Origin of the sequence: Lutibacter sp. (assembly GCF_030692605.1) — a bacterium.
GTDB lineage: Bacteria > Bacteroidota > Bacteroidia > Flavobacteriales > Flavobacteriaceae > Lutibacter.
Map to the genome: position 1 here is coordinate 1 of NZ_JAUYUD010000041.1, position 57671 is coordinate 57671.

The following is a 57671-nucleotide window of genomic DNA, read 5'->3' on the forward strand; positions in this document are numbered from 1 at the left end:
ATTGGATAAATGAAAAAACTCAAATCCAAAATGCAAGTAAAGTCAGGTCGTTTAAAGGTTTAATTGTACATATATTTGGAAAACTTGCTGCTTGTTTTTTAAAGCCAATTGTTAACCCTTAATTCGCATTATTAATTAAAAATAGAAAGAATTGATACTTTATATTTTTATTACTTTATTTAACTGGCGCAATGGAATCTACTTTTGTGTTTAAACTATCAACCACAGCTTCAGGCCAAATTATATCTCCTTCCGCAGCCTTAGGAGCTGCTGGTTTTGTCCCTTGCATTGAAATAATATAACTTGATAAAAGCTGTCTCTCCTCTTTACTAAGAGTACCTTCCCATGCAATCATTCCTTTTCCTGGTCTTCCACCTTTTGCTATTGTGTTAAAAATACTTTTCATGTCTCCACCTAAAATCCATTGGTTATCCGTTAAATTTGGTCCAACACTTCCTCCTAAGTCGGCTAAATGACAAACAACACAGGTTTTAGTTGTAAAAAGTTCCTTTCCTTTTGCTAAATCTTCTTCGCTTGTTAAAACTTCTAAATTTTCTGTACTAAATAATTGAGGATTATCTGCTTTGTATTGCTCGACCGCAGCTTTAGCATCAGTCATTTCAGTATTAAATTCATCGAACTGATTGTATTTATCAAACCCAAAAATCATAACATAATAAAAAATACTTGCAGCTATGGTAATATAAAAACCATATAACCACCAAGGTGGCAACACGTTATCAAGCTCTTTGATTCCATCATAATCGTGGTCCAACAAAATATCTTCTTCGGTACCTAAATCATGGGCTTTAGTCAAAGATTTCCAAAACTTTTTCCATCCCGATATATTTTCTGAATTCTTATTCATTGTTAGTTTCATTTAAATTGTTGTTATTATCTAAAGGTAGTTGACTTACTTCATCAATATTTTTTTTAGGCATTTTGTAAACAAAAAACAGCATTGTAACAAAAACCGTAAAAAACAATAATAATGAGATTATTGGGTAAATTTCAACCCCACTAATACTTTCTAAATTATGTTTTATAAATTTCAACATAGATCCTATTTTAATGCTGTAGCATTTACTTTAATATCAGTTCCTAAACGTTGTAGATATGCAATTAAAGCTACAATTTCTTTATTTTTAATATTACTTGAACTATAATTTTTAACAAATTCTGGATCTTGTCTTAAATTATCTTCAATTAATTGTGCTTGAGCTAATAAAGATTGCTTTGCATTTTTAATATCTTCTTCAGAATAAGGTACACCTAATTTTACAAGTGCTGCCATTTTCTTTTCTAAATCCGAAGCGTTTAGGTCATTTTTAATCAACCAAGAATAACGAGGCATAATTGACCCTGGAGAAGTAGATCTAGGATCTAACATATGGTTAAAATGCCAGCTATCGTTATATTTTCCACCAATTCTATGTACATCTGGTCCAGTTCTACGAGAACCCCATAAAAATGGGAAATCATATACAAATTCACCAGCCTTAGAATATTCACCATAACGTTCAACTTCCGAACGGAATGGACGAATCATTTGAGAGTGACAGTTATTGCATCCTTCACGTATGTATAAATCCCTACCTTCAAGCTCCAATGGAGAATATGGCTTAACGCTTGCTATAGTAGGAATGTTTGATTTAACTAAGAACATTGGAACAATTTCGACCAAACCACCAATTAATACTGCAACGGTTGTTAGCACTGTGAATAAAACTGTTTTTCTTTCTAACCATGTATGTAAACCTTCTCCAGCAACTCGTTGACCACTAATTTTTTTCAATGGTGCTGCTTCTGCTAATTCATCTTCTACTTTAGATCCTGCTTTTGCAGTTTTTATAACGTTAATTGCTAATAAAATAAAACCTGTTAAATACAACGTTCCTCCAATTGCACGCATTGCATACATAGGTAAAACTTGTGTTACAGTTTCTAAAAAGTTACCATAAACAAGGGTTCCATCGGCATTAAACTGTTTCCACATAAATGCTTGTGTAAAACCTGCTACATATAAAGGAATTGAGTAGAACATAATACCTAAAGTACCTAACCAAAAGTGCGTATTTGCCAATTTTTTAGAATACAATTCGGTTTTCCATAATTTAGCAGCCAAATAATAAATAATACCGGCAACCATAAATCCGTTCCACGCTAAAGCGCCAATATGAACGTGCCCAACAATCCAATCTGTATAATGTCCAATTGCATTTAACGATTTAAATGAAAGCATAGGACCTTCAAAAGTTGCCATTCCATACCCTGTAATTGCAACCACAAAGAATTTTAAAACTGGATCTTCACGAACCTTGTCCCAAGCTCCTCTTAATGTTAATAATCCATTAATCATACCTCCCCAAGATGGAAAAATTAACATAATGGAAAAAACAGTTCCAAGATTCTGAGCCCATTCTGGTAATGCGGTATATAATAAATGGTGAGGTCCAGCCCAAATATATAAGAAAATTAATGTCCAAAAATGTATAATGGATAACTTATATGAATAAACGGGTCTATTCGCGACTTTTGGTACAAAATAGTACATTAATCCTAACACTGGTGTGGTTAAGAAAAATGCTACTGCATTATGCCCATACCACCATTGTATTAGTGCATCTTGTACACCTGCGTAAATTGAATAACTTTTAAACCCAGATACAGGCATTTCGAGGTTATTAAATATGTACAATATTGCAACTGTAATTAAAGTGGCAATGTAAAACCAAATTGCAACATAAATATGGCGTTGTCTTCTTTTTAAAATTGTGCCAATTAAATTAATCCCAAATACTACCCACACTAGCACAACAGCTATATCTATAGGCCATTCTAACTCAGCATATTCTTTAGAAGAAGTTAAACCTAATGGTAAAGTAATGGCAGCGGCTACAATAATTGATTGCCATCCCCAAAAATGAATTCTACTTAAAACATCATTAAACATTCTTGCTTTAAGTAACCTTTGAGTTGAATAATAAATTCCAAGGAAAATACCATTACCTACGAAGGCAAAAATCACCGCATTGGTATGTAAAGGTCTCAAACGACCAAAACTTAACCACGAAAATGCATTGTCTGTTCCTGCAAATTCTAATAAACCTGGGAAAATAAATAGTAAAGCCACTAAAAGCCCTACTAACATACCTACAACACCCCAAAGTATTGTTGCCCAAAGAAACATTTTTACGATTTTATTATCATAATAAAATTGTTCTTTTTCCATACTGATGTCTAATTAATTGTTAGTTATTATATAATTATTCTTGATTTTTCTTATTTTCTTCTGAAACTAGCTCGTCATCAAAAAGCATACGTACAGATGGCGTGTACGTATCTTCGTATTGTCCAGATTTTACAGCTTTTAAAAAGGCTATAAAAAAAAACACGGCAACAACAACGCTGACGCCGATAGTAATGTAGATTACTTCCATTTTTTTTAGTTACTAGTTTTTTAGCTTTTGCTAATATACAAATGTAATTTTTTTGTTAAAAATATGAAATGATAATTATCATATTTCGATTTTTTAAACTCGGAATTTAATCCTCTTTATAATTTTTTAGATACAAAATTGGTTAAAATTGTGACATAAACTACAATTGTGATAGAACTTAATGGCATTAAAATAGCAGCTACAACAGGTTCTAATTGCCCTGTTAGAGCGAAATATAGCCCAATTACATTGTATAATAATGAAAAAATAAAACTTGATTTTATTATTGAAACCGTTTTATTAGATAATGTTAAAAACTCTGGTAATTTGTTAAAAAGTTTAGCATCTAAAATAGCATCACAAGCCGGTGAGAATACATTTACATTTTCTGAAATAGATATACCAACATTACTTTGGGCAAGAGCCCCAGAGTCATTTAAACCATCCCCAACCATCATTACATATTCACCTTTTTCTTGTAATTTTTTTACAAAATTTAATTTATCTTCTGGCTTCTGATTAAAATAGAAAATTATATTTTTAGGAAGTATTTTTTCTAAATGTGCCTTCTCACCTTCATTATCACCAGATAAAATAATCAATTTATATTTTTGATTTAAAATTGCAAATACATCATTTAGTCCATTTCTATAACTATTTTTAAAAACATAACTTCCTCTAAAATCGTTGTTGATGTTCACATTTATAGCGGTTTCATTCAATGCATTTTCTGTATTTCCTACAAACCCACTTGAGCCTAATTTAATGGTTAAATTTCCAATTTTTCCAACAATTCCCTTTCCAACAACTTCTTCAAAACTTTCAGGCTTATCAATGTTCAAATCACTTTCAATAAACGAATAAAGCGCCCTACTTAGGGGATGATTTGAAGCCCTTAAAAGTGATTTTATCGCTATTTTTTCCTTATCATTTAAATTTGTTCCTCTGTAAACAATATTTGATTCTTTCGTTGATGTTATAGTGCCTGTTTTATCGAAAATAATTGTGTTTATTTTTGCTATATTTTCGATGGTAACAGCATTCTTAACATAAAATTTTTTATAACCAAAAATTCGCAACATATTTCCCAATGAAAAAGGAGCCGATAGTGCCAACGCACACGGGCATGCAATAATAAGAACTGCAGTAACTACATTAATTACCATTTCAGGTTGATAAAAATACCAAAAAACACCCGCAACAATAGAGATGCTTAAAATAGCAATCGTAAAATATTTGCTCATTGTATCAGTTATGTTTTTAATACCAATTGTATCAACTTTTTTGAACACATCATTTCCCCAAAGTTGGGTAAGGTAACTTTGAGAAATAGTACTAATTACTTCCATTTCAATGGCACCTTGAGTTTGTTTTCCTCCTGCATATATTTTATCACCTGAATTTTTAACAACCGGGTTAGATTCCCCTGTAACAAAACTGTAATCAATTGAAGCATCTCCAGTAATCAAAATTCCATCAACAGGTATTAACTCTTCATTTCTAATTAAAAGTCGGTCGCCTTTTTCAATAGCATTAACGGGTATATTACTTTCAATTCCATTAACAATTTTTGTAACGGCTATTGGGAAATACGACTTATAATCTCTCTCAAACGACAAAAAATTATAGGTTTTTTGTTGAAAAATTTTTCCTAATAATAAAAAGAAAACCAACCCAGTTAAGCTATCAAAAAAACCTGTTCCAATGTCTAAAACAATTTCAATAGTACTTCTAAGAAATAACACCGTAATACCCAAAGCAATGGGAACATCAATATTTAAAATTTTATGTTTTAACCCTTTATACGCTGATGAATAAAATCCTTTAGCCGAGTAAAAAACAACTGGAACCGACATTGCAAACATGAGCCATCTAAATAAATGTTTATATTTTTCAAGCCAAAACTCATCGACCTGAAAATATTCTGGAAAAGATAGCAACATTATATTTCCAAAAGCAAAAGCGGCAATGGATAGTTGATACAACAACGTATTATCTATGACGCTTACATTTCCCTCTGCATTTTCTAAACTAATATATGGCTCATAGCCAATAGAAGAAATTAATTCAGCAATTTGTTTTAAAGAAATTCTTGAATTTGCAAATGTAATTCGTATTTTTTTTTGAGGAAAATTAACCAAAGAAGTAGTAACTCCTCCATTTAATTTATTTAAATTTTCTAATACCCATATACAAGAGCTGCAATGAATGCCTGGTATATAAAAAGTTATAACTGAAATTTCATCATCATTAAATTCAAGTAATTTATCTTTAATGTCTTCATTATCAAGATAATTAAATTTCCCTCTAAGTTCTTTTGGAATATTTCCTGGTGAAGACTCTAAATCGTAATAACAAGTTAAATCGTTACCATTTAAAATTTCAAAAACAGTTTTGCAACCGTTACAGCAAAAATTCTTTTGCTCAAATTCAATAACAGTTGTTTTACAATCTGTGCCACAATGGTAACAACTATTAGCTGCCATTTCGTTTTCTTTTATTTTGGCAAAACTATTCAATTATTTTTTCATTGGAATGATAATTATCATTAATATTTGTACATTTGCGCACTATTACAACTATTAATACAAAATCAAATAGGTATGTCGAAATGCGGACAATGTATTATAAAAAGATTTAATTCATTGCAAACTTTATCGCAGGAAGAACTTGAAAAATTTTCAGATCATAAAACAACTTTAATAATTAAAAAAGGTGAAAATTTAATGACTGAAGGGAGTGCGATTAATGGATTATACTGTATCCGAGATGGAAAATGCAAATTAACCAAACTCAATACCAATGGTAAAGAGCAAATTATTAAATTTATTAAAGGTGGCGATATATTAGGACAACGGTCTATTTTGAGTGACGAACCTGTTGGTTTAAATGCAATTGCTTTGGAAGATATGCATGTATGCTTTATTCCAAAAGGTGATATTTTAGATACCATTAGGGAAAACCCTCAGTTTTCATTAAATATTATGAAAAATATTTCTCACCAACTAAATGCAGCTAATAATTCTATCTCACAAATGGCTCAAAAACCAGTGAAAGATAGATTAGCCGATACCCTACTTAATCTTGAAGAAATTTTTGGAATTGACAATGAAGATTGCATAGACGTTATTTTAACAAGAGAAGAAATCGCAAATACAATTGGTACAGCCACGGAATCTGCCATTAGGTTATTATCAAATCTAAAAAAAGATAATGTTATAGATTTAATTGGTAAAAAAATTAAAATAATAAACAAAAATGCCCTTAAAAATATTTCTGAAGGGTATTAAAACTTTTAATATTTCACAAAAAAAACCTTTTATTAATTTTAAAAGGTTTTTTTTGTGAAATATTTTTTTTTTAAGACGCCATCATAGATGCTGCAATTTTTTTATAAATTCCATTTTCTAATTTAGTACGAATTGCAGAAAATGAATCTATAGTTACTTTTACATCTTCTAAAGTATGGGTAGTGGTTGGTATTAACCTTAAAATAATTAAGCCTTTTGGTATAACTGGATACACTACTATAGAACAGAAAATTCCATAATTTTCACGTAAATCGTGTACCATTGCCATTGCTTCAGGAATATCGCCTTCTAAAAATACTGGAGTTACACAAGTATTGGTATTTCCAATGTTAAATCCTTTTGAGGTTAAGCCATTTTGCAAGGCGTTTACATTTTCCCATAATTTAACTTTCAATTCAGGCATCGTTCTAAGCATGTCTAAACGTTTTAACGCACCTTTAACCATAGACATAGGTAAAGATTTCGCAAACATTTGAGACCTCATATTGTATTGTAAATACTGAATTACATCTTTATCTGCAGCAAAAAATGCTCCAAAGCCAGCCATAGATTTTGCAAATGTTGCAAAGTAAACATCAATCCCATCTTGTACTCCTTGTTCAAAACCAGCACCTCTACCTCCTTCACCTAAAGTTCCAAAACCATGAGCATCGTCAACTAAAAATCTAAAATTAAATTTCTCTTTTAAAGCAACTATTTCTTTTAGTTTTCCCTGCTCTCCGCGCATTCCAAATACCCCCTCTGAAATTACTAAAATTCCTCCACCTGTTTCTTCTGCAATTTTAGTGGCTCTATGTAAATTTTTCTCTAGACTTTCAATATCGTTATGTTGATACGTAAATCTTTTTCCGTGATGTAATCTAACACCATCAATAATACAAGCATGTGAATCAATGTCATACACAATTACATCGTGCTTAGTTACTAATGCATCTATTGCAGACACCATTCCTTGGTATCCAAAATTAACTAAATAAGCTGCTTCTTTATTTACAAACTCAGCACATTCACGTTCTAATTGTTCATGAAAATTTGTATGACCAGACATCATTCTTGCGCCCATTGGTGCAGCCATTCCATATTCAGCCGCAGCTTCTGCATCTGCTTTTCTAACTTCAGGATGATTGGCTAAACCCAAATAATCATTAATACTCCATGTAATAACTTCTTTCCCATTAAAAAACATTCTGTTAGAAATTTCCCCCTCTAATTTAGGAAAAACATAATAACCTTCAGCTTGTTTTGCCCAATTTCCCAATGGCCCCTTATCTTTAATTATTCTTTCAAATAAATCTTTCATATAAAATAATTTAGCATAAAATGTAATTTTTAATACAAATTTTTAATGTGTGCAAAGTACGTTATTTTTTTTCTTGTTATCAAATGTTTACTAAGCAAAAAAAGACTTAATTTAGTTAAGTCTCTTTAATTATTTTTTTAAAAATTAATATTTATTTTATGAACTCTATTTCGTTTTGAGCTTGTTTTTGGCTGTCAAAAAAACCTTGTTCACTCATCCAATCATCTGAATATATTTTTTCCATATACCTCGAACCGTGATCAGGTAAAATCAACACAACTTTTGAATTTTCATTAAACATATTTTTTTCGGCATATTGCATAGTAGCTTGCATTACTGCACCGCTAGTATAACCAGTAAATAACCCTTCTGACAAGGCAAGTTCTCTTGCTTTGTGAGCGGCAGCTTCATCTGTTACCTTTTCAAAATAATCTATTAAGTCAAAATCTGTTGCCGATGGAATTAAATTTTTTCCTAAACCTTCAATCCGATACGGATATATTTCTTTGGTATCTAATTCTCCTGTTTCGTGGAATTTTTTAAGTATCGATCCATAAGCATCAACCCCAAGAATTTTAATAGTAGGATTTTTTTCTTTTAAAAACTTTGCAACACCAGAAATGGTTCCTCCAGTACCGCTTGCAGCAATTAAATGAGTTATTTCACCATTGGTTTGCTCCCAAATTTCTGGTCCCGTAGAATTATAGTGAGCTTCAACATTCAATTGATTAAAATATTGATTTATGTATACAGAATTAGCCGTTTCAGCATGAAGTCTTTTTGCAACTTCATAATAAGAACGAGGATCATCTGCATCCACATGGGCAGGACAAACATATACCTTCGCTCCCATTGCTTTTAACATATTAATTTTCCCTGGTGAAGCTTTTGAACTAACCGCTAAAATGCAATTGTATCCTTTAATAATACTAACCAAAGCTAAACTGAATCCTGTATTTCCAGAGGTGGTTTCAATAATGGAACTTCCTTTTTTAAGAATTCCTTGTTTCTCGGCCTGTTCAATTATATGCAATGCAATTCTATCTTTCATAGAATGTCCAGGATTAAATCCTTCATACTTAGCATAAAATTGACCAGAAATATTTTTGGTGATTTTGTTTAACTTAATTAATGGAGTATTACCAATAAGATCTAAAACAGTGTTGCTTATACCTTTATTTTTTGTCATTTTTAATAAATTAATTCAAGAAATGAATTATAAAATTGTATTACTTAACATGCAAATTTAATAATTTTTTTTTAAACTATTGCTTTTCCTTCTAAATCTAATAAAAAACTATAATCTCTAGCCACTTCTTTTAATGAATCGAATCTTCCAGAAGCGCCTCCATGTCCTGTTTCCATATCTGTGTACATTATCAAAATATTTTTATCTTGTTTATTCACTCTTAATTTTGCTACCCATTTAGCAGGCTCAAAATACTGAACCTGAGAGTCGTGTAAGCCCGTTGAAACAAACAAATGAGGGTGTTTTTGCTCTTTTACATTATCGTAAGGTGAATACGATTTTATATAATGGTAATAATCCTTTTGGTTTGGATTACCCCATTCATCATATTCGCCAGTGGTTAATGGAATACTTTCATCTAACATTGTTGTTACAACATCTACAAAAGGTACTGACGCTATAACTCCATTAAATAAGTTTGGATTTGTATTGATAATAACACCCATTAATAATCCGCCAGCTGATCCACCATAGGCATATAAATGTTTTGCAGAAGTGTATTTTTGTTTTATTAAGAATTGGGCACAATTAACAAAATCTGTAAATGTATTTTTTTTATGAAACAATTTACCGGTTTCATACCATTTTCGCCCTAAATATTCGCTACCTCTAACATGAGCAATTGCATACACAAATCCTCTGTCTAATAAACTCAGTCTACTTGAACTAAAACTTGCATCTATGGTGTGTCCGTAAGAACCATAACCGTACAATAATAAGGGTGTATTTTTAGTTAATTTAGTATTTATATGGTAAACTAATGAAATAGGAATTTTAGTTCCATCGTTCGCTGTTGCCCATAAACGTTCACTTTTATAGTTTGTTTTTTTAAATTTTCCTCCTAAAACCTTTTGAACTTTTAATATTTCGTTCTTTTTAGAATTTATATCGTATTCAATAACACTTCCTGGTGTTGTCATTGAAATATAGCTGTATCTTAACTTTGTTGAATTAAATTCTGGATTATAGTGAACGCCAGCAGTATAGGTTTCTTCATCAAAAGGTAAATAAAAATCCTCTGAATCATCCCATCGAATAATTCTAATTTTTACCAAACCATTAATACGTTCCTCTAAAACTGCAAAATCTTTAAAAATAATTAGATCTTCCAATAAAACATCGTCTCTATGCGGAATTAAATCATTCCAGTTTTCTTTTAACGTTTTGTTTTCATCGGTTTTCATTAATTTAAAATTGGAAGCACCATCTTTATTTGTTAAAATATAAAAATGACCATTGTAATGCGCTAAACTATATTCTAAATCACGTTCTCTAGGCTGAAAAATTTTAAATTCGTTAAATGGATTATCTGCTTCAACTAAACGATATTCATTAGAAACGGTGCTATAACTTCCAATTACAATATATTTCTCTGTTTTGGTTTTGTACACATAACAATTAAATGTATCATCATCTTCATTAAAAACTTCTACATCTTCTATTGGATTTGTACCTAAAATATGTCTAAACACTTTATCGCTTCTAAGTGTTGTTTCGTCTTTTCGGGTATAAAAAATAGTTGAATTATCATTTGCCCAAGTGGCTCCTCCCGTTGTATTTTTAATTTTCTCGGGAAATAATTCCCCCGTTTCAATATTCTTAAATTGAATAGTGTATTGCCTTCTGCTCACGGTATCTACCGCAAAGGCGACAAGATTATTGTTGGGACTAACGGATACTCCTGTAAGTTTATAATAGCTAAAATCTTTAGCCATAACATTAACATCAAAAAGTATTTCTTCTTCTGATGTTAAACCCCCCTTTTTTCGACTATAAATTGGGTATTGCTTTCCTTTTTCAAAGCGTGTTGTGTAAAAGAATCTGTTTTTTTTATAAGGAACCGACTCATCATCTTCCTTAATTCTTGATTTCATTTCTTTAAACAGCAGTTTCTGAAATTGATCCGTATGTGCCGTTTTTAAATTGAAGTACTCATTTTCAGCATTTAAATAATCAATAACCTCAGGGTTATTTTTATCATTTAACCAATAGTAATTGTCGATTCTTTCATCGCCATGAATTTCTAATTTCTTTGGAATTACTTTTGCAATTGGAGGTATAATTTGAATGCGCTTCATTTTAAAAAAATATTAATTGGCAAAAGTACTTTTTTGGATTTTTATAATCCAATATTATTCTAAAATGTTTGAAGAATGAGCTTAACATTGATAAAAAAAATACAAAAAAAATGAAAGTTATAAGTTTCTGAAATTATTCTTACATTTAATTTTTATATAAAAACCCTTTTAATAATCACTTATTTTGGTTCTTTATCACTGTGTTTAAAACGTTTATGGGTCCAAAAATAATATTCGGGTTGCTTTCTAATTTGTTGTTCAACTTTTTCTAGAAAAATATCAGTAAGCTCATAATCTGGATGTTCATTCGGATTTTTAGTTAAAACAGTAAAATTACTTTCATAATATCCTCTTTTAACTTTAGTTGTTTCTATATATACTAAGCTCATGTCATATTTTTTAGCCAACATCTCCGCTCCTGTGTGTATTGGAACTCTTACGCCCAAAAATTCGTTCCAATAAAAGGCCTTTTTTAATTGTGGAGATTGATCGCTTAATAAACCAAACATTGATTGAATATTATTTTTTACATTATAATCAATTCTTGAAATTATTTTAGCAGTTTGCTCTAATCCAAAACCAAATCTCCCCCTCGATTTTAATATTTTATTATTGAAATAATGATTACTAACTCTAGTAAAAGCAGTATAACTTTTATATTTAATTTCTCCGCTTAAACCAAAAAGCCATTCCCAGTTTCCATAATGTGATCCAATTAAGACAATACTTTTACCATCTTTATACAAATCATTCAACAAATCGATGTTTGGATAAACACAGTGTTTTGCAAGTTCCTTTTGTGAAATTGTAAATGACTTTATCATTTCACAAAAAATATCCACAAAATGGCTGTAAAATTTCTTTCTAATTTTGAACAACTCTTCCATTGACTTTTCTGGAAACGCCAATTTTAGGTTTTCTAAAACTACTTTTTTTCTATAACCTATAACATAGAAAATAAGAAAATAAAAAAAGTCTGAGATAGTATATAAAACTCTAAATGGTAATTTTGAAATAAACCAAATAAGCGGATAAACCAATATGTAAACAAGTAAATTCATAATATTAAGGTGCAAATATCGAATTAAAATTTAAATAATAAATTAGAAAAAAATTTAAATTAGATTCATATCATATCTTTTTTATATTTTCGTTTTTTATAAAATCAATATTAAATGTATTTCGATAAAATTCTTTTTCTAATTATTGCCGCTAATGTTTTAACCTCCATTAAAGGTTTTAGTGACCGCTTATTTTTTGACAACTATAAATTTCAGATTGGAGCTATTAACAGAGGTGAAAAAATTAGAATGTTCACTTCTGCTTTTTTGCACGTAGATTACCTACACCTCATTTTAAACATGTATGTTCTATATATTTTTGCACCAATTATAATTGGAAACATTGGAGTATTTAAATTTTTAATTATCTACTTAGGAAGTTTAATTGGCGGAAATTTACTCACTTTAAAATTTCATAAAAGCGAATTATATTATAGTGCTGTGGGCGCTTCAGGTGCAGTTGCGGGTATCATTTTTGCCTCTATTTTATTAAACCCGTCTATGAGCCTTTATATGTTTCCACTACCAATACCAATTCCTGGTTATATTTTTGGTATTGGGTATTTGCTATATTCTATTTATGGAATGAAAAATAGTGTTGGAAATATTGGTCATGCAGCTCATTTAGGCGGGGCAATTGGCGGATATGGTTTGATATTATTATTAGATCCAACTATATTTACAAATAACACTTTTATAGTTTTATTAATGGGTGTTCCAATAGTGCTATTATTACTATTTGGAGATAAATTAAAATAAAAAAAGTCAAACAAATGTTTGACTTTTTTTGGAGCGAGAGACCGGGCTCGAACCGGCGACAGTCAGCTTGGAAGGCTGAAGCTCTACCAACTGAGCTACTCTCGCATTGGTAGGGCAAATATACAATCCTTTTATATTTTTACAACTATTTTAAATAAAATATCACAATATTTTTAAATAGTGATATCCCAATCTTTTATACCCTTCGTTTTCATAAAATTTATGAGATTTAGTGTTTGAAATAAAGGTGTTTAGCTCAGAAGCTTCAATCCCGTTATTTTTAGCGTACTTGTAAATCCACTCAAATAATTTTTTGCCAATTCCCATATTTCGATAATTTTCATCAATTATCACATGGTCTGGTTCCACCGTTTTACCACAATAATGCCGCGTTAAAAACCATAATCCAGAAATTCCTATCAAGGTTTTACCATCGTACATACCAACACATTTATAATTTTGTCCAACCATTTCCAGAACGCGTTTTTTCAAAATCTCTTCTGGAGTATAATTGTTTACCATTTTCAACAATGGAATAATTGTTAAAATATTTTTGGGTTCAATAATTCTAAATTCAATTGTTTTCATATAAATTGGCAATAAAATATCAATATTATGAAATTTATTTTACAAACGAAACGAATGTATTTAAGAGAAATTGTAGCGCAAACATAAAATTGAAAATATAGCCTCCATATGTTTTAAAAAAGTGTAATTTTAACTATGTAAATGAATTTAGATTTAATAACAAACGTGCCATTTTATATAATTTAAAAAATGATAACTATTAAAAAAATAACCGCTCAAGATACGTATCCAATTCGTTTGGAAGTTTTGCGTAAAAATATTCCATTGCCATTTCAATTTAATGGCGATTTGGATGATACCACATTTCATTTAGGTGCTTTTAATAATGATAAATTAATTTCTGTTTCTAGTTATATGAAAGAATCTAACAACCTTTTTAATGGCTCTCAATATCAATTAAGAGGTATGGCAACTTTGGTTGAATATCAAGGAAAAGGTGTTGGGAAATTGATGCTCGAAAATGCTATTTCAATTATTGAGGAAAAAAATATAGATTTCCTTTGGTGTAATGCCAGAATTTCCGCAGTAAATTTCTACGAAAAATTGGGTTTCAAAACTGTTGGTGAAATTTTTCAGATTAATTATGTTGGGGAGCATTACGCTATGGTTAAAAAATTAAAAAATAGGTAATTAATTATATTTATTGGCTTATTTTCCATATTTTTGGATTGTTAAATAGTTTAAACTTAGTGTTAAATAATGAGTTTAACCCTAGCTAATTATTCTCAACCCCCTTCTATTGATGAGAAAAATATTTATTATTATTTTTTTAATTGGATGTTTTCTGTCTTCTTACAGTCAAGAACAATTTGATTTACCTCAGTTAAAGCAAAATTTGTTGCAAAAAACAGATACTGCGCTTATTACTGCCAATATTAATATAGGTCGCTATTACATTAAGAATAAAAATGATTCTTCATTTTATTATTATTCAAATGCACACAAACTTGCATTAAAATTGAATTCTAAATCTCATCTAGCTGAAACTTATTTAAGATTAGGAGATTATTACGAAGCCCATAATAAATACCCCAAAGCAATAGAAAATTATATAGCTTCTTCTTTATTATTCGATAATAATAGCAACAAAAAACGTTATGCACAAGTTAACTACCACTTAGGAATTAATTATCTTAGAATGTATGCCGAAAATAAGGCAATTGAACATTTTTTAATTGCGCTTACAGGATATAAAGAGATAAATGATCTGCGTGGAATTGCAATAATCAATACAAATATTGGTCACACATTGTATGGTCAAGAAAACTATGTGACTTCAGAAAAATATTATTTAGAATCACTAAGTATCTATAAACGTTTAAATGACTCTCTTGGAATTTCTAATACGTATACAAATTTGGGAAATACCTATTCCGAAGAAGGTAATTTAGAAAAAGGATTACAATACTATAATTTATCATTGGCAATTCAAAAAAAGCTGAAAGACGAAATTGGAGTGGCCATAAATTATAATAACATTGGTGACTCTTACGGAATATTAAAAGACTATAAAAAAGCAAATAGCTACTTTTCTCAATCGTTAAAAGAAGCCGAAAAATTGAATGAAAAAGATCTGATTGCTGTTGTTTTATTGAATTATTCGGACATTTATTTTAATCAGAAAAATTACAATGAAGCTATAAAATATGCACATCAAAGTTATAAAATATCAAAAATTATTGGTGAATATGAATATCAAGTGCTAAACCTAGAACTACTAGGAAAATCATATGATAAATTGGGTGATATATCTAATGCCCTCATTTATACCAAAAAATATATAAAATTAAAGGACAGTCTATATAGTTCAGATAAGTCTAAAAAAAATCAATTAATTAATACCTTAATTGAGCTCGAAAAAATAAATTACACTGTTAATTCCTTAGAAAAGGAGCAAGATGCTACACAACTTAAATTGGATTCGCGTAAAAAATATATGTATTTTTTAATTGGGGCCATTATATTATTTGCTTTTTTACTTATTTTGTTACTCAATCAACAAACCAAAAAAGTTAATGCATATAATTTATTGACATATCAAAATCATAAAATAAATAAAATGAATGGAGAAATTGAAGCTCAAAAAGAAAAATTGACTCAATTAAATGCAACTAAAGACAAGTTTTTCTCTATTATAGCTCACGATTTAAAAAACCCCTTTAACTCCATAAAAGGTTTTACAGAATTGTTAATTGATAATAGTCATGAATATGACGATGAAAAGCGCTTAAAGTTTTTAAACATTATAAAAGCATCAACAATAAAATCAACAAATTTGTTAAATAATTTATTGGTTTGGGCTCATTCACAATCTGGAGAAATAGCATTTGTGCCCACAAAACTAAATTTATTTAATCAGGTGGCAGATGTGATTTCATTACTCGAAATTCAGGCAGCCACAAAAGAAATTAAAATAATAAATAAAATTAATTATCCTACTGAAGTTAAAGCGGATGAAAATATGTTGGATACCATATTAAGAAATTTAATTTCAAATGCTCTTAAGTTTACCGAAGCAAAAGGGGAAATAAAAATATATAATGAAATAATTAAAGATTTTGTTTCTATTACAATAGAAGATAATGGGATTGGCATAAGCAAAATCGATGTCGAAAACATTTTTAACCTTGAAGTTAAAAATTCGAGATTAGGAACCGACAATGAGTCAGGTTCAGGTTTAGGATTGATTTTATGTAAAGATTTTGTTCAAAAACATGGAGGTGAAATTACTGTTTCATCCCAACCATCTATTGGTAGTAAATTTACTTTTACAATTCCTATGGCTTCGGAAACTATTTCAAATTCCGTTTTTTAATAAATCAACAAAAAACTTAAATTAAAAACACAAAACGTAACCCAATTATGCGTTTGTTCTTTAATTATGGCACGTCCATTTATTTTTATTTACTAATGGCAGTCCTTTCGAAAAAAATTAAAATAGCCCTAACTGACTAGTGAAATCATTACTCAGACTAGTAGCTACCAAATCACAGCTGTACGGAAATTTAAAATCTTCATAATTCTCCCCTTTTAGCCAATGCTGCTCATCTTCCTTTTTCAAAATAATTGGCATGCGTTGTTTAGTGTTGTGAATTTTGCTCATTAGTATATTTGCCTGTGTGGTAATTATGGAATATGTATTTATTTTTTCATTGGTAACGTCCGTCCATTCATTATAAATTCCAGCAAATGAGAACAATTCCATTGTTGGGAGTGTAATTAAATATTTTTGTTTTTTAAAGCCACTTTTAGTCATCCATTGCCATTCATAAAACCCATCAGCAATAATTAAACACCTGTTTTGAATAACATTCTTAAAAGATTTTTTTTCGGATAATGATTCTATTCGGGCATTTAACGTATAATCTCTAATTGAATAATCCTAAGCCCAGTTTGGTATCAATCCCCAATTAAATAACTGAACCGTTGTTGGCTGAGTATTAGTAATTATGGGTGTTTTAGGAAAATCAAATGCACTGCAAAACTCTAAAGGCTCAAAACCAGCTAGCTCGCTAACATCAGTGTTAAAATGTTGTTGAATTTCTTCTTTCTGCTTGAGTATTTTAGTTTGATAACACATGATTTTTAACTCAAATTAAATGTATTTAATTCAAGTATAGCTTCGTTCAATGGTTCAACTGTTTCCATATTATTTTTTAGATAATAATTTAAAATCCGTTTTACATCATTATTATCTTTTTGAGAGGTAATGTTATCAAAATAATCGTCAATAGAAGTTATTTTTTTACGTTTATTCATATAGCCAAAACCTTTATAAATTCCGTTTAAAATTAAAACAATCCCAATTTCTTTTGAAGTTCTTCCAGCTTCTTTAATTACAAAATTTTGTGTATTAAATTGAACTGATTCAATGGCATTTTGCACACGGATATTATACGCTTCAACAGCTTCTTCGTTTTTACAAATACCTTTGCATTGTTTTATTTGATAATGAAAACAATTGGTAACATTTGATTGTAGATGGCAATATTTTGGACACAATTCATATTCTTCACATAATTTTTCTAAAAAAATACGACTCTCCGTTTCGTTGTAAAATTTCATTAACGGATTTGCAATTAATTTAAGTCGGTTAAAAGCCAAATGAATAATTCCGTCTCTATCTTCGTAACTAAATAAACCAACACTTTCACTTGCACGCCGTTGCGATTGGTTATATTTTGGAAAGTGTTTTTTTATCTCCGCCGATTCCATTAAAAGTGCCAATAACTCGCTCCCAGTTTCAACAAAAGTAACGTTGCTGGTTTCTAAACACATGGTAATTTCCTTTTTTGCTTTATCGTAAAAATGACTAGTAACGCGTTGTTTTATGTTGTTTGCTTTTCCAACATAAATAATTTCGTTTTTCAAATTTTTGAAATAATAAATACCTGTTTTTTCCGAAAGCTCGTCCACTATTTTTTTAGCTATTAAAGGAGGTAATGTTGCTTGTTTTGAACGTGGATTTAAAAACGAATTAAATACTTTTTGATCTGTATCTAAACCTAATAATTGTTCAAATAATATGGTGGTTGCTTCTGCATCCCCTTTTGCCCTATGTCTATCTTTAATTACAATATTTTGGGTAGCGCAAAGTGAGCCTAAACTATACGATTTTAAATGAGGTATTAATTTGCGTGATAAGCGAATAGTGCAGAGCTTTTTTCGCTTAAAATCAAATCCTAAATCTTTAAATTCTTGGTGAATAATATTGTAATCAAAATTAACATTATGAGCCACAAAAATAGTGTCTTTGGTAATGTCGTACACCTTTTTAGCAATTTCATAAAATTTAGGAGCATTACCTACCATTGCATTGGTAATTCCCGTTAAATTAGTAATAAAAGGCGGGATATTACATTCTGGATTTACCAACGTTGTATATTCATCAACCACTTTTTTACCATCAAAAATAAAAATGGAAATTTCTGTTATTTTATTACTGTGCCCAGTAGTTTCTATATCTACAATTGAATACATTAATTAAGCGATTTTTCGAGTGCTTTTAATTCAACACCTAATTGGTTAAGCATTCCAGCAATGCTACTTATTTTTAGTTCGTGCTCATCATATTCTTGAGTATTTATGCTACACGTAAATTCCCACAACTCAAGTACTTCTTCAATAGATACGTAATACGGATTGTATTTTTTATTATCCGAAACTAGCAATAACATATTATGTTCTTCTATTTTTTTAAACACCCGTTTATAAACCAATCCATCATTTAATGTTAAAACAATATACGTTCTGCCATCTTTAATAGATGCTACGTCTTCAATAAAACGCGCAACAATGTACGAACCGCTTTTTACAGGCAACATAGAGTCTCCTTTAATAGGAAAAGCTCTATGTGTTCCTGTTGGTAAAAAAGGCAATTTAATTTTGCTTAAATGTTCTATATACTCTGGATTCGCATATCCTCTTAAATAACCAGCAGATGCTTCTATAGGAATAATTTCTATTAAGTCTTCATTAGCACCATCAACTGTAATGGGGAAAAGTACTCTTTTATTGCCAATTTCAATGAAGGTGTCATTAGTAGCCCTCGATAAATTATTCTTTATTAAAATATCTATTGGAATTTTAAAATACTCCGATAAATCTACCAAAAAATCAATAGGTGGAATGGCCCTGTTTTCTTCGTATGAGCTAATGCGTGAACGCGACACTTTTAAGTCTTCCGCAAATTGCTCTTGAGTTAACCTTTTTAAAGTTCTAATGTGTTTAATGTTGGTGGCTAAATAATTCATAATGCTAAAATAATGAGCAATAATTGCTCAAATAATAAGCTAATTTAGCAAAAAATAATTAGCTACATAATTTTTTTACTATAAATGTATTTAAACACACATACATACTACAGTTTACGCTACGGTACAATACCGCCAGAAGCCTTGTTACAACAGGCTTTAAGCTGTGGTGTTACAGCAATGGCACTGACGGATATTAACAGTACATCTGCACAGTTAGATATTGTTCGTTTTGCCAAAAAATACGGTATAAAACCTGTTTTGGGTGTAGATTTTAGAAATGGAGCACAACAACAGTTTGTAATGCTTGCTCAAAATAATAATGCATTACAACAACTCAATAAGTACTTGTCAAAAATGTTGCATTCAAACAAATTTATTGTTCCAGAACGGGCAAAATACATTCCAGAAACGTTTGTAATTTATCCATTTCAACCATCAATTTAATCTTAATGGATTTTAATATGTCAATTATGAACGGTATTGATGCAACTATCGAAATCAGAAAAACAAATACAACTATTCCGATTATTACTTTAACCGCTTACGCAATGGCAGAAGATAGAGACAGAGCAATATCAGCAGGCTGTAATGATTATATAGCTAAACCAATTACCAGAGACCAATTATTGGAAACTATTCATAAATACATTAACAAAATATAATTAACTTATTAAGAAAGATATTTATTATCTAGTTTCCATCTAATTTATTTTGATGGTTTTTGTTAAGTTATATTATTAAAGTTAAATTCTTCTCATAGCTATTTACTCTTTTTCCTAAATCCTAAATAAAGTACATTTTTAATAGCATTAAATAGCTAGATTCTAATAAGTTTAACATTGTTTTTCAATTCAATTAATTCGTATATTTAAAGAGGTTAAAAACACCATAATATTACTTTTATTAATACAAAATAAATATGAAAAAAAAAACCCTTATAAATAATAATCCTTTAAAACTTCGTCAATATGTTATTTTAAGTATTCTTATTTGGACAATTTTAATCCTTTTTCTTTTGAGATGGGATAAAAAAAGGATGGATGTAGAAGCTATAAATCGAGCATATATATACACAAAAGTTGGGTTTGACAAAGATATATTATACCGTCGTTGGGCTTCAGATCACGGTGGAGTCTATGTTCCTATACTAAAAAAACGCCACCAAATCCATATTTATCACATATTAAAAACCGTGATTTTTTTGTAGATTCAATTCAATATACACTAATAAATCCTGCTTATATGAGTAGACAAGTGTATGAATTAAAAGAAGAAATTGAAAATTTAAAAAAAAATATTAAATCCTAAAAATATTTATATTTAGCTATTTTGCAACAAGTAAAAAAAATGACAAAAATAAAGACATCCATATCAACAAAGAATTTATTGTCTTTTCCCTTTAATTTATTTAAAAAAAAGGGTTTAAGTGTTTATCAGTTTTCACTTATTCTCATAGTTTCAGCTTCCATTTTATCAATCCTTATAGTTTCTACTGCTTGGGTCATGTCAGAATCCAATGGTGTTCAAAAAGAAATTAGTTTATTAAAAGAAAAAAACCTTGAAAACAAAGAAGAAAAACTAAAAGAAGAAGTATTGCGTCTTATTTCCTATATAGAATATACTAAACATGACACTATTAGATATTCTCAAGAACAATTAAAAGATCGGGTTTTGCGGTACTTTGAAAGTATCCGTTTTGGAAATGACGGCTATGTTTTTGTAAATACATATAGTGGAAATGCATTGCTTTTTAACGGTAAAAAATTAGAAGAACCAATAAGAATGTCTGATTTAAAACAGCCTAGTGGTCTCAATTTATTTGAAACCGAAATGAATTTGGTTAAACTCCCCGGCGGAGGCTCTTTTCAATATGAATTTATGAAGATGGATGATCCTAAACCATATCCAAAGATATCCTATATTATGGGATTTGACCAATGGGAATGGATTTTAGGTGCAGGTGATTATTTAGATAATCTTGATAGTGAGATTGCGCTAATGGAAAAGGACTTAAAAAGCAATTTATATAGAGGTCTCTTAATAGGTATTGGCATTTTTATCCCATTACTTATTTTATTATTACTTTTTTCAACTTATGTAGCCAAACTTATTCAAAATCAATTCAACAACTTTGTTAATATAATTAAAAACTCACCTCTTGAAAATAAGGATCAACTTCCTTTTAATCAAATCTATATTCGTGATTTAAAAACAATCGGAATCGATATATTACAAGCTGAAACGTTGGTTAAGCAGTTTGGTAATATTATTGATCAACTAAACACTAAAATCTATATTTTCAGTAAAGTTAATTTAAAATTTATACATGCCAATAAAGGAGCAATTCAAAAAGGGGGTTATGCTATCAGTGAATTACAAGACAAGACTTTTCTAGATATTTTACCAACTATTAATAGAAACCAATTTTTGAGGCAAGCGGAGCCACTTTTACAAAATCAATCTGATAAAATACTTTTTGAATCAATTTTTCAAAGGAAAGATAAAACAACTGTTCCAGTTGAAGTGCAACTTACACTTTCATTTTTTGATAAAAAAGAAGTATATGTGGCCCTTATTTATGATATCACCGAGCGAAAACAAGCGAATAAACTCATCAAAAATCAGAAAGAACAATACGATTCGCTGGTACAGAATATTCCAGTGGGCGTTTATAAATTTAGGATGAAAACATCCGAAGAAATGTCTTTTGAATATATCAGTCCTAGAATGTGTGAAATGGCGGGTATTACAGAAAAAGATGCCTATCTCGATTATATGAATGTTTTTAAAACCGTTCATCCCGATGAATTTGAAAACTTTATCAATTTAATTTTAGCGACATTTCATAACCCAAAACTATTTGAATGGGAAGGAAGAGTAGTCATTAAAGACAAAATTAAATGGTTTAGTGTTCGATCAAATCCAAGCATAGTTGAGAATGGCGATATTCTTTGGGATGGCGTTGTTACCGATATTACGGAACACAAAAAAGCAGAACAATTGCTACAAGAAAGTGAACAACGTTTTGTGACTTTTATGAACAATACTTCTGCGTTGGCGTGGATAAAAGATGAAAACCTCAATTATGTTTTCTTAAACAAAGCGTATGAAAATATGCAAAACATCAAATTAGAAAACATCAAAGGAAAAGATGATTTTATCATATTTGGTCAAGAAATTGCCGAACGGCTTCAACAAAATGATCGTTTTGTATTAGAAACCAATCAATTATTAGAAACCGATGAAACTGTTGTTGACTATAAAGGCACTATTTTTCATGCTTTGGTCAATAAATTTCCGATACAAACTGAATCAGGTAAAAAATTTGTAGGAGGTATGGCAATTGACATGACCGAACACAAAAAAGCAGAACAATTGCTACAAGAAAGTGAAATCCATTTTAGACAATTGTTTGAAAACAACCCGCAACCCATGTGGATTTATGATTTAGAAACTTTACAATTTAAAGATGTAAATGAAACCGCTCTTAAAAAATACGGTTATGCTAAAGATGAATTTTTAACAATGACTTTGAAAGATATTCGTCCGCAAGAAGATATTGCATCACTCTTAAAAAATATTGAAAGTGTGACCGATGAATTTCAAGAATCAGGTGTTTGGAGGCATCAATTAAAAGATGGTAAACTTATTTTGGTAGAAATTTTTTCACATAATTTACTCTTTGAAGGTAAACCTGCGCGCTTGGTTTTGGTAAATGATGTAACCGAACGTAAACAAACAGAAGAAGAAATTCTCACCATCAACAAAGAATTGAAAACACTCAATGAAATTATCATGGCAAGTGTAAGTTCTATCAATTTAAAAGAAATGCTCGATACGGTACTGGATGAAGCGCTTCAAATTTGCGGATTAGAGGGCGGAACTATTTGTTTAATTGAGCCCGACAATACATTTAAACTGATTAGTCAGCGAGAATCATCCGAAGAAACCATTATCGATCTTACCGAAAACAAAATTAAAGTTGGAGATTGTTTGTGTGGTAGTTGCGTTCAGGATAATTGTCCGTTAATTTTAAACACAAAAGAAGAGGTGTTAAAATATGCTACTCGTGAAGTATTACGAGGTGAAGATATTCGTTTTCATGCTGCATTTCCATTAATATCAAAAGGAATTGGCTTAGGCGTTTTATGTGTATTTACCAGAACGGATATTAAACCAATACCTAGAAGTTTAAAAATATTAGAAACGCTATCTTCTCAAGTAGCGTTGTTTATTGAAAACATTTTATTAGTACAAGATTTAGAAAATAAGGTAAAAGAACGCACACTTGAATTAGAAAAAAGTGAGAAAGCCTTGTTAAATATGGTTGATGATTTAAATATTAAACAAAATCAATTAGCAACATCAAACAAAAAATTGGCTGAGATCAATAAGGAAATGGAAACATTCTCTTATTCTGTATCGCACGATTTAAAAGCACCATTGCGTGGTATTGACGGTTACAGTAATTTGTTGCAAGAGCTTTATGCTTCTGAGTTAAACGAAGAGGCTAAAATATTTGTAAATAATATCAGAAGTGGAACCCAACAAATGAATCAAATTATTGAAGATTTATTGGCATATTCTCGGCTTGACCATTCGTTGATAAAGAAATCATTTTTAAATATTAATCTTTTTATCAATAATTCCATCAACTTATATAAAAAAGAATTAGATGATTTTAAATTTGAAGTTCAAATTAACATACCAACCATTTTAATTGTTGCTGATTTGGATGGTTTATCAATTGCCTTTAGAAATATATTTGAAAATGCCATTAAATTTACTAAATTGGTTGAAAATCCGAAAATTATCATTGATTTTGAAGAAGATAAGAATTTTTGGCATATATTAGTAACAGATAACGGAATAGGATTTGATATGAAATATTACGATAAAGTATTTCAAATTTTTAAACGTTTACATAGGGTTGAAGAATATCCAGGTACCGGAATTGGTTTGGCAATGGTTGAAAAAGCAATGCAACGAATGGACGGACGTGTATGGGCAACTAGTGAACTTGGAAAAGGCGCTACGTTTTATTTAGAAATACCTAAAATATTGAATTATGAATCATAGTAATTTAAACAATCCGATTTTACTTATAGAAGACAATCCGGTAGATATTGATTTAACACTTCGAGCTTTTAAATTAAGAAAACTTACTAACCCTATCATAGTAGCACGAGATGGTGAAGAAGCTCTTAGTTTAATGAACACTTGTTTGGAACAAAATAATTTACCAATTGTTGTTTTACTAGATTTAAAACTACCTAAAATTCACGGACTCGAGGTTTTGAAAGAATTCAAATCACATCTTGACTTTAAAAAAATACCGGTTGTTATTTTAACTACCTCAGCTGATAATTTAGATATACAATCAGCTTATGAAATAGGCGCCAATTCTTATATAGTTAAACCAGTAAATTTTGAGAAATTTATTGAAGTAGTTGAAAAAATAGAATTGTATTGGACTGTTATTAACAATCCTGCGTTATAATAAATTAAAATTGTTTCCCCTTAAATTAGTCAACAGGAAACTATAACAAAAAGAATGCTATAAAAAACAATGATTGAAGAAATAATGAAAATTGAATAGTATAAAATTTTAAATATTACAAAATCAGATCCATGAAAATATTACTACTAGAAGACAATGCCGCCGATACCGATTTAATCAAAAGAAGTTTGATTAAAAAAATTGAAACTTGTACCATTAAAAGTGTTTCAACTCTAAAAGATGCAAGAAATTTATTAGATCAAGAACATGATTTTCAAGTAGCATTATTAGATGTTAACTTACCAGATGGATCTGGATTAGAGTTACTTTTAGAAATAATAAATAATAAATGGCCCATTATAACCATTGTTTTAACTGGTTCTGGCGATGAAGATTTGGCAGTAACTGCTTTAAAATATGGTGCAGATGATTTTGTAATAAAAAAATTAGAATATTTAACCAAATTAAATGACGCTATTTTATTTCATACTAGTTTTAACGCTAAAATTAAATTTCGAAATAACACAAAAATTAAAGTTTTGTATGTAGAGCATCATTTAGCTGATGTTGATTTAACAATTCGACATTTTAAAAAATATGCACCTCATTTTAAATTTGATCATATTGCTGATGTTAACGACTTTTTAACATTATTAAATAAGGATGAAACAGCAATTAAACCTTATCAATTATTATTAATTGATTATCGATTACCTAAAATTGATGGTTTAATTTTGACAAAAATAATTCGTCAAGAACTAAAATTAAACATTCCAATTATTATAATTACAGGTCAAGGAAATGAAGAAATTGCTGTACAGGCCTTAAAAATAGGTGCCAATGATTATATGGTAAAACGTGATAATTATATATACCGTTTACCGTCTTTGTTGCAAAATGCCTATCAGCATTGGTTGTTAAAACAACAACAAGAAGAATTGAAAAAAAGTCACCAAGAATATAAATTATTTTTTGACGATGATTTAACTGGCGATTTTATTGCAACAGTTGATGGATATTTAGAAAATTGCAATCCAGCTTATCTCAAAATTTTGGGATACAAATCAATTGAAGAAGCTCGTAATCATGATTTTTATTTAAAATATAAAACTCCTGAAGTTAGAAAAGAAATTATTCGACTAATCTTAGAAAAAGAAAGATTGGTAGAATATGAATACGATTTAATAAGAACAGACGGGAAAACGATTCATGTAATTTCTAATATCGTTGGTGTTTTTGATGATCAAAATAAGTTGCTATCAATTAAAGGATATATAATAGATAATACCGAACGCAAAATTGCTGTAGATGAACTTCGTAAACTATCAAGAGCAGTAGAACAAAGTCCGGCTTCTATTATGATTACAGATCTCAATGGCAATATTGAATATGTAAATCCTAAATATAGCACCATTAGTGGTTATAGCTTTAATGAGGTTAAAGGAAAAAACCCAAATATTTTAAAATCTGGCAATACCAAACCAGAAGTTTATGAAAACCTTTGGAATACAATATTGAATGGAAAAGAGTGGTCAGGAGAATTTTTAAACAAGAAAAAAGATGGAAGTACTTATTGGGAAAATATTGTTATTTCATCCATTAAAGATACAGAAGGGAATCTAACCCATTTCTTAGCGGTGAAAGAAGATATTACTCAAAGAAAGAAATTTGAATTAGACCTAATAGCTGCAAAAGAAAAAGCCGAAGAAAGTGATCGTTTAAAATCGGCATTTTTAACCAATATGAGTCATGAAATACGCACACCAATGAGTGGTATATTAGGTTTTTCAGAATTGTTAAAAACACCAGATCTTTCTCCAGAAAAACAACAGAAATATATCGAAATTATTGAAAAAAGTGGTAATAGAATGTTAACTACCATCAATGATATTATGGATATCTCTAAAATTGAAGCAGGATTAATGAAAGTATCATTATCAGATTTTAATATCAATGAGAAAATGGAGGAAATCTTTTCATTTTTTAAATTGGAAGCGGATAAAAAAGGATTAGAATTAATGCTTACCCATAAATTAGCTGTAAAAGATGAAATGATAAAATCAGATCGTGAAAAAGTTTATTCAATAATAACCAATCTCGTTAAAAATGCTATTAAATTTACGAATACTGGTAAAATAGAATTTGGCGTACAACTTAATGGAGATATGCTTCATTTTAATGTAAAAGATACTGGAATTGGTATTCCGATAAACAGACAAGCATTTGTTTTTGATAGATTTGTACAGGCAGATATTGAAGATAAAGATGTTCATGAAGGTTCAGGACTGGGTTTATCTATCTCAAAATCATATGTTGAAATGCTTCAAGGAGAAATTTCATTAAATTCAACCGAAGGGGTTGGATCTGAATTTAAAGTCTCTATTCCGCTAGAGATAAAAGAAAAAATTGATAGTAGAGAAATAAGAGAAGAAAAAAGAAATCCACATGTAATCAATAAAAATTTAAATATTTTAATTGTTGAGGACGATGAAATTTCTTTGCTATATTTAACCGAAGTTGTAAGTGACATTTGCACTAAAATTTATGTTGCTAAAAGCGGTATTGAGGCAATAGAAATATTCAAAAAAATAAAAGATATCGATGTTGTTTTAATGGACATTCGATTACAAGAAATGGATGGACTCGAAGCTACACGAAAAATTAGAGAATTTAATAAAAATGTAACCATTATTGCCCAAACTGCATATGCTCAGTCTAGTGATAAAGTAAAAGCCATAAGTGCTGGATGCAACGATTATATTTCCAAACCTATTAATCAAACAGAGTTATTAAATTTAATTGAAAAGAATTTTCAGTAAATTTTTAATCACTTATAATTTTTGAATATTCAGCTGAGTTAATTATTGATATGTTGGTGTTGAAACTAATTAATTTAAAAGTAACCTGATTGCAATAGTCTTCAAAATATTTTTCTTAACGTTGTATTTGTAAAAAACGGCATATTTATTTTTAAATGTTATTTTTACAATCTAATTTTTTTAGCTGTGCATTTAACAAATAAAGATTCTATAAACATTAATAAATACATAAGTAGTACTGGTATTTGTTCTCGAAGGGAAGCTGAAAAATTAATTACAGATGGTAAGGTTACTATTAATGAACAACCTACGCAATTAGGAAATCGAGTATTTGCAGGAGATGTAGTTAAAATAGATGGAAAACCTTTAATTGAAAAACCAAAAACGTTATACATTGCCTTTAACAAACCAGTGGGTATTGTTTCCACAACCGACCTAAAAGAACCAAAAAATATAATAAACTACATCAATCATCCAGAACGTCTTTTTCCAATAGGGCGTTTAGATAAACCTTCTGAAGGGCTCATTTTTTTAACCAATGATGGCGATATCGTTAACAAAATTTTACGTGCTGGAAATAACCACGAAAAAGAATACATAGTTGGAGTAAATAAATCTATTTCTTCCGAATTCATTAAAAAAATGGGTGATGGAATTCCAATTTTAGGAACCATAACCAAAAAATGTTTGGTTGAAAAAATAAATGAAACCACATTTAAAATTATATTAACCCAAGGTTTAAATAGGCAAATAAGACGAATGTGTGATTATTTAGAGTATGGAGTTACAAAACTCAAAAGAACAAGAATTATGAATGTTCATTTAGGAAGTTTAAAATCAGGCGAATGGCGTCTTTTAACTTCAGAAGAAATGGAAATTATAAATAATATGGTTTCCGATTCTTCAAAAACAGAAGAAGCTTCTGTTGATAATCGTAAAAATAATTTCAGGTCAAATACTTCTAAAAAATTTCAACCAAAAAGAAATTTCAGAAAATAAAACTTTCAAACTTTAAACTTTAAACTTTAAAACTTATTATAACTATCTTTGCCGCCTATGCAATTTGAACTATTAAAAACCGATGCTCAAAGCAAAGCTAGAGCAGGTAAAATTACTACCGACCACGGTGAAATTGAAACGCCAATTTTTATGCCTGTTGGCACCGTAGGAACCGTAAAAGGTGTCCACCAAACTGAGCTAAAAAACGAGATAAATCCTGATATTATTTTAGGAAATACGTACCATTTATATTTACGTCCAAAAACTGAAATTTTAGAGCAGGCTGGAGGTTTGCACAAATTTATGAATTGGGATCGAAATATTTTAACCGATAGTGGCGGTTACCAAGTTTATTCACTTTCCGAAAGAAGAAAAATTAAAGAAGAAGGTGTTAAATTTAAAAGTCATATTGATGGATCATTCCACACCTTTACTCCTGAAAATGTGATGGAAATTCAAAGAACTATTGGTGCAGATATTATAATGGCTTTTGACGAATGTACGCCCTACCCTTGTGACTATAATTATGCAAAACGATCCATGCATATGACACATAGATGGTTAAACCGTTGCATTACCCATTTAGAGAAAACTCCCTTAAAATATGATTATAATCAAGCATTTTTTCCAATTGTGCAAGGAAGTACTTATAAAGAATTAAGAATGCAATCTGCCGAATTTATTGCTTCAGTTGGAGCAGAAGGAAATGCTATTGGAGGGCTTTCTGTTGGTGAACCTGCAGAAGAAATGTATGAAATGACAGCTATTGTTACTGCTATTTTGCCTGAAGATAAACCTAGATATTTAATGGGTGTTGGAACACCGATTAATATTTTAGAAAATATTGCCTTAGGAATTGACATGTTCGATTGCGTGATGCCCACTAGAAATGCACGTAATGGAATGCTTTTTACAGCACACGGAACCATTAATATTAAAAATAAAAAATGGGAAAACGATTTTTCAGAAATTGATTCTATGGGAATTACATTTGTAGATACCGTATATTCCAAAGCATATTTAAGACATTTGTTTATTTCTAACGAATTATTAGGAAAACAAATAGCTTCAATCCATAATTTAGGTTTTTATTTATGGTTGACTCGTGAAGCAAGAAAACATATATTAGCAGGAGATTTTACGGAATGGAAAAACAGAATGGTAAAACAAATGGATCAACGCTTGTAAGTTTGAGTTGGAAAGTTAAAGATTAAAAGTTAAAAACCGAAGTTTAAAATTTGAAAATAAAAAATACAAGATACCAATTACTAGATACCTGATACTAAACACTTGATACTAAATACTTGATGCCAAATACTATATAGAAGTTGAAAATATTAGACAGATACATATTAAAAAAATACTTAACATCATTTGCATTGGTGCTATGCTTACTATTGCCAATTGCTATTGCTATTGATGTATCTGAAAAAATTGATAAATTTCTAAGATTTCCAGAACTTACTTTTGGTATTATTTTAAAAGATTATTATTTGAATTTTCTGATAATTTTCGGAAATACATTTATGCCATTGGCACTTTTTATTGCTGTTATTTTTTTTACCTCTAAACTAGCAAGTAATACAGAGGTTATTGCAATTCATTCAGCAAAAATTTCGTTTACACGGTTTTTAAAACCTTATTTTATCGGCGCTACTATTGTAACGGTTTTATCCTTATTTATGAATCATTTTGTTGTTCCTAATAGTAATAAAACTTATAATGAATTCAGTCAGAAATATTTAAAAAAACAAGAATTTAATGCACTTTACATTCAGAATATAAACCTCCAACTTGGTCCTAATGATTATATTTTTTTGAAAAATTATGCGGTTGAAAGTTCTGTTGGATATTACTTTTCCTATGAACGGTTTGAAGGAAACAAATTAAAGTTTAAAATGTTGGCAGATAATTTTAAATGGAATGAAGCAGATAGTTCAGTGACCTTAATGAATTATACAAAAAGGACTATATTAAATGATCGAGATATTATTTTTAACGGAGATAAATTAGATACCACATTTAATTTTACAGGTCAAGACTTGGTTACAATAGATTATATGGCAAAAGAATTAACTTCACCCGATTTAAATAAGTTTATAAATCAGGCTAAAAAAAGAGGAGTTAGCAATTTAAATACCCATTTAGTTGAATTTCACAAACGAACAAGTTTACCAATATCATCATATATTCTAACGTTTTTGGCAGTAGCATTAGCTTCCAAAAAGCGTAGAGGTGGTATGGGAATTAACTTAGCAATAGGAATTTCATTAATGTTTATTTATGTATTCTTTTTAAAAATTGCTGAAGTACTTGGAGCTGGTGCGAATACAAACTCTTTTGTTGCAGTTTGGTTACCAAACTTATTTTTTGGAAGTTTAGCCATTTATCTATACTTGAAAAATGCAAAAAACTAACCTTCAACATTACCTCCACCTCCATTTTTTAGTATTTATATGGGGGTTTACAGCAATTTTAGGTGCGCTAATAAGTATTGATGCTATTCCATTGGTTTGGTACAGAATGCTTTTTGCTGTTGTAATTGTATTCATCTACTTTTTACTGAGAAGAAAATCGTTAAAAGTAGCACCTAAAGATTTATTGAAATTCTTTTTTGGAGGAGTTGTAATTGCAGTTCATTGGATTGCCTTTTTCGCTGCCATTAAAGTGGCAAATATTTCTGTTGCGCTGGTTACAATGAGTACTGGTGCTCTTTTTACATCTATAATTGAACCCATTTTTTTTAAACGAAAACTTAATTTTACAGAAATATTTTTTGGACTCATAGTAATTTCTGGTTTATACCTTATTTTTAATTTTGAAGGTAATTTTGGTCTTGGAATTTTATATGCACTAGTAGCTTCTTTTTTATCAGCATTATTCTCAGTTTATAATGGGCTATTAGTTAGAAAACATGATGCGGAAGTAATTTCATTTTATCAACTCGGATTTGGTGTTCTCTTTATAACTATATTCATTTTATTCACCTCAGGTTTTTCGGTAGAAGATTTTAGTTTAACCACCTCCGATTTATTTTATTTATTAATACTTAGTAGTATTTGCACCGCCTACGCATTTATTGTTTCTGTAAAAATAATGAAGTACCTTACACCCTATACGGTAATGCTAACTATTAATTTAGAACCTGTTTATGGAATTATACTTGCCGTAATTATTTTTGGTGAAAAGGAACAAATGAGCCCTCAGTTTTATATTGGAGCTTTAATTATATTATCGACCGTAATAGTTAACGGACTATTAAAAAATAAAAAAAGCGTTTAATTATATTGAAAAAAATGATAAGTTGTTATATTTGTACAACATTCTAACTATAATAAAAATATGGAATATTTAGATTTTGAATTGCCAATTAAAGAATTAGAAGAGCAATATGACAAGTGCATATTAATTGGGAAAGAAAGTGATGTTGATATGACTGAAAGTTGTAAAAACATTGAAAAGAAATTAGAAAAAACTAAAAAAGAAATATATAAAAACTTAACTGCTTGGCAACGCGTGCAATTATCACGTCATCCAAATAGACCTTATACATTAGATTATATTACAGCACTTTGCGGAAATACATTTATGGAGCTTCACGGTGATCGTACAGTAAAAGATGACAAAGCAATGGTTGGTGGATTAGGTAAAATTGGAGATCAATCTTTTATGTTTATAGGGCAACAAAAAGGGTACAACACCAAAACTCGTCAATATAGAAATTTTGGAATGTCTAATCCAGAAGGATATAGAAAAGCACTACGCCTTATGAAAATGGCTGAAAAATTTGGAATTCCGGTGGTTACTTTACTAGATACTCCTGGTGCCTATCCTGGTTTAGAAGCTGAAGAAAGAGGACAAGGGGAAGCAATTGCACGTAATATTTTTGAAATGACTCGTCTTAAAACTCCAATTATAACAATTGTTATTGGTGAAGGAGCTTCAGGTGGTGCGCTTGGAATTGGAGTGGGAGATAGAGTTTATATGATGGAAAATACTTGGTACACTGTTATTTCACCTGAATCTTGTTCTTCTATTTTATGGAGAAGTTGGGAATATAAAGAAATTGCCGCCGAAGCTTTAAAACTAACTCCTCAAGACATGAAGAAACAAAAATTAATTGACGGAGTTATTAAAGAACCATTAGGCGGTGCCCATTTCGATAGAGAAAATGCATTTAAGGAAGTTGAAAAAACAATTTTAGAGGCTTATAAAGAATTAAAAGATTTAAAACCAAATGAATTAGTAAAGAAAAGAATGGAAAAATATTCAAAAATGGGTGAGTTTAAAGATTAAATTTAAATTAATTTATTAAAAAAATCAAAATAAGGGATCTGAAAATTTCCCTTATTTTTTTGTCTAAATTTGGTATCTTAACGGTAAATTAAAAACCAATGTTTATTCTCAGTTCAAATCAATTTTCCCTGGCTGATAAAGCAACTATTAAAACTAAAAAAATAAGTTCTTTAGATTTAATGGAACATGCAGCAACACTTTGCTTTCAATGGATTCATAAAAGATTGGAAGGGCAACCTATTAAAATACATTTGTTTTGTGGTGTTGGAAATAATGGTGGAGATGGTTTGGTTATTGCTCGATTGTTAAAAATACATGGGTATCAGGTTTTTTGCTATGTGGTGAATTTTAGCGACAAAAGAACCGATGAATTTTTAACAAATTACGCCAACTTAAAAGAAGTTGGAATTTGGCCTTCTGTTATAAATAATGAAGATCCGTTTCCCTTAATTGATAAAGATGATTTAATTATTGATGCCATATTTGGAAATGGATTGTCTCGTAAACCCGCTGGTTTTACAAAAAAGTTAATTCAATATCTCAACACAACCAATGCTTTTATTTTATCAATTGATATTCCTTCTGGACTTTTTGGAGATAAATCTGTTAACGATAAAAATTCGGTAATAAAATCAAATCATATTTTAACTTTTCAAGGGCCTAAATTGGCTTTTTTACTTGCTGAAAATAAAGAATATGTTCAAACTTGGGAAGTTTTAGATATTGGTTTAGATGCTGACTTTATAAACTCATTAAATCCAACCATTCATTTTATTCAAAAAGAAGATATTCTTTCTATGTATAAACCTAGAAATAAATGGGATCATAAAGGAACATTTGGTCATTCCTTAATAATTGGAGGAAGTTTCGGTAAAATTGGAGCAGTAGTTTTAGCTTCAAAAGCTGCTCTAAAAATTGGAAGTGGCTTAGTATCAGCATATATTCCAAAATGTGGATATGAAATTATGCAAATTTCACTGCCTGAGGCAATGGTTGAAGTTGATGATGATCAAGAAGTCCATTATTTTAACTTTAAAACCAAACCAAACGTAATTGGTATTGGTCCAGGTCTAGGCACTTCAGAAAAAACAAGCATTGGTTTTGCTAATTTTTTACTTGATAACAAAACACCTTTGGTTATAGATGCAGATGCTCTAAATATTATGGCACAACATAAAACCTTATTTGATTCATTACCTGAAAAATCGGTGATAACACCCCATCCAAAAGAGCTTGAACGCCTTATTGGGGCTTGGGAAAATGATTATGATAAATTAGAAAAAACGAAAGAATTATCCATTGCTAAAAATTGTATAATTGTAATTAAAGGTGCACATACAGTTATTATTGATGGCTCAAATTTCTATTTCAATTCATCAGGAAATCCTGCTTTAGCAACAGCCGGAAGTGGTGATGTTTTAACCGGATTAATCACTGGATGTATCGCACAAGGCTATTCGGCTCTAAACGCAGCAATTTTGGGTGTTTATTTACATGGTAAAACAGCCGATATAGGAGTAACACATTTAGGATATGAATCTTTTATTGCATCATCTATATTAGATTTTTTATCCGATGCTATCCTCGATTTGTTTAATACAGAAGATCCTCCAAAAACAAATACGGAAACAGAATCTATGAAATAAAATTGTTAGTATTTATACACAATTGCGTTAATATTCATTCCAGCACCAACAGAGGCCAAAATTACAATATCTCCTTTATTAATTTCTTGATTTTCTAATTGCCCTCTTTTTACCATATCAAATAAAGTAGGTACCGTTGCAACAGAACTATTGCCAAGTGTATGAATACACATTGGCATAACACCTTCTGGAGCAAGAGTTTTATGCAGTTTATAAAATCGTTTAATTATTGCTTCATCCATTTTTTCATTGGCTTGGTGAATAAAAATTTTTTTCACATCTCCAATAGCAACCCCACTAATATCCAACGCTTTTTTCATTGCTAATGGAACATTTGTTAAGGCGTATTCATATATTTTTCGACCGTGCATTTTTATGTATCTAACATCTTCTGGATCATTTTGATTATAAGATTTTCCAAAAAATAAATAATAACACTCGTCTTTTGTATCTGTTTGAGTAGCATGACTTAAAATGCCACAAGAATTATTATCACCTCCTTCTTCAACAATACAGGCTCCTGCTCCATCAGAATAAATCATAGAATCTCTGTCATGTGGATCTAGTACCCTTGAAAGTGTTTCGGTACCAATAACTAAACATTTTTTTGCAATTCCTGCTTTGATAAAAGCATTTGCCTGAATTACACCTTCAATCCAACCTGGACATCCAAATAAAATATCGTATGCCACACAATTCGGATTTTTAATTCCTAGTCTGTATTTAACTCTTGAAGCTAAACTTGGCAAAATATCACTTTGGATAGAAGAACTCTTAACATCCCCGAAATTATGAGCCAAAATAATATAATCGAGTTCTTCCTTGTCTATATTTGCATCTTCAATAGCCTTTTCAGCTGCAAAAAACCCTAAATCAGACGAAGTTAAGTCTGGAGAAGCATACCGTCGCTCTCCAATGCCTGTAATTGCTTTAAATTTTTCAATTACCATTTCATTTTCATAACCAAAAGAAGATCCATCTTCATTTAAAAAGTCATTTCCAATAAAATCTTCATTTGTTTTTACTATATTAGGAATATAACTCCCAGTACCTGTTATAATAACGTTTTTTGCCATTGTTAACTTATTTGGCGCTAATTTACTAATTATTTTTTATTCTGTTCGTTAACTTTAATTTGCATTACAGTCGCTATTGATAATGCTCTGGACTTTGCAGTATGAGCCATTTCACCAATAAAAAGCGAATCGATTGTAGTATTAAAATGAAGCAACCAATGTGTAAAATGGATTTCTTTAAACTCTTTTTTTTGATGAAGTAACAAATGTGGCTGCATTGCATTTTTTTGATACGTTCCTGAGTAAAATAAAATATTGTCCCAAAAATCGACCAAAACCTGTAAATGAATTTCTAATTTATCTTCATTTTTAAAATCTTCAAAAAAATGGTTAACAATTTCATCTTGAAGTAATTTAGTATAAAACTCTTTTACAAAAACATAAATATCACTTCTTCCTTCCAACTCTTTTTTCATAAAAATTTTATAAAAAAGATTTATCAAATGCAATTGGTAATAGATCTATTAAGGAATCTGTTTTTATCACTTTTCCAACCTCCCCCATAAAATAAACTTCCATGTTTTGCTGTTGTTTAAGTTCGTATTCCGATAAAGTTTGTCGACATGCTCCACAAGGTGCCACAGGTTCTTTTACAATTTGAGAAGACGAACTTGCCGTAATTGCTAGTGTAATTATTTTTACATTTGGAAATTCTGACGATGCTTTCCAAATCGCAACTCGTTCAGCACATATTCCTGAAGGATATGCAGCATTTTCTTGATTATTTCCTTTAACTACAACTCCATTTTCCAATAATAATGCGGCTCCAACTCTAAATTTAGAATAAGGAGCATAGGCATCTTTTTTTGCTTCAAATGCTTGAAGCATCAATTTTTTTGCTTTTTCTGGGAGTTCTTCAATACCCTCGAAAACAGTAATTTGAGTTTTTATTTCAACTTTCTTCATTAAAATTCAATTTATCATTTAATTACTCTAGAACATGTCTCCAAAATCAAATGATAATGAAAAACGCAATGTGTTTTCAAGTGGATTGTTAATGTCTGATGCATTAAATAAATAAGACATATCTATTCTTGTACTTTTAAACTTAAAACCCGTACCTAATGTAAAATATTTACGAGCCCCTTTTAAATCACTCTCATTAAAATATCCTGCACGAATGCCAAACGAATTGTCATACATATATTCAGCGCCAATACCCCAAGTAAATTCTTTTAGCTCTTCACTAAAACCATTGGGAGCATCATTAAAAGAACTAAAAATACCATTTACAAAACTGACATCCTCTTGTTTATATGGCGGTTGATCATCATTATTGATTGAAACACTTGGTGTAGGAACTAGTAATTTATTAAACTCAACATTTAAACTTACTTTATTATACCTATCTAAAATAAAATCGAATCCACTTCCTATTTTAAAATTGGAAGGAATATAATTTTCATTCCCATCATCAGAATAGGAAACTTTAGGGCCAATATTGGAAATATTAAAACCACCTCTCCAAACACCATTAAAATTACCATAATTAATTTCATCCGATTGGTAAAAACCAGAAATATCTACGGCAAAAGTATTTACCGCATTTATAGTTGAATTTGCTGATTCGATTCCTAAATCTGATCTAATATATCGCAACGTAACACCCATTGCGTAGGTTTCACTTAACTTTAATGAATAGGAACCATCAACTGAAAATTCGTTTAACTTTTCAGTCCCTTCAGGTAATCCGCTTAAATCAGTTAATTCAATTTCTCCTAAATTAAAATACTTTAAACTCATTGCCCAAGCGCTTCTATCGTCTATTTTATTTGCAAACGAAAAACCACCCAAAAAAACATCATTTGTTAACTCACGTAACCAAGGTGTATACATAATTCCCAACGAATATTGAGATTCCATAAATGCGAATTTACTCGCATTCCAATGCTGTGAATTTGCATCTGGTGCTGTGGCCACTCCAACATCTCCCATACCTCCAGCTCTAGCGTCTGGTGCAATTAATAAAAACGGTGTAGCTGTTGTAATAGGATTTGGGGCTTCTTGTGCTGAGATTTTGACTATTGCAAAAAGCACTATTAAAAATACTATTATATAATTTCTCATTAAAGGGTAATTTTACTTAACAAATATCTAAATTATTATTGAAGAACGACTATTTATTCTAATTTTCTTATACTACGTTTGAAATTGGCAATCACATTAAATCTTGTTAATCCATAAAAATATCTTTACCATCATATATCCCATCAATTAATAATATCAATTAAACTGTATGAAGGATTCTAAAACTAACAAAAGTTAGTACAAAAGAAAACGTTGTTAACATAAAATTATTGCAAGTATTTCAAACATTAAATATGCTATTGTGAACACTTGATTTTAAGATAATTATAAAATATTTAATTTTATAATTATAAATTACACCTAAAAAGATTTATTTTTAGTATGTAATTAATTCAATTTAAATAATTAATTACTTTAAATACATACCTTCCTAAATTAAAATATTACTTTTTTATTCATTGTTTATTTTTTGAAAACACACTGTATTATATAATAATATATCAAAACAATCGTTAATTAAATACACTGGTAATTTTTTATAAAATTAATTCTTGTAAAAAAATTATTTTAATGTAAATTGCGAACTATAAAACCCTAAGAAATTTCGAATGAATTTTAAGATTTTCAAAAACATTTCTAAGTTATTTTTGTCAGTACTACTGGTAGTAACTGTTATCGGTTGTCATAATAGAAACCCAAGAAATAATGTGTCTCTTACTGGTTGGAATGATAAAGACAAAGCAGCTGGCGGAATTGCTGGTGACTCAAAATATAAGGGGCAAGAGGCGCCTCCTGGCATGGTATTAATTGAGGGAGGAAGTTTTACAATGGGGCAAGTGCAGGACGATGTAATGTTTGATTGGAATACTACACCTGTAACCCAACAAGTCCGTTCCTTTTATATGGATGAAACTGAAGTAACCAACTCTGAATATTTGTTTTATTTAGATTATATTGAAAAAGTTTTTCCTAGAAATGATGTTAATTATGAACATATATATATGTCAGCAGTTCCAGACACCTTGGTTTGGCGCGATGTTTTAGGATTTAATGAATTGCTAACAGAAAATTACCTGAGGCATCCTGGATATGCAGATTACCCTGTTATTGGTGTGAGTTGGATTCAAGCTAACCAATACTGTAATTGGAGAACGGACAGAGTTAATGAAAGAATTTTAGTAGATAAAGGTATTTTAAAACCTCTGTTTAGATTAGATTCTTTAGAAGTTAAGGGACAAAACAATTTTAATACAGATGCTTATCTAACCAATCCATCAAAACTATTTGATGGAGATTCAACTATTTATAGAAAGGGGTTACCAAGTCTTGAACCAAGATCTAAAGGTGATGCAAGACCGTCAAGAGGATCATTTACTGGGAGACATGTAAAAGTATCTGATGGTATTTTATCAGCTCGATTTAGACTCCCAACTGAGGTTGAATGGGAATTTGCAGCAAAAGCTGTAGTTGAAGATCGAGAATATAATAATACACGAGGTCGTAAAAAATATGCTTGGAAAGGGAAATATACAAGAACAAAAACTGGTAAATACCAAGGAGATCAATTAGCGAACTTTAAACAAGGTCAAGGTGATTATAGTGGTGTTCCTGGTTGGAGTAATGATGGTGCAGATATTACGATTCAAGTTAAATCTTATGACCCCAACGCCTTCGGTTTATATGATATGTCTGGTAACGTAGCTGAATGGGTTGCCGATGTATACAGACCAATTATAGATAGTGAAGCAAACGATTTTAGCTATTTTAGAGGTAATATTTTTACCAAAAAATTGATTGACCAAGATGGTCGAGTAGTTATTGCAGATGATTTTAGTGTAGAGTATGACACATTAGATAATGGAAACATAATTCCAAAGGCTTTGCCTGGAAGTGTTAAATATACTCCTGTTACAAAACGGGATGCATATATGAAAACAAATTATGAAAAAGCCTTTAATGTTGATTCACGTGATGGTGATTTAGCCTCTACAAAATTATATGCTAAAAATGAGGATGAATTAGAAACGAAACCTAGAATGTATAATTCTCCCATTAAACCAAAAGAAATAGGTGAAAGTGGGTTAATTATTCAACAATATGATACCGATAAAAGAACAACTTTAATTAGTGATAAATCGAGAGTATATAAAGGTGGATCTTGGAAAGATAGAGAATATTGGCTAGATCCTTCTCAAAGAAGATATTTACCTGAATATATGGCAACTAATTATATTGGATTCCGTTGTGCAACTGATAGAATAGGACCTATGACTTATAAAAGAAGAAAGCCAACCACAACTAAAGTTAGATATTAAAGTTATATTAAAGTATACTTAAACCTCACTTATATCCTATATTTGTGAGGTTTTTATTTTTAAGCTATGACCATACAAGAATTGTATAAATTGTACAGTATTAATTTTTTAGTTAATACCGATACTCGAAAAATTAGAAAAGGAAGCATTTATTTTGCCCTAAAAGGTAATAATTTTAATGGGAATAATTTCGCATTAGATGCTTTAAATAATGGTGCAGCATATGCAGTTATAGATGAAGAAATTGAGTCGCATTCCAATATCATAAAGGTAGATGATGTTCTTTCTACATTACAAAAATTAGCTAATTATCACAGAAAACATTTAAAAGCACCAATTATTTCGTTAACTGGTAGTAATGGAAAAACAACTACTAAAGAATTAATTTACGCGGTGCTAAGTACAACTTTTAACGCTACAGCCACTACTGGCAATTTAAACAATCATATTGGAGTTCCTTTAACCTTATTGGCTATGACTCCAAAAACTGAAATTGGAATTGTTGAAATGGGTGCAAACCATATAAAAGAAATTGAATTTTTAAGTTCTATTGCCGAACCTAATTTTGGCTACATTACCAATTTTGGCAAGGCTCATTTAGAAGGATTTGGAGGCGTTGAAGGTATAATTAAAGGAAAATCAGAATTATATGATTTTTTAAGAAATTCAAAAGGCACTGCATTTGTAAATGAAGACGACCCTCTTCAAGTTGAGAAATCTGAAGGAATAAAAACCATTCCTTTTAATTCTAGTGCGATTAAATTTATTGAAGCAGCACCATTTGTAAAAGTTGAATTTGATAAAGTGCAAATTAACAGTCAGCTTATTGGAAAATATAATTATTACAATATAGCAGCTGCAATTGCAATAGGCAACTATTTTAAAATAGAAACCTCTGCCATAAAAAATGCTATTGAAAATTATATTCCGAATAATAATCGCTCACAAATAATTCAAAAAGGAACGCTCAAAATAATTTTAGACGCATATAATGCCAACCCAAGTAGTATGGAAGCCGCTTTAGAAAATTTTAGTCAGTTGGAAGATTCAACTAAAATTATATTTTTAGGTGATATGTTTGAACTAGGAGAAACTAGTGAGGAAGAACATCAAAAAATTGCTGAATTAGCGACTTCTTTTAATTTTAAGCAGGTTTTTTTAATAGGAAAAGCATTTTCTACAACAAATGTAAAAAATGCTTTAATTTATGACAGTTTTGATTCCTTTAAAGATTCAAATAATTATATAAAATTAACTAATTCTACAATTTTAATTAAAGGATCACGCGGTATGGCTTTGGAACGAATTTTAGATCTTTTCTAATTTTAGTTGATTCCTATGATATGTTATTAAGCCATCTATTGGCCGCCTTATTATATCACCTAATTCAACCAAATAATAATGGGCTACGTCCTTAATTATATCCTGAGCAAAATAGGCTATTGACCCAACAAAATGTACTGGAACTTGACCTGACTCTTTGAAAGGAATGATTCTATTTTCAAAAAATTCTTTAATTCCCTTAGTCAATACTTTATTAAAATAAACATTTCTTTCATTTTTAAAAATGAATTCTGCGAATTGAGCCAAAAATGCATTTGGATTTTGTTCTTTATAAATATTTCTTTTAATGGTATCTGCTTCTAAATTAAACTGAGTTTCAAATTTAGCGGCAATGTCTTTTGGCATTTTATGATAGTAATAATCTCTTATTAATTTTTTTCCAAAATAATTTCCACTCGCTTCATCCATTAAAATATATCCTAACGAAGGTATTCTTACATCAACTTTTTCTCCATCAAAATAACAGCTATTAGAACCAGTTCCTAATATACAAACAATTCCAGGTTTTGTTGTTACTGCATAAACAGCTGCAAAAGTATCTTCTTTTACATCAACTTTTGCATTCACAAAAAATGATTCGAATACAGATTTTAAAAGCAATGTATTCTTTTCAGTTCCACAACCTGCACCATAGAAAAAAACATTTGTTACATTATCCTTGCAACTAGTTAAATCTTGATTTTCTTGAATTCTGCTTTTTAGTAATTCTGAACTCAAAATTTCTGGATTTAAACCTACGGTCCTAGTTTTAAATACTTGTTCACCAGTTTTATCTAGTAAAATCCAATCAGCTTTAGTGGAGCCACCATCTGCTATTAAAATCATTTCTTGTGATTTAATTTTATATTAATTACTTAACGTTTGCAATGTAAACTGCTAAATCTACCAATTTAGTAGAATATCCAAATTCATTGTCGTACCAAGCTACTAATTTAAAGAAATTATCATTTAAAGCAATACTTGCATCAGCATCAAAAACACTTGTTCTTGGTTCTGAAACAAAATCTTGTGAAACTACCGCCTCATCAGTATAACCTAGAACACCTTTTAATTCATTTTCCGAAGCATATTTTAAAGCTGCTTTAACTTCTTCAAAAGAAGCTGATTTTGCAGTTCTTACAGTCAAATCAACTACTGATACATCTGCAGTTGGTATTCTAAAAGACATCCCAGTTAATTTTCCATTCAACTCTGGAATAACTTTTCCAACAGCTTTTGCAGCACCTGTAGATGAAGGAATAATATTTGTCAAAGCGCTTCTTCCACCTCTCCAATCTTTTTTAGAAGGCCCATCAACTGTTAATTGAGTGGCTGTTGTTGCGTGTACAGTTGTCATTAATCCTTCAACAATTCCGAAATTATCATTAATAACCTTAGCTAATGGAGCTAAACAATTTGTAGTACAAGATGCATTTGATACAATAGTATTTGCAGCAGTAATTTCTTTGTGATTAACCCCCATTACAAACATTGGTGCATCAGCAGATGGTGCAGAAATTGCAACTTTTTTAGCTCCAGCAGTAATATGTTTTTGAGCACCTTCTAAACTTGTAAAAATTCCAGTACAGTCTAAAACTATTTCAGCGCCAACAGCATCCCATTTTAAATCTTCTGGGTTACGTTCTGCTGTAATTCTAATTTCATTTCCGTTAACTACTAAATTTCCGTTTTTAACTTCAACAGTTCCATCAAAACGACCATGAACTGAATCGTATTTTAATAAATACGCTAAGTGATCTACATCTAATAAATCATTAATTCCTACTACTTGTATTTCTGGTCTAGTAACAGCTACTCTAAAAGCAATTCTACCAATTCTACCAAATCCGTTAATTCCTATTTTAATTGTTGACATTTTGTTTATTGTTTAATTAATACTATTTATATAGAAGTGATTTCGGCTACTTTTAGTAGCTCTGGATCAATATCATTATTCATTTTTATTGCTTTGTTTAAGCCCACAGTTGAAACTTTATTATTGGTAATTCCAACCATTACACCAGTGGTTCTATCAAGCAAAGCTTCTACTGCAGCAACCCCTAACCTACTTGCTAAAACCCGATCATAACAACTCGGAGAACCACCTCGCTGCATATGTCCTAAAACAGAAACTCTAATATCATAATTTGGAAAATGTTCGGTAATATAGTCACCTAATTCGAATACATTTTTACCAATTTTATCTCCCTCAGAAACTACAACAATACTTGATGTTTTTCCCTTTTCTTTACTTTTATTCAAGGACTCTACCAATCTATCTAGTCCTAAATTCTTTTCTGGGATTAAAATTTCTTCAGCACCAGCTCCAATTCCAGAATTTAAAGCAATAAAACCAGCATCTCTACCCATAACTTCCACAAAAAATAAACGGTTATGCGAACTTGCCGTATCTCGAATTTTGTCAATAGCCTCAACAACAGTATTTAGTGCAGTGTCATACCCAATAGTATTATCAGTTCCATAAATATCATTATCAATTGTTCCAGGGATACCAACCAATGGAAAATTGAATTCTTCAATAAATTTCAAACCACCAGTAAAGGTACCATCTCCACCAATTAAAACCAAGGCACCAATCCCATTTTCAATTAAATGTTTGTGTGCTTTGAATCTTCCTTCTTCAGTTCTAAATTCAGCAGAACGTGCAGATTTTAAAATGGTTCCACCTTTGCTAATAATATTGCTTACATGACGTGCATTTAAAGTTTCAAAATCACCTTCAATTAAACCTTGATAACCTCTATAAACTCCAACACACTCCACTCTATAATAGGTACAAGCTCTAACAACGGCTCTAATGGCTGCATTCATACCTGGAGCATCTCCTCCAGAAGTTAATACAGCTATTTTTTTTATAGGTTCATTCATTTAATATAATTATTGTTCAAAAATACTCTTAAATGAGGTGTTTTCCAATTAAAACAAGCAATTTTAACTATATCGATTTCGTTTTTTTTATAAAAATTAAGAGATTTTGAAAATCTTCTAATTTTTAATTAATTAACTTATAATCAGTATCTTATTTCAATTAGTGAACTATAATTTTGTATTCCCAAGGTTTAAAGATATATTGTTTGCCCTTTTCTAGCATAAAATCTTTTTTCGTCATAAAATCAACTCCTTTTCCAACTTCTTCAAAAGTAAATTTTCTTTCATTTTTAGACAAGTTGGCCATAAACGTAATTTTTTGACCTTCTTTTTCTCTTGAAAAAGTTAAAATATTTTCGTTATCTGAAGAATTAATTTTTGTATAAGAAGCTGCATTTTTACCACCATGCAATGCTTTATTGTCAATTTTTAATACACTTAATTTCTCCATTAAAGGCCAAACTGTTCCTTTTGTTTTTACTATAGTGTCTTTTTCGAAAAAACGAAGCCTTTTATTCATATCATATTCCTGACCGCTATAAATTAGTGGCATTCCAGGTGTGCAATACGATAATGCTAACATTACTTCAGAAGCATCTCCCATTCTTTCTTTAACAGTTCCACTCCAAGAATTTTCATCGTGGTTAGTAATAAAATTCATTAATATATCATCCTTTTGATACATGGTCTCAATTTGAGTCATTCGCTCATCCCAATTTTTTACATTTTCTTTACCTTGAGCAATATGATTCATTTTGTGGTGCGTATCCCAACCATAGGCCATATCAAAACCAACCTCTAGCAATTCTGGTTCCCAAGCTTCTGCTAACATAAAAATTGGTTTAATGGACCTTAGTTCTTTAATTGTAGGTTCCCAAAAATCAATTGGTACCATTCCTGCCACATCGCATCTAAAACCATCAATATTTACTTCTTCAACCCAATATTTCATGTCTTTTAACATTTGAACACGCATTTCTTTGCTATCATAATTTAAATCGGCAACATCTGTCCAATCAGTTCCAACGGTGTGAGTAATTTCTCCATTATCATCTTTTGTATAATATTCTGGATGCTCTTTTAACCAAATGTGATCCCAACCAGTATGATTGGCAACCCAATCTAATATTACATACATTCCATTAGCATGAGCCACTTTTATTAAGTTTTTTACATCGTCTAAATTTCCAAATTCAGGGTTCACTTTGGTATAGTCTGAAATTGCATAATAACTACCTAAAGTACCTTTGCTTTTTGTTGTTGAAATAGGATAGATTGGCATTAACCATATTACTTTTACTCCAAGTTCTTTTAGTTGAGGAATGTCTTCAGTAAACTTATTGAAAGTTCCTTCAGGAGAATATTGACGAATATTTGCTTCATAAATGATTGCTGTTTCTAAAATTTCATTTGAAATTGGTGCAATTGAATCTAAATTTATTTGTGTGACCATTTCTTTTTTATTGTTACAAGAAGCCAGAATAGTTAAGGCAACTAAAAATATTGAATATTTCATTTTATATTATTTCTTTTGTTTTACACTTATTGCAAAGCCTCCACCTGGAGCTAATTTCATTTTTAATTTAGTTGATTTATTAACCTCAACTGAACGGATATTGTATGCTGTAGGATTGTTGTTCCAATGTGAATTAGGAGCATCTTCATAAATAATTGCTTCATACGATTGTTTATCATTCAAAAAACTAAAATCAACTGTAATTTCACGTTCATTTTCATCAGTAATTCCTCCTACAAACCAATTTTCGCTATTTTTCTCTTTTCTTGCAATTGTCACAAAATCACCAACTTCACCATTTAATACCACGGTCTTTTGCCAATCTACAGCAACATCACTTATAAATTGAAATGCTTTATTTCCTTCATAACTTTCAAGAATATCTGCAGCCATTTGAATTGGACTGTAAATAACAACGTACAAAGCTAATTGTTGAGCAAGTGTTGTATTTACTTGATTGTCTTTTTTATACTTATCAAATTTAATATCAAAAATTCCAGGTGTGTAATCTATAGGTCCAGAAAGCATTCTTGTAAAAGCAATAGTTGGTAAATGATTTGCAGGATTTCCACCATCAGAAGCCCAAGCGTTAAACTCTTGTCCTCGTAAACCTTCTCTAGAAATTGTATTAGGATAAGTTCTACGCAAACCGGTATCTTTAATTGGCTCATGTGCATTAATTGCCACTTGGTATTTTGCCGCTTTTTCTACTGTATTGTTATAATGATTAACCATATATTGCCCATGGTGATATTCACCTTTTGGCAAAATTTTACCAACATAACCTGTTTTTACAGAATGAATTCCTAAACTTTTCATTAATGCAAAAGCCGTATCTTGCTGTTTTGTATACGTTTCTGTTGCTGCAGAAGTTTCATGATGCATTATAATTTCTACCCCTTTTTCTTTTCCATAACGAACAACTTCTTTTAAATCGTAATCTGGATACGGAGTTACAAAATCAAAAACACCTTCTCTATCTTCAAAACCAATCCAATGTTCCCAACCAGTATTCCAACCTTCAACTAAAACAGCTCCAATATTATTTTTTGCTGAAAAATCTATATAAGCCTTTGCATTTTCTGTTGTTGCTCCATGCTTTCCGTGAGCTTTTGCTGCAGTTGTAAAAGAAGTCATATCTTGACTTCCTGCTCTATCCCAAGTAGATTTTCCTAAATGCATTTCCCACCAAATACCAGTATATTTTGTAGGTTTAAACCACGAAACATCACCAAGTTTGTTTGGTTCGTTTAAATTCAATATTAATTTTGAATCGATTAATTCTGTCGCTTTCTCCGCAATTTGAAGCGTTCTCCAAGGAGTTGTAAAAGGAACTGTTCTTTTAACTTTGTAGCCTGTTCTTTCAGAACCAACAAGCTCGCTTGTCATACCAAAAGTAACAGTATCAACTTTTAATGTCATATCAGAATAATCGATTAAAGCTGCTTCATGAAAACTTAAATGAACTCCATTTTCCATTCTCATTGTAACCGGAGTATTTACTGCATTTTCGGGAATATATGTTTGCGCTAAATTTGGATGATTTGCTTTTGAAAGCGCGTCAATTTCACTAAATAACGACTCGTTATACAAATGTTCGTAAATATCCCAATCTCCTGGCGCCCACCAAACCATATGGTCTGCCGTTAAATTGAACTGTGTATTTTCATCAGTAATAATTACATCTTTTAAATTTTCTTGTTCGGGAAATTCGTATCTAAATCCTAATCCATCATCAAAAACTCTAAAAACAATGTTTAATTTTCTTTTTAATTCTGATGTTTCTTGAAGCTCAATTTTAAGTTCGTTGTATTTGCTTTCAACATCTAATTGTTCGCCCCAAGGCATTTGCCAAACTTCTTCAAAATTTGAAGATGTTGCATTTATTATTTCAAAATTTTCACTTAATGAAGGTGCCTCTTTTAGATCGAAACCCATTGTTGATGTTTTTATAATATCACCATCTTTAAATGTAATATTATACGTAGGAATTCCTTTTTCGCTTAAACTAAAAGCTACTTTTATTTTTTCGTTAGGTGAAGTAACATTAGTCTCAAATTTTGATTTGGTTGAGCAACTGCCAAATACAATTGCGACCATTAACATTGTTAATTGAATATATTTCATGACTTTATTTTTTATGATTTTTATTTTCTAACAAAACAATACTGAATTCCGTGCTAATTTTTACCAAACCGTTTCTAACAGTTCCTTCTTTTCCTGAATACGCATCTAAAACTGTAGTTCCTTCAGCAAAAACATTACCTACTTTAATTTCCTTTGAGCCAACGGCCAAATCTAGCCCAACAACAACCTCATCTTTATAATTTTCATTTGAATATGTTCTTTGAAAAATATATGGTTGAGTGCTAATCAATTTATGCACTCCAGCGCCAACTGATGGATGATTGGCTCTAAATTTTCCTAATTTTTGCCAATGCTCCAAAATATCTTTAGTTTCCAAATTATTTTTGATGTCGTTCCAATTCATATTTGATCGTAAAGTTGCATCACCAACTGTACCTTCAATTATTAAAGTCCGTGCACTTTCATCCCCATAATAAACTTGAGAAGCTCCTGGCGTTAACAACAATTTAGTAGCAGATTCTTTAGATCTCTTACGTTCTTTATCAAATGGAGAACCGTCATCGTGTGAGCTTACATAATTTACAGTGCTTAAACCTTTTAATTCTCCATTTAAAATAGTTGAGTATTTAGAAAAAATAGCTTCATAATTATCATTTGCATTGTGTTTAAAATCGAAGTTTATTAAACTTTTAAATCCGTTTTCAAAATAGTTTACGTTTCTATCACCAAAATTAAAATTTTGTCCAGTGCTAATTCCATAATTATAAACTTCCCCAACCAAGTAAAAAGGATTATTATCCAAAACTTTTGTAGGATTATTGTTTTTCCATTGGGCGAACGCATAGTCACATTCTGTTTTAAAAACATTCCAAACACTTTCTTCGGTATGTTTTACTGTATCTGCCCTGTAACCATCTATTCCTAACTCAATAACATAATCGGTTAACCATTTTATAATATAATATTTTGGAGCTCTTGGATATCCGGTGCGCGCAAAAAAAGCATCTAATTCTTTTAATTCTTGCTCATAGCGTCCTTCTGCTTTCCATTTTTCAACTAAGTGCTTTGGTAATTCAACACTTTCTTCACTTTCAGTTTTAATGTCTGGTAAGTTTTTAACTAATGTACACGTAATTGTAGAATCGTAACTTTGATAATTACATTGCGGTTCTGTTCTCACCCAATTAGTTGGCCAAACTTGATCTTTTTCTGTAACCGGACCAGTATGATTAATTACACCATCTAAAATAATTCTAATTCCGTTTTTATGAGCTGTTTCAACTAAAACTTTTAAATCTTCTGTTGTTCCATAATTTGGATCTAATGTTGTCCAATCTTTGGTCCAATAACCATGAAAACCATATGATAAACCAGTTCCTTCATCAACGGCTCCATGAATTTGCTCAACAATTGGTGTAAACCAAATAGCATTTATTCCTAATTGGTTAAAATAGCCTTCTTCTATTTTTTTTGTAATTCCTTTAATGTCGCCACCTTCAAAACCTCGCAGTTTTCCAGTTTCTAAATTTCTATTGTAGTTTATGTCGTTCGAGGTATCTGCGTTATAAAAACGATCAGTTAGTAAAAAATATATATTGGCGTTTTCCCATAAAAATGGAGCTTCAAAAACCTTTGAACTTACAATACTGCTTTTATTTTTATGTGAACTACAAGCTGTTACAAATGTAAATAGTACTATTAAAAATATATTTTTCATTAATTCCTTAATTTAATTTTTATTGTTTTTTCTAAAGGTTTGTTAACTGTAATTAGAATTGCAACTGTTTTATTTTCGTTATTCCAAGTAAAATTAAACCCCTTCACTTTTTTTGGTTTTTTTGAAATATTATGAATGATTAAATTAATTTCTTTGGAAGAAAATTTATAATTAATCCCCATTTTTTGTTCAATTTCAATTTCTAAACAGTTATTCTTGAATTTACTTTCAAAATGTAAAATTTCATACATTCCTTTTTCAAATGCATTTGGAGTTTCTCCATCGTCATGGTATAATTTATCTTCACTTTCAACAACGCTTTCATCAAAATAAAAATGTAAATCGAAATTGTTTAAATTATACAGTGTTGTATTTTGAATGGATTTTATCATTGGAATAAAAGATCCTCCACGCACATAGGTTGGAATACTTTCTTCAACTAAATTAACCGTCATACTTTTTCCTCCTGCCACTTTTTCATCGGTGTAAAAATTAAACCAATTTGCATTTACTGGAAAAGTAACTTCTTGCTCTTTTATACCCGATTTCACCACTGGACTAACCAATATATTTGTTCCCCATAAATACGTTTTATCGGTGTTATAAATTTCATCATCCAATTCGTCTTCAAAAAATAATGGACGCATTAACGGTGTTCCGTTTTGACTATTTTCAAAAGCCAACGTATAATTATAAGGTAACATTTTATACCTTAACTCAATCGATTTTTTCGCAAGTGCTTTCGTTTTTTCTTCTCTAAAAATTGGTTCGCTTGGCACATCTTCTTGTGCGTGTGGTCTGTAAATTGGCTGAAAAACACCATATTGCAACCATCGTGTATATAATTCATCGTCCAAATTTGCACCTGCAAAACCACCTAAATCGGAATGCATATAACCCATTCCTTGCATTCCCATTTGCAACGCAATTTCAACTTGTGATTGCAGACCTCCCCAACTTCGACTAACATCTCCAGACCACGGAATTAAACCAAATTGCTGCGATCCAGAGTAACCTGCACGCATTAAAATAAAAGATCGTTGATTCGGAAAATGTTCTTTATAACCATCTGCAATTAATTTTGCCCAATAGTGTCCGTAAACATTATGAACCTCGTCTGCCGTTCCCGTTGCGTGTAATAAATCTGAAGGATGTACTTCTGGTTCTCCTAAATCTCCCCACCAACCTGCAACACCATAATCTGTAAATTTTTTATAAATATCCCAAAACCATTGTTTTCCTTCTGGTTTAAAAATGTCAATTATTCCTGTATTTCCAAAGTAAAAATCGTATGTATAAGGTTTCCCTTCTTTTGTTTTACCTAAAATATCCTTTTCTACTGCTTCATTCCATTTTGATGAAGTTGTTAATACAAAAGGTTCTGTAATTAAAACCGTTTTTACACCTTTCAATTTTAAATAATCAATCATTTTTTTTGGGTCTGGAAACGAATCTTTATCAAATTCAAAATTCCCCATAGTTCCTTTAATATCTTTTCCAAACCAATATAAATCCAGAATTATAGCATCAACAGGAATTTTTTCATCTATAAATTTATCAATTGTATTAATTACTTCTTTTTGAGAATGATACCCAAATCTGCTCGAAAAATTACCTAACGCCCAACGCGGAATTAAAGGTTGTCTTCCTGTTAAATAGGTATATTCAGAAACTAAATCGTTCCAATTATCGGCCGCAATTACTTGATAAACTTTTCTTCCACTTATAGTTTCATACGTTAATGTATTGTTCTTTTTACTATCTAAATCTAAAAATCCGATTGGCTCATTGTCGAAATGAATTGCATATTTTTTTGATGAAAAAACCAATGGCATTGTGTAATTCATTAATTCGGAATGCGTTTCGTAACCGTAATGAGCTTTATTGTACAATTCCAATTTGTACCCTCTTCTATTCATTCCTAAAGCGCGAGCTCCACCGCCATATAAAATTTCTTCAGAAGTTAAATTAAAATCTATTACTTCATTATCTTCATTTTTTATATATCCTTTTCTTTCAGAAATTAAAAACTTGTTTTTATATGAATAGAAAATTTGAAAAGGACTTTTAGTAATTTGAACAGAAATTCCGGAGGTAATTATTTGAATTGAATTCTCATTCTCCAAAATTTTAAACTTATCTTCAATAGGTTTTAAAACTACTGCGTGTGAGATTGGATTGAATATTTCTCCATTTGGAATAAATGAAGTTTCAATAATTTGATTAGAATAGGATTGAATACGATAAAAACCGTCGGTTGTTTTAATTGCTACATAACCGTCTTTTTCCACTAAACTTATAAACTCACGATCTTTATTTTGGGCATTTAAAGAAACCCCAATTTGTAGTAATAAAAAAAAATAGGTTTTGATAAAATTCATTTATTCGTTTTTTAGTAAAAATTGAACAGGAATTTTAAATCGTTGATTCCAAGAATTCTCAGAATGGTCGTGTCCTTCAAATTTCATATTTTGAGCATTTGTTAGGTCAAATCCTTTAGATTTAAGCACTTCATCTACTCGATGTTGATATGGTAAATAATACTCATCTAAGGTATTTGTACCATAATCAAAGTAAATTTTATGCGTTTTTGGCGAAGGTAATTTTTGAGTTAAATAGGTAAAGAAAGTTTCTGGAATTGGACTATTATCTTGTGGCATAAATCCAATCCAATGTGTAGATAAACATGCTGCTCCTCCAAATATTTGAGGATATTCGCACAACGCATACATTGAAATTAAGCCTCCCATACTTGAACCAGAAATAAATGTATTTTCGGCATTTGTAAAAACAGAAAAATTACTATCAATAAATGGTTTTACCTCTTCAACAATAAACTTTAAATAATTGTCTGATTGTAATCCTTTAAAATCGGTACCAAATTGTTTTTCCGTAGTTTTATAAATTGAATCTTTAAATTTTTGAGGTAATAAATCAAATGGTTTTTGCGGATAATAATCAGAGTGTCTAATATCTGAATGATTCCAAATTGCAACCACAATACAATTTCTAATTTTTGATGAATCTATTAAGCTTCCAATAATTTCATCAACTTTCCATTCTTGTTTATTCCAAGTTGTTTCGGCATCAAACAACATTTGACCGTCGTGCATATATAGTACAGCGTACTTTTTATTTTCGGAATAATTAACAGGCAACCAAACATCTACATTTCTAGCTCTCACATATTGAGAAGGAAAATTTATAATACTTTTAATAGTACCTGATTCTAAATTACCTTTATAATCTGTTACTACAATTCCTGTTTTTTCTACACTTTTTACATGCATTTTTTTACAAGAATACAACAATCCTAGAAGACTAAATAAAATACATAACCGTTTCATTGTCTTAGATTTTTGTAGTTAAAACAAGTACACCCTTTGCATTTAGATTTAATGAATTTCCCCAACTAAAAGTTTCTCCTGTATCAATATTTTTTACCAGTTTACCCTTTAAACCAACTTCTTCAAATCTGTTTAAATCAATACTAACTTCATCATTTTTGGTTAAAATAACAGTTACTATTTCATCGTCCAAAATTCTAAACAATACATATACCCCATTGTCCGGTGCAAAATGAATGGTTTTACCTTGATGGATAGCTTTGCTATATTTACGATAATTTAATAGCTTTTTTAAATACAATTGCATTTCCAATTGCTTGTCTGTTAATCCTTTTCCAGTAAATGCGTTTACCTTATCGTCTTTCCATCCACCTGGAAAATCGGTTCTTCTTAATCCATCATCACCAGGTTTGGCACTATTTTCAATCAATACTTCAGTTCCATAATACAATTGAGGAATTCTTGGCAATACAAGCAAATAACCCAATGCCATTTTGGTATTTACCACATTTTCTTTTAATTGGGTGAAAATTCGATCCATATCATGGTTGTCTGGAAAAATCATAATCGTACTTGGATTATGGTAATAAAAATCATTTGCCAATCCTTCATACATTTTTACAAACCCAGTCCCCCAAGTTTCCTTTTCATTTAACCCATCAACAATTAATTTTTGCATAGCAAAATCCATCGTAGAGGATAAATTAGAATCATAACCATCTTTATTTTTTGCTCCATCTTGCCAATAACCAATAAGTAATGGGTTAAGGCTCCATTCCTCACCAACTATGCTAAAATTTGGATATTCATTCATAATAGCGCCTGCCCATTTAGACATAAATTGTTTATCGGAATACGGATAGGTATCTTGCCGAATACCGCCCAAATCCAGTGTTTCTATCCACCAAATACTATTTTGAATCAGGTACGTTGCTAAAAATTGATTTTTTTGGTTCAAATCAGGCATTGTTGGTACAAACCAACCATCGTTCATTAAATTTTTATCTTTAATGGAAGCGTAATTATCTTGATTGGTAGTACGTCTATGATTTGTAGTTATTAATTTTCCCTTCAAAAATTGGTCTTGATAATTTATCCAATTATTATAAGGTAAATCTTTCATCCACCAATGTTCGCTCCCAATATGGTTTGCCACTTGATCCATAATTAATTTTAACCCGTTCTCTTTCGATTTTTGGCTCAATTGTATGTATTCATTTAATGTTCCAAAACGTGGGTCAACCTCATAAAAATCAGTCATTGCATACCCATGATATGATTGTGATTTCATATCATTTGTTAACACAGGAGTTGGCCAAATGGCTGTAAATCCCATTTCACTTATATAGTTTAGTTTATTGGTAATACCAACAATATCCCCACCATGTCTTGCATAATCATGGGTTCTATCAATTTTCTGTTCATTTAAACCTTTTACTGCATCGTTAGCTTCATTTCCATTTACAAATCGATCTGGCGTAATTAAATAAACCACATCTGAACTGTTAAAACCTTCCCTTTTCTCAGAATTTATGTCTCTTTTCTTTAATTCATAATTTACCGAAAAATTATTTCGTTTTCCTTTTTTTGAAAAGTCTATTTTAAAAATTCCAACTGCTGCTTTTGAAAAATCAACTGTTAAAAATAGATAGTTAGGGTTTTCGGCCTTAACAACATTTTTTAACAACACACTTTCATTTTTTATAGAAGGTGTAAATTCACTAATATTTTTTCCATAAACAAGAAGTTCAACCTGATTATGTTTCATACCAGCCCACCAATATGGGGGTTCAATTTTTTCAATTTGTTGCCCACGAATGGTTAACCCAACAAATAATAAAAAAAGAAAACTACTATTTTTCATCTTTGTACTGTTTTGTAACATAAATTCTCGTTTGTACGGAAATGACAATTATAAATTAAACTTCAACCAATTGATTTGACGGAACTGTAATTGGTTTATTATTTACAATTAATTTCAGTTCTTTTCCTGATTCATTTAAGAATTTACAATCTGTTTGACTTTTATAAACTTTAATAATGGTACCTCTAAAATTAATAGTAAAAGAATACGATTTCCATTCAGCTGGAATTTGAGGATTAAAGCTTAAAATACCATCTTCCCAAACGCGCATTCCACCAAAACCTTGTACAACAGCCATCCAAGTACCTGCCATACTTGTAATGTGGCAACCTTCGTGTACTTCGTGGTTGTAATCATCTAAATCTAAACGAGCTGTTCGTAAATATTGTTCATACGCTTTTGGCATTCTATCAATAGATGCAGCTAAAATTGAATGTACACAAGGTGATAATGACGATTCGTGAACAGTTAAAGGTTCGTAAAAGTCGAAATGTCGTTCTAATTCTTCTTTGCCAAATCTGTTTTCGAACAAGAACATTCCTTGCAAAACATCGGCTTGTTTTATGTAACATGAACGAAGAATTCTATCCCATGACCATTTTTGATTGATTGGCCGTTCAGATTTTAACAAATTGGCAACTGGAATTAATTCTTTATCTAAAAAGCTATCTTGTTGCAAATACACATTTTTTTCTTCACTAAACGGAAAATACATTCCATCAGCCACTTTTAACCATTCACTTATTTCTTGTACTGTTAAATTAGTTTTATCAAGTATACGCTTATAATCATTTTTATATTCACTTTTAACTTTATGAATACTTTCAACAGCATATTCAATACACCATTTTGCCAAATAATTAGTGTAAAAGTTATTGTTTACATTATTTTCATATTCATTTGGTCCGGTTACTCCAAGAATTACATATTTCCTTTTTAATTCAGAAAAATTAGCTCTTTGATGCCAAAACCGGGCAACCCCAATCATAACTTCTAATCCATATTTTGGAACGTATTCAAAATCTTGGGTGAAATTTACATAGTTGTAAATACCATAAATCATTGCACCATTTCTATGAATTTCTTCAAAGGTTATTTCCCATTCGTTATGACATTCTTCGCCGTTCATTGTAACCATCGGATACAATGCAGCTCCGTTTTTAAAACCTAATTTTGAAGCATTTTCAATGGCTTTTTCTAAATGATTGTAGCGATAAAGCAATAAATTTTTTGCAACACTTGCATCTTTAGTTGCCATATAAAATGGTATACAATACGCCTCAGTATCCCAATAGGTACTTCCTCCATATTTTTCACCCGTAAAGCCTTTTGGACCAATATTTAAGCGTGCATCTGTACCCAAATAGGTTTGATTTAATTGAAAAATATTAAATCTTATTCCTTGCTGCGCTTTTATATCGCCTTCAATAATTATATCGGCTGTTTTCCATATTTCTTTCCATGCATTTACTTGAGATTGTAATAAAGCTTCAAAACCAATTTCTTTAGCCATTTGCACATTTTTTATGCCAACAGCTAAAAGTTCTTCATTTTTATAGTTTAAAGAACTTACATAACTACCAAATTTATAAATTGTAGCCGTTTCTCCTTTATTTACTTTTAAATTGTATGAATAAGTGAGTTTTTTTTCTTCTACGAGGTTAGTTTGAGAAACTTCGACCTTTGTATTATTAATGGCAAAAGAAACTTGCATTGCAGTTGCAACGTAGAATTCCGTTTTTAAGGTTTTTGCTAAAATACTCCCATTATTTTGACCTTCGACAATTTTCAAGGTTTCCCAAAAATGTTCATCGTAATTTGAATCTTCATTTACAATTCCAGCATCTAAATAAGGTGAAAATATAATTTCTCCTGAAAAATTTAATGCTTTCACTGAATATTCTATTGCACCAACTTCATCATATTTTACACTTATAAAACGTTTAGTTGTTACTTGAATATTTTCACCTGCTGGAAGAATTGCATTGAAAGAACGACTTAACCACCCTTCTTTCATATTTAATTCTCTTCTAAAATTGGAAACTTTACAACTATTTAAATCAAGGCTTGTTTGATTGATTTGAATGTGAATTCCAATCCAATTTGGTGCATTTAACACTTTCGCAAAGTACTCTGGATAACCATTTTTCCACCATCCAACTCTTGTTTTATCTGGATAATAAATACCTCCAATATAACTTCCTTGAAAAGTTTTTCCAGAATAATCTTCTTCAAAATTGGCTCGTTGCCCCATAGATCCATTACCAATACTAAACAAACTTTCAGATGCTTTTACATTATCAACATCAAAGCCTTCTTCAATCACAGACCATTCATTTGCAATTATATAATTCTTATTCATTTTCTTATTTCATTACATTTTTTAAAAAATCCATTGTAAAGCCAGCAGTATCTTTTAACACATACGTAGCTTTACCTAATAATTCGGCATCACCAATACCAATACTTATCATTTTTGCAGCATTTGCAGCTTCAACACCAGCAATGGCATCTTCTACAACAACACAATTCTCTGGTTTCATATTTAATTTTTTTGCTCCAATTAAAAATACTTCAGGATCTGGTTTTGCTTTTGAAACATCATTTCCATCAACAATAGCAGTAAATCTATTTAAAAGACCCACTTTTTCTAAAATTAATGGTGCATTTTTACTTGCTGAACCTAAAGCATATTTTATATTATTG

Annotated in this window: 47 protein-coding genes and 1 tRNA gene (1 of these 48 running past the window's edge); 18 read left to right on the top strand and 30 right to left on the bottom strand. The window is 30.3% G+C overall.

All coding sequences use genetic code 11. The features are described from left to right. Positions 1-175: 175 nt before the first annotated feature. From Q8S45_RS03550 to Q8S45_RS03570, 5 genes are all read right to left on the bottom strand, one after another. Positions 176-868 carry a cbb3-type cytochrome c oxidase N-terminal domain-containing protein gene (locus Q8S45_RS03550; RefSeq protein WP_305601306.1) on the bottom strand — a complete coding sequence of 231 codons (693 nt, stop codon included), beginning with the start codon at positions 866-868 and terminating at the stop codon, positions 176-178. After that, entirely contained in the window at positions 861-1058 is a 198-nt protein-coding gene (locus Q8S45_RS03555) for a CcoQ/FixQ family Cbb3-type cytochrome c oxidase assembly chaperone (protein WP_305601308.1), read from the bottom strand. The genes Q8S45_RS03550 and Q8S45_RS03555 overlap by 8 nt, the downstream gene beginning before the upstream one ends. Before the next feature lie 5 nt (positions 1059-1063). Next, a complete protein-coding gene (gene ccoN, locus Q8S45_RS03560; RefSeq protein WP_305601310.1) occupies positions 1064-3232 on the bottom strand; it encodes a cytochrome-c oxidase, cbb3-type subunit I in 2169 nt (722 codons plus the stop codon). A 34-nt stretch (positions 3233-3266) separates the two neighbouring features. After that, entirely contained in the window at positions 3267-3440 is a 174-nt protein-coding gene (gene ccoS, locus Q8S45_RS03565) for a cbb3-type cytochrome oxidase assembly protein CcoS (protein ID WP_305601312.1), read from the bottom strand. 116 nt (positions 3441-3556) lie between these two features. After that, positions 3557-5926 (bottom strand): heavy metal translocating P-type ATPase metal-binding domain-containing protein, encoded by a 2370-nt coding sequence (locus Q8S45_RS03570; protein ID WP_305601314.1) that lies wholly within the window; start codon positions 5924-5926, stop codon positions 3557-3559. A gap of 117 nt (positions 5927-6043) precedes the next feature. Between Q8S45_RS03570 and Q8S45_RS03575 the strand changes: the two genes are divergently transcribed. Beyond that, positions 6044-6730 (top strand): Crp/Fnr family transcriptional regulator, encoded by a 687-nt coding sequence (locus Q8S45_RS03575; RefSeq protein ID WP_305601320.1) that lies wholly within the window; start codon positions 6044-6046, stop codon positions 6728-6730. Between the two features lie 70 nt (positions 6731-6800). On the opposite strand, the gene Q8S45_RS03580 is transcribed toward Q8S45_RS03575, so the two are convergent. The 4 genes from Q8S45_RS03580 to Q8S45_RS03595 all read right to left on the bottom strand — a co-directional run bounded on the left by Q8S45_RS03580 (position 6801) and on the right by Q8S45_RS03595 (position 12439). Beyond that, positions 6801-8051, bottom strand: a complete 1251-nt coding sequence (locus tag Q8S45_RS03580) for an aminotransferase class I/II-fold pyridoxal phosphate-dependent enzyme (protein WP_305601322.1) — start codon at positions 8049-8051, stop codon at positions 6801-6803. A gap of 151 nt (positions 8052-8202) precedes the next feature. Next, the gene (locus tag Q8S45_RS03585; protein ID WP_305601324.1) at positions 8203-9240 is read right to left on the bottom strand and encodes a PLP-dependent cysteine synthase family protein; all 1038 of its coding nucleotides are present in this window, start codon (positions 9238-9240) and stop codon (positions 8203-8205) included. 71 nt (positions 9241-9311) lie between these two features. Further along, entirely contained in the window at positions 9312-11378 is a 2067-nt protein-coding gene (locus Q8S45_RS03590; RefSeq protein WP_305601326.1) for a S9 family peptidase, read from the bottom strand. A gap of 179 nt (positions 11379-11557) precedes the next feature. After that, positions 11558-12439, bottom strand: a complete 882-nt coding sequence (locus tag Q8S45_RS03595) for a lysophospholipid acyltransferase family protein (RefSeq protein ID WP_305601328.1) — start codon at positions 12437-12439, stop codon at positions 11558-11560. A gap of 114 nt (positions 12440-12553) precedes the next feature. Between Q8S45_RS03595 and Q8S45_RS03600 the strand changes: the two genes are divergently transcribed. Beyond that, positions 12554-13198: a rhomboid family intramembrane serine protease gene (locus tag Q8S45_RS03600; RefSeq protein WP_305601330.1), complete on the top strand. Its 645-nt coding sequence runs from the start codon at positions 12554-12556 to the stop codon at positions 13196-13198. A 29-nt stretch (positions 13199-13227) separates the two neighbouring features. Here the strand turns inward: Q8S45_RS03600 and Q8S45_RS03605 are convergent. Continuing rightward, a tRNA-Gly gene (locus tag Q8S45_RS03605) sits at positions 13228-13303 on the bottom strand. Between the two features lie 57 nt (positions 13304-13360). After that, positions 13361-13786 (bottom strand): GNAT family N-acetyltransferase, encoded by a 426-nt coding sequence (locus Q8S45_RS03610; protein ID WP_305601331.1) that lies wholly within the window; start codon positions 13784-13786, stop codon positions 13361-13363. 189 nt (positions 13787-13975) lie between these two features. Here Q8S45_RS03610 and Q8S45_RS03615 point away from each other — a divergent pair, with 189 nt between their 5' ends. Continuing rightward, complete coding sequence (locus tag Q8S45_RS03615) at positions 13976-14416, top strand: GNAT family N-acetyltransferase (RefSeq protein ID WP_305601333.1); 441 nt, start codon at positions 13976-13978, stop codon at positions 14414-14416. Between the two features lie 112 nt (positions 14417-14528). After that, on the top strand, positions 14529-16601 hold the full coding sequence (locus tag Q8S45_RS03620; protein WP_305601335.1) for a tetratricopeptide repeat-containing sensor histidine kinase: 2073 nt from the start codon (positions 14529-14531) through the stop codon (positions 16599-16601). Between the two features lie 117 nt (positions 16602-16718). Here Q8S45_RS03620 and Q8S45_RS03625 read toward each other — a convergent pair whose 3' ends face one another. The 4 genes from Q8S45_RS03625 to Q8S45_RS03640 are packed head-to-tail and all read right to left on the bottom strand — an operon-like array spanning position 16719 to position 19539. Continuing rightward, positions 16719-17159 (bottom strand): SOS response-associated peptidase, encoded by a 441-nt coding sequence (locus Q8S45_RS03625; RefSeq protein ID WP_305601395.1) that lies wholly within the window; start codon positions 17157-17159, stop codon positions 16719-16721. Positions 17160-17168: 9 nt separating this feature from the next. Beyond that, a complete protein-coding gene (locus Q8S45_RS03630; protein WP_305601337.1) occupies positions 17169-17366 on the bottom strand; it encodes a hypothetical protein in 198 nt (65 codons plus the stop codon). Between the two features lie 5 nt (positions 17367-17371). Continuing rightward, on the bottom strand, positions 17372-18766 hold the full coding sequence (locus Q8S45_RS03635; protein ID WP_305601339.1) for an exonuclease domain-containing protein: 1395 nt from the start codon (positions 18764-18766) through the stop codon (positions 17372-17374). Then, the gene (locus Q8S45_RS03640) at positions 18766-19539 is read right to left on the bottom strand and encodes a helix-turn-helix domain-containing protein (protein WP_305601341.1); all 774 of its coding nucleotides are present in this window, start codon (positions 19537-19539) and stop codon (positions 18766-18768) included. Before Q8S45_RS03640 ends, Q8S45_RS03635 begins: the two co-directional genes overlap by 1 nt. 84 nt (positions 19540-19623) lie before the next feature. On the opposite strand from Q8S45_RS03640, the gene Q8S45_RS03645 reads away from it, so the two are divergent. The 12 genes from Q8S45_RS03645 (at position 19624) to Q8S45_RS03700 (ending at position 34802) form a co-directional block, all read left to right on the top strand. Then, positions 19624-19986, top strand: a complete 363-nt coding sequence (locus Q8S45_RS03645; RefSeq protein ID WP_305601343.1) for a PHP domain-containing protein — start codon at positions 19624-19626, stop codon at positions 19984-19986. 5 nt (positions 19987-19991) lie between these two features. Next, positions 19992-20204, top strand: a complete 213-nt coding sequence (locus Q8S45_RS03650; protein ID WP_305601344.1) for a response regulator — start codon at positions 19992-19994, stop codon at positions 20202-20204. Positions 20205-20461: 257 nt separating this feature from the next. After that, positions 20462-20749 carry a hypothetical protein gene (locus tag Q8S45_RS03655; protein ID WP_305601346.1) on the top strand — a complete coding sequence of 96 codons (288 nt, stop codon included), beginning with the start codon at positions 20462-20464 and terminating at the stop codon, positions 20747-20749. A 140-nt stretch (positions 20750-20889) separates the two neighbouring features. Beyond that, positions 20890-24621, top strand: coding sequence for a PAS domain S-box protein (locus tag Q8S45_RS03660; RefSeq protein ID WP_305601348.1), 3732 nt, complete (start codon positions 20890-20892; stop codon positions 24619-24621). Further along, positions 24611-25042, top strand: a complete 432-nt coding sequence (locus Q8S45_RS03665) for a response regulator (RefSeq protein ID WP_305601349.1) — start codon at positions 24611-24613, stop codon at positions 25040-25042. Before Q8S45_RS03660 ends, Q8S45_RS03665 begins: the two co-directional genes overlap by 11 nt. A gap of 131 nt (positions 25043-25173) precedes the next feature. Next, on the top strand, positions 25174-27861 hold the full coding sequence (locus Q8S45_RS03670; RefSeq protein ID WP_305601351.1) for a response regulator: 2688 nt from the start codon (positions 25174-25176) through the stop codon (positions 27859-27861). A 186-nt stretch (positions 27862-28047) separates the two neighbouring features. Then, positions 28048-28860, top strand: a complete 813-nt coding sequence (gene rluF / locus Q8S45_RS03675; protein ID WP_305601353.1) for a 23S rRNA pseudouridine(2604) synthase RluF — start codon at positions 28048-28050, stop codon at positions 28858-28860. Positions 28861-28917: 57 nt separating this feature from the next. Further along, complete coding sequence (tgt, locus tag Q8S45_RS03680; protein ID WP_305601355.1) at positions 28918-30048, top strand: tRNA guanosine(34) transglycosylase Tgt; 1131 nt, start codon at positions 28918-28920, stop codon at positions 30046-30048. A gap of 140 nt (positions 30049-30188) precedes the next feature. After that, complete coding sequence (locus Q8S45_RS03685) at positions 30189-31277, top strand: LptF/LptG family permease (RefSeq protein ID WP_305601357.1); 1089 nt, start codon at positions 30189-30191, stop codon at positions 31275-31277. Beyond that, entirely contained in the window at positions 31264-32142 is an 879-nt protein-coding gene (locus tag Q8S45_RS03690) for a DMT family transporter (RefSeq protein ID WP_305601359.1), read from the top strand. The genes Q8S45_RS03685 and Q8S45_RS03690 overlap by 14 nt, the downstream gene beginning before the upstream one ends. Before the next feature lie 60 nt (positions 32143-32202). Continuing rightward, positions 32203-33156, top strand: a complete 954-nt coding sequence (locus tag Q8S45_RS03695; RefSeq protein ID WP_305601361.1) for an acetyl-CoA carboxylase carboxyltransferase subunit alpha — start codon at positions 32203-32205, stop codon at positions 33154-33156. Positions 33157-33254: 98 nt separating this feature from the next. After that, a complete protein-coding gene (locus Q8S45_RS03700) occupies positions 33255-34802 on the top strand; it encodes an NAD(P)H-hydrate dehydratase (RefSeq protein WP_305601363.1) in 1548 nt (515 codons plus the stop codon). A gap of 5 nt (positions 34803-34807) precedes the next feature. On the opposite strand, the gene Q8S45_RS03705 is transcribed toward Q8S45_RS03700, so the two are convergent. Genes Q8S45_RS03705 through porV form a run of 4 tightly spaced genes read right to left on the bottom strand, consistent with a single transcriptional unit; the run spans position 34808 to position 37945 of the window. Continuing rightward, positions 34808-35878 (bottom strand): 3-oxoacyl-ACP synthase III family protein, encoded by a 1071-nt coding sequence (locus Q8S45_RS03705; protein ID WP_305601365.1) that lies wholly within the window; start codon positions 35876-35878, stop codon positions 34808-34810. A gap of 29 nt (positions 35879-35907) precedes the next feature. Then, positions 35908-36294 (bottom strand): group III truncated hemoglobin, encoded by a 387-nt coding sequence (locus Q8S45_RS03710; RefSeq protein WP_305601367.1) that lies wholly within the window; start codon positions 36292-36294, stop codon positions 35908-35910. A gap of 7 nt (positions 36295-36301) precedes the next feature. Continuing rightward, complete coding sequence (gene cdd, locus Q8S45_RS03715) at positions 36302-36784, bottom strand: cytidine deaminase (protein WP_305601368.1); 483 nt, start codon at positions 36782-36784, stop codon at positions 36302-36304. A gap of 27 nt (positions 36785-36811) precedes the next feature. Beyond that, positions 36812-37945, bottom strand: coding sequence for a type IX secretion system outer membrane channel protein PorV (gene porV / locus Q8S45_RS03720; RefSeq protein ID WP_305601369.1), 1134 nt, complete (start codon positions 37943-37945; stop codon positions 36812-36814). Positions 37946-38514: 569 nt separating this feature from the next. On the opposite strand from porV, the gene gldJ reads away from it, so the two are divergent. Together gldJ and murF are read left to right on the top strand one after the other, a co-directional pair. Then, positions 38515-40221, top strand: coding sequence for a gliding motility lipoprotein GldJ (gene gldJ / locus Q8S45_RS03725; RefSeq protein ID WP_305601370.1), 1707 nt, complete (start codon positions 38515-38517; stop codon positions 40219-40221). Between the two features lie 66 nt (positions 40222-40287). Next, positions 40288-41544 (top strand): UDP-N-acetylmuramoyl-tripeptide--D-alanyl-D-alanine ligase, encoded by a 1257-nt coding sequence (gene murF, locus Q8S45_RS03730; protein ID WP_305601371.1) that lies wholly within the window; start codon positions 40288-40290, stop codon positions 41542-41544. Here murF and Q8S45_RS03735 read toward each other — a convergent pair. The 11 genes from Q8S45_RS03735 to pgmB form a co-directional block, all read right to left on the bottom strand. Next, positions 41530-42390 (bottom strand): N-acetylglucosamine kinase, encoded by an 861-nt coding sequence (locus tag Q8S45_RS03735; protein WP_305601372.1) that lies wholly within the window; start codon positions 42388-42390, stop codon positions 41530-41532. The two genes, murF and Q8S45_RS03735, sit on opposite strands and share 15 nt — an antisense overlap. A gap of 25 nt (positions 42391-42415) precedes the next feature. Continuing rightward, complete coding sequence (gene gap, locus Q8S45_RS03740; protein ID WP_305601373.1) at positions 42416-43420, bottom strand: type I glyceraldehyde-3-phosphate dehydrogenase; 1005 nt, start codon at positions 43418-43420, stop codon at positions 42416-42418. 26 nt (positions 43421-43446) lie between these two features. Beyond that, the gene (gene pfkA / locus Q8S45_RS03745; protein ID WP_305601374.1) at positions 43447-44433 is read right to left on the bottom strand and encodes a 6-phosphofructokinase; all 987 of its coding nucleotides are present in this window, start codon (positions 44431-44433) and stop codon (positions 43447-43449) included. Positions 44434-44593: 160 nt separating this feature from the next. Further along, a complete protein-coding gene (locus tag Q8S45_RS03750) occupies positions 44594-45949 on the bottom strand; it encodes an alpha-amylase family glycosyl hydrolase (RefSeq protein ID WP_305601375.1) in 1356 nt (451 codons plus the stop codon). Positions 45950-45955: 6 nt separating this feature from the next. Beyond that, entirely contained in the window at positions 45956-48076 is a 2121-nt protein-coding gene (locus Q8S45_RS03755; protein ID WP_305601376.1) for a glycoside hydrolase family 97 protein, read from the bottom strand. Positions 48077-48080: 4 nt separating this feature from the next. Next, positions 48081-49754 carry an alpha-amylase family glycosyl hydrolase gene (locus Q8S45_RS03760; RefSeq protein WP_305601377.1) on the bottom strand — a complete coding sequence of 558 codons (1674 nt, stop codon included), beginning with the start codon at positions 49752-49754 and terminating at the stop codon, positions 48081-48083. Then, a complete protein-coding gene (locus Q8S45_RS03765) occupies positions 49754-52135 on the bottom strand; it encodes a TIM-barrel domain-containing protein (protein WP_305601378.1) in 2382 nt (793 codons plus the stop codon). The genes Q8S45_RS03760 and Q8S45_RS03765 overlap by 1 nt, the downstream gene beginning before the upstream one ends. Continuing rightward, positions 52136-53044, bottom strand: a complete 909-nt coding sequence (locus Q8S45_RS03770) for an alpha/beta hydrolase (RefSeq protein ID WP_305601379.1) — start codon at positions 53042-53044, stop codon at positions 52136-52138. It lies immediately after the preceding gene. A 61-nt stretch (positions 53045-53105) separates the two neighbouring features. Then, positions 53106-54965, bottom strand: a complete 1860-nt coding sequence (locus tag Q8S45_RS03775) for a glycoside hydrolase family 13 protein (protein ID WP_305601380.1) — start codon at positions 54963-54965, stop codon at positions 53106-53108. A 55-nt stretch (positions 54966-55020) separates the two neighbouring features. Then, positions 55021-57327 carry a family 65 glycosyl hydrolase domain-containing protein gene (locus Q8S45_RS03780; RefSeq protein ID WP_305601381.1) on the bottom strand — a complete coding sequence of 769 codons (2307 nt, stop codon included), beginning with the start codon at positions 57325-57327 and terminating at the stop codon, positions 55021-55023. A gap of 4 nt (positions 57328-57331) precedes the next feature. Next, positions 57332-57671: the 3' portion of a beta-phosphoglucomutase gene (pgmB, locus tag Q8S45_RS03785; RefSeq protein ID WP_305601382.1), read on the bottom strand. It continues 317 nt past the right edge of the window; only the last 340 of its 657 coding nucleotides appear in the window; its start codon lies beyond the right edge, outside the window — the gene reads right to left on this strand; its stop codon occupies positions 57332-57334.

Bases quoted from the DNA above. Each gene is read 5' to 3' on its own strand.
- Q8S45_RS03550 (WP_305601306.1), bottom strand. From the start codon at position 868: ATGAATAAGAATTCAGAAAATATATCGGGATGGAAAAAGTTTTGGAAA.
- Q8S45_RS03555 (WP_305601308.1), bottom strand. From the start codon at position 1,058: ATGTTGAAATTTATAAAACATAATTTAGAAAGTATTAGTGGGGTTGAA.
- ccoN (WP_305601310.1), bottom strand. From the start codon at position 3,232: ATGGAAAAAGAACAATTTTATTATGATAATAAAATCGTAAAAATGTTT.
- ccoS (WP_305601312.1), bottom strand. From the start codon at position 3,440: ATGGAAGTAATCTACATTACTATCGGCGTCAGCGTTGTTGTTGCCGTG.
- Q8S45_RS03570 (WP_305601314.1), bottom strand. From the start codon at position 5,926: ATGGCAGCTAATAGTTGTTACCATTGTGGCACAGATTGTAAAACAACT.
- Q8S45_RS03575 (WP_305601320.1), top strand. From the start codon at position 6,044: ATGTCGAAATGCGGACAATGTATTATAAAAAGATTTAATTCATTGCAA.
- Q8S45_RS03580 (WP_305601322.1), bottom strand. From the start codon at position 8,051: ATGAAAGATTTATTTGAAAGAATAATTAAAGATAAGGGGCCATTGGGA.
- Q8S45_RS03585 (WP_305601324.1), bottom strand. From the start codon at position 9,240: ATGACAAAAAATAAAGGTATAAGCAACACTGTTTTAGATCTTATTGGT.
- Q8S45_RS03590 (WP_305601326.1), bottom strand. From the start codon at position 11,378: ATGAAGCGCATTCAAATTATACCTCCAATTGCAAAAGTAATTCCAAAG.
- Q8S45_RS03595 (WP_305601328.1), bottom strand. From the start codon at position 12,439: ATGAATTTACTTGTTTACATATTGGTTTATCCGCTTATTTGGTTTATT.
- Q8S45_RS03600 (WP_305601330.1), top strand. From the start codon at position 12,554: ATGTATTTCGATAAAATTCTTTTTCTAATTATTGCCGCTAATGTTTTA.
- Q8S45_RS03610 (WP_305601331.1), bottom strand. From the start codon at position 13,786: ATGAAAACAATTGAATTTAGAATTATTGAACCCAAAAATATTTTAACA.
- Q8S45_RS03615 (WP_305601333.1), top strand. From the start codon at position 13,976: ATGATAACTATTAAAAAAATAACCGCTCAAGATACGTATCCAATTCGT.
- Q8S45_RS03620 (WP_305601335.1), top strand. From the start codon at position 14,529: ATGAGAAAAATATTTATTATTATTTTTTTAATTGGATGTTTTCTGTCT.
- Q8S45_RS03630 (WP_305601337.1), bottom strand. From the start codon at position 17,366: ATGTGTTATCAAACTAAAATACTCAAGCAGAAAGAAGAAATTCAACAA.
- Q8S45_RS03635 (WP_305601339.1), bottom strand. From the start codon at position 18,766: ATGTATTCAATTGTAGATATAGAAACTACTGGGCACAGTAATAAAATA.
- Q8S45_RS03640 (WP_305601341.1), bottom strand. From the start codon at position 19,539: ATGAATTATTTAGCCACCAACATTAAACACATTAGAACTTTAAAAAGG.
- Q8S45_RS03645 (WP_305601343.1), top strand. From the start codon at position 19,624: ATGTATTTAAACACACATACATACTACAGTTTACGCTACGGTACAATA.
- Q8S45_RS03650 (WP_305601344.1), top strand. From the start codon at position 19,992: ATGGATTTTAATATGTCAATTATGAACGGTATTGATGCAACTATCGAA.
- Q8S45_RS03655 (WP_305601346.1), top strand. From the start codon at position 20,462: ATGAAAAAAAAAACCCTTATAAATAATAATCCTTTAAAACTTCGTCAA.
- Q8S45_RS03660 (WP_305601348.1), top strand. From the start codon at position 20,890: ATGACAAAAATAAAGACATCCATATCAACAAAGAATTTATTGTCTTTT.
- Q8S45_RS03665 (WP_305601349.1), top strand. From the start codon at position 24,611: ATGAATCATAGTAATTTAAACAATCCGATTTTACTTATAGAAGACAAT.
- Q8S45_RS03670 (WP_305601351.1), top strand. From the start codon at position 25,174: ATGAAAATATTACTACTAGAAGACAATGCCGCCGATACCGATTTAATC.
- tgt (WP_305601355.1), top strand. From the start codon at position 28,918: ATGCAATTTGAACTATTAAAAACCGATGCTCAAAGCAAAGCTAGAGCA.
- Q8S45_RS03690 (WP_305601359.1), top strand. From the start codon at position 31,264: ATGCAAAAAACTAACCTTCAACATTACCTCCACCTCCATTTTTTAGTA.
- Q8S45_RS03695 (WP_305601361.1), top strand. From the start codon at position 32,203: ATGGAATATTTAGATTTTGAATTGCCAATTAAAGAATTAGAAGAGCAA.
- Q8S45_RS03700 (WP_305601363.1), top strand. From the start codon at position 33,255: ATGTTTATTCTCAGTTCAAATCAATTTTCCCTGGCTGATAAAGCAACT.
- Q8S45_RS03705 (WP_305601365.1), bottom strand. From the start codon at position 35,878: ATGGCAAAAAACGTTATTATAACAGGTACTGGGAGTTATATTCCTAAT.
- Q8S45_RS03710 (WP_305601367.1), bottom strand. From the start codon at position 36,294: ATGAAAAAAGAGTTGGAAGGAAGAAGTGATATTTATGTTTTTGTAAAA.
- cdd (WP_305601368.1), bottom strand. From the start codon at position 36,784: ATGAAGAAAGTTGAAATAAAAACTCAAATTACTGTTTTCGAGGGTATT.
- porV (WP_305601369.1), bottom strand. From the start codon at position 37,945: ATGAGAAATTATATAATAGTATTTTTAATAGTGCTTTTTGCAATAGTC.
- gldJ (WP_305601370.1), top strand. From the start codon at position 38,515: ATGAATTTTAAGATTTTCAAAAACATTTCTAAGTTATTTTTGTCAGTA.
- murF (WP_305601371.1), top strand. From the start codon at position 40,288: ATGACCATACAAGAATTGTATAAATTGTACAGTATTAATTTTTTAGTT.
- Q8S45_RS03735 (WP_305601372.1), bottom strand. From the start codon at position 42,390: ATGATTTTAATAGCAGATGGTGGCTCCACTAAAGCTGATTGGATTTTA.
- gap (WP_305601373.1), bottom strand. From the start codon at position 43,420: ATGTCAACAATTAAAATAGGAATTAACGGATTTGGTAGAATTGGTAGA.
- pfkA (WP_305601374.1), bottom strand. From the start codon at position 44,433: ATGAATGAACCTATAAAAAAAATAGCTGTATTAACTTCTGGAGGAGAT.
- Q8S45_RS03750 (WP_305601375.1), bottom strand. From the start codon at position 45,949: ATGAAATATTCAATATTTTTAGTTGCCTTAACTATTCTGGCTTCTTGT.
- Q8S45_RS03755 (WP_305601376.1), bottom strand. From the start codon at position 48,076: ATGAAATATATTCAATTAACAATGTTAATGGTCGCAATTGTATTTGGC.
- Q8S45_RS03760 (WP_305601377.1), bottom strand. From the start codon at position 49,754: ATGAAAAATATATTTTTAATAGTACTATTTACATTTGTAACAGCTTGT.
- Q8S45_RS03765 (WP_305601378.1), bottom strand. From the start codon at position 52,135: ATGAATTTTATCAAAACCTATTTTTTTTTATTACTACAAATTGGGGTT.
- Q8S45_RS03770 (WP_305601379.1), bottom strand. From the start codon at position 53,044: ATGCATGTAAAAAGTGTAGAAAAAACAGGAATTGTAGTAACAGATTAT.
- Q8S45_RS03775 (WP_305601380.1), bottom strand. From the start codon at position 54,965: ATGAAAAATAGTAGTTTTCTTTTTTTATTATTTGTTGGGTTAACCATT.
- Q8S45_RS03780 (WP_305601381.1), bottom strand. From the start codon at position 57,327: ATGAATAAGAATTATATAATTGCAAATGAATGGTCTGTGATTGAAGAA.